This window comes from Streptomyces sp. NPDC028289 (assembly GCF_055565975.1).
This window is the reverse complement of sequence record NZ_JBVHTI010000004.1, coordinates 463,854-518,918: the sequence shown is the minus strand read 5'-3', so window position 1 is coordinate 518,918 and position 55,065 is coordinate 463,854. Positions and strand designations below refer to the sequence as shown.

55 protein-coding genes (2 of these 55 running past the window's edge) are annotated in these 55,065 nt (G+C 71.9%); 38 read left to right on the top strand and 17 right to left on the bottom strand.

Translation table 11 applies throughout. From position 1 onward, the window contains the following. The 5 genes from ACZ4UV_RS22330 to ACZ4UV_RS22310 all read left to right on the top strand — a co-directional run. On the top strand, positions 1-883 hold the 3' portion of the coding sequence (locus ACZ4UV_RS22330) for a 2-keto-4-pentenoate hydratase (protein ID WP_451015787.1). Its footprint begins 2 nt before the window's first position; 883 of the gene's 885 nt are visible here — the last part of the coding sequence; only part of the start codon is in view: it crosses the left edge, with 1 base visible at position 1; its stop codon occupies positions 881-883. Continuing rightward, positions 880-1,833, top strand: coding sequence for an acetaldehyde dehydrogenase (acetylating) (locus tag ACZ4UV_RS22325; RefSeq protein WP_451015788.1), 954 nt, complete (start codon positions 880-882; stop codon positions 1,831-1,833). Before ACZ4UV_RS22330 ends, ACZ4UV_RS22325 begins: the two co-directional genes overlap by 4 nt. Beyond that, a complete protein-coding gene (gene dmpG / locus ACZ4UV_RS22320; protein ID WP_451015789.1) occupies positions 1,830-2,840 on the top strand; it encodes a 4-hydroxy-2-oxovalerate aldolase in 1,011 nt (336 codons plus the stop codon). Before ACZ4UV_RS22325 ends, dmpG begins: the two co-directional genes overlap by 4 nt. A gap of 257 nt (positions 2,841-3,097) precedes the next feature. Then, on the top strand, positions 3,098-3,856 hold the full coding sequence (locus tag ACZ4UV_RS22315; protein WP_451015801.1) for an IclR family transcriptional regulator: 759 nt from the start codon (positions 3,098-3,100) through the stop codon (positions 3,854-3,856). A gap of 50 nt (positions 3,857-3,906) precedes the next feature. Beyond that, a complete protein-coding gene (locus ACZ4UV_RS22310) occupies positions 3,907-4,215 on the top strand; it encodes a hypothetical protein (protein WP_390039182.1) in 309 nt (102 codons plus the stop codon). Positions 4,216-4,269: 54 nt separating this feature from the next. Here the strand turns inward: ACZ4UV_RS22310 and ACZ4UV_RS22305 are convergent, their stop codons facing one another. The 3 genes from ACZ4UV_RS22305 to ACZ4UV_RS22295 form a co-directional block, all read right to left on the bottom strand. Further along, positions 4,270-4,473 (bottom strand): cold-shock protein, encoded by a 204-nt coding sequence (locus tag ACZ4UV_RS22305; RefSeq protein WP_294009986.1) that lies wholly within the window; start codon positions 4,471-4,473, stop codon positions 4,270-4,272. 159 nt (positions 4,474-4,632) lie between these two features. Continuing rightward, a complete protein-coding gene (locus ACZ4UV_RS22300; RefSeq protein WP_451015790.1) occupies positions 4,633-5,403 on the bottom strand; it encodes an SDR family NAD(P)-dependent oxidoreductase in 771 nt (256 codons plus the stop codon). A 3-nt stretch (positions 5,404-5,406) separates the two neighbouring features. Next, positions 5,407-6,936, bottom strand: a complete 1,530-nt coding sequence (locus ACZ4UV_RS22295) for an acyl-CoA synthetase (RefSeq protein ID WP_451015791.1) — start codon at positions 6,934-6,936, stop codon at positions 5,407-5,409. Positions 6,937-7,160: 224 nt separating this feature from the next. On the opposite strand from ACZ4UV_RS22295, the gene ACZ4UV_RS22290 reads away from it, so the two are divergent. The 3 genes from ACZ4UV_RS22290 to ACZ4UV_RS22280 all read left to right on the top strand — a co-directional run bounded on the left by ACZ4UV_RS22290 (position 7,161) and on the right by ACZ4UV_RS22280 (position 10,266). Further along, a complete protein-coding gene (locus ACZ4UV_RS22290) occupies positions 7,161-7,943 on the top strand; it encodes an enoyl-CoA hydratase/isomerase family protein (RefSeq protein ID WP_451015792.1) in 783 nt (260 codons plus the stop codon). Positions 7,944-8,050: 107 nt separating this feature from the next. Next, entirely contained in the window at positions 8,051-9,106 is a 1,056-nt protein-coding gene (locus ACZ4UV_RS22285; protein ID WP_451015793.1) for a 2,3-butanediol dehydrogenase, read from the top strand. Then, entirely contained in the window at positions 9,103-10,266 is a 1,164-nt protein-coding gene (locus tag ACZ4UV_RS22280) for an acyl-CoA dehydrogenase family protein (RefSeq protein ID WP_451015794.1), read from the top strand. The genes ACZ4UV_RS22285 and ACZ4UV_RS22280 overlap by 4 nt, the downstream gene beginning before the upstream one ends. A gap of 43 nt (positions 10,267-10,309) precedes the next feature. Here the strand turns inward: ACZ4UV_RS22280 and ACZ4UV_RS22275 are convergent, their stop codons facing one another. Then, a complete protein-coding gene (locus tag ACZ4UV_RS22275; protein WP_351494243.1) occupies positions 10,310-11,017 on the bottom strand; it encodes a TetR/AcrR family transcriptional regulator in 708 nt (235 codons plus the stop codon). A 190-nt stretch (positions 11,018-11,207) separates the two neighbouring features. Between ACZ4UV_RS22275 and ACZ4UV_RS22270 the strand changes: the two genes are divergently transcribed. Beyond that, the gene (locus tag ACZ4UV_RS22270; RefSeq protein ID WP_451015795.1) at positions 11,208-13,193 is read left to right on the top strand and encodes an alpha-ketoacid dehydrogenase subunit alpha/beta; all 1,986 of its coding nucleotides are present in this window, start codon (positions 11,208-11,210) and stop codon (positions 13,191-13,193) included. A 138-nt stretch (positions 13,194-13,331) separates the two neighbouring features. Here ACZ4UV_RS22270 and ACZ4UV_RS22265 read toward each other — a convergent pair whose 3' ends face one another. Next, a complete protein-coding gene (locus ACZ4UV_RS22265; RefSeq protein ID WP_390039166.1) occupies positions 13,332-14,378 on the bottom strand; it encodes a cyclase family protein in 1,047 nt (348 codons plus the stop codon). A gap of 167 nt (positions 14,379-14,545) precedes the next feature. Between ACZ4UV_RS22265 and ACZ4UV_RS22260 the strand changes: the two genes are divergently transcribed. Together ACZ4UV_RS22260 and ACZ4UV_RS22255 are read left to right on the top strand one after the other, a co-directional pair. Further along, complete coding sequence (locus ACZ4UV_RS22260) at positions 14,546-14,944, top strand: nuclear transport factor 2 family protein (protein WP_467840045.1); 399 nt, start codon at positions 14,546-14,548, stop codon at positions 14,942-14,944. A gap of 61 nt (positions 14,945-15,005) precedes the next feature. Beyond that, the gene (locus ACZ4UV_RS22255) at positions 15,006-15,398 is read left to right on the top strand and encodes a nuclear transport factor 2 family protein (protein ID WP_390039162.1); all 393 of its coding nucleotides are present in this window, start codon (positions 15,006-15,008) and stop codon (positions 15,396-15,398) included. Between the two features lie 72 nt (positions 15,399-15,470). Here ACZ4UV_RS22255 and ACZ4UV_RS22250 read toward each other — a convergent pair whose 3' ends face one another. After that, on the bottom strand, positions 15,471-17,141 hold the full coding sequence (locus tag ACZ4UV_RS22250; protein WP_467840041.1) for a flavin-containing monooxygenase: 1,671 nt from the start codon (positions 17,139-17,141) through the stop codon (positions 15,471-15,473). A gap of 275 nt (positions 17,142-17,416) precedes the next feature. Between ACZ4UV_RS22250 and ACZ4UV_RS22245 the strand changes: the two genes are divergently transcribed. The 13 genes from ACZ4UV_RS22245 to ACZ4UV_RS22185 all read left to right on the top strand — a co-directional run bounded on the left by ACZ4UV_RS22245 (position 17,417) and on the right by ACZ4UV_RS22185 (position 30,386). After that, positions 17,417-17,833, top strand: a complete 417-nt coding sequence (locus ACZ4UV_RS22245; protein ID WP_451023215.1) for a carboxymuconolactone decarboxylase family protein — start codon at positions 17,417-17,419, stop codon at positions 17,831-17,833. A gap of 61 nt (positions 17,834-17,894) precedes the next feature. Continuing rightward, complete coding sequence (locus ACZ4UV_RS22240; RefSeq protein ID WP_390039156.1) at positions 17,895-18,635, top strand: SDR family NAD(P)-dependent oxidoreductase; 741 nt, start codon at positions 17,895-17,897, stop codon at positions 18,633-18,635. Positions 18,636-18,871: 236 nt separating this feature from the next. Beyond that, positions 18,872-20,062, top strand: coding sequence for an NAD(P)/FAD-dependent oxidoreductase (locus ACZ4UV_RS22235; protein WP_451022800.1), 1,191 nt, complete (start codon positions 18,872-18,874; stop codon positions 20,060-20,062). 18 nt (positions 20,063-20,080) lie between these two features. After that, positions 20,081-20,275, top strand: coding sequence for a ferredoxin (locus ACZ4UV_RS22230; RefSeq protein ID WP_266423071.1), 195 nt, complete (start codon positions 20,081-20,083; stop codon positions 20,273-20,275). 49 nt (positions 20,276-20,324) lie between these two features. Further along, the gene (locus ACZ4UV_RS22225) at positions 20,325-21,563 is read left to right on the top strand and encodes a cytochrome P450 (RefSeq protein ID WP_451022799.1); all 1,239 of its coding nucleotides are present in this window, start codon (positions 20,325-20,327) and stop codon (positions 21,561-21,563) included. A 103-nt stretch (positions 21,564-21,666) separates the two neighbouring features. Beyond that, positions 21,667-22,608 carry an SDR family NAD(P)-dependent oxidoreductase gene (locus ACZ4UV_RS22220; RefSeq protein WP_451022798.1) on the top strand — a complete coding sequence of 314 codons (942 nt, stop codon included), beginning with the start codon at positions 21,667-21,669 and terminating at the stop codon, positions 22,606-22,608. A 358-nt stretch (positions 22,609-22,966) separates the two neighbouring features. Further along, entirely contained in the window at positions 22,967-24,433 is a 1,467-nt protein-coding gene (locus ACZ4UV_RS22215; RefSeq protein WP_467840033.1) for an MFS transporter, read from the top strand. Positions 24,434-24,743: 310 nt separating this feature from the next. Continuing rightward, on the top strand, positions 24,744-25,139 hold the full coding sequence (locus ACZ4UV_RS22210; RefSeq protein ID WP_467840030.1) for a hypothetical protein: 396 nt from the start codon (positions 24,744-24,746) through the stop codon (positions 25,137-25,139). A 157-nt stretch (positions 25,140-25,296) separates the two neighbouring features. Beyond that, positions 25,297-26,121, top strand: coding sequence for an SDR family oxidoreductase (locus ACZ4UV_RS22205; RefSeq protein ID WP_467840027.1), 825 nt, complete (start codon positions 25,297-25,299; stop codon positions 26,119-26,121). Positions 26,122-26,312: 191 nt separating this feature from the next. Next, positions 26,313-27,893: a methylmalonyl-CoA mutase family protein gene (locus tag ACZ4UV_RS22200; protein ID WP_451023066.1), complete on the top strand. Its 1,581-nt coding sequence runs from the start codon at positions 26,313-26,315 to the stop codon at positions 27,891-27,893. 45 nt (positions 27,894-27,938) lie between these two features. Continuing rightward, the gene (locus ACZ4UV_RS22195; protein ID WP_451023065.1) at positions 27,939-28,331 is read left to right on the top strand and encodes a cobalamin B12-binding domain-containing protein; all 393 of its coding nucleotides are present in this window, start codon (positions 27,939-27,941) and stop codon (positions 28,329-28,331) included. Between the two features lie 46 nt (positions 28,332-28,377). Further along, positions 28,378-29,334, top strand: a complete 957-nt coding sequence (locus ACZ4UV_RS22190; protein ID WP_451023064.1) for a TIGR03564 family F420-dependent LLM class oxidoreductase — start codon at positions 28,378-28,380, stop codon at positions 29,332-29,334. Continuing rightward, the gene (locus tag ACZ4UV_RS22185; protein ID WP_467840023.1) at positions 29,331-30,386 is read left to right on the top strand and encodes a CaiB/BaiF CoA transferase family protein; all 1,056 of its coding nucleotides are present in this window, start codon (positions 29,331-29,333) and stop codon (positions 30,384-30,386) included. Before ACZ4UV_RS22190 ends, ACZ4UV_RS22185 begins: the two co-directional genes overlap by 4 nt. Here the strand turns inward: ACZ4UV_RS22185 and ACZ4UV_RS22180 are convergent. Further along, positions 30,363-31,364 carry a 2Fe-2S iron-sulfur cluster-binding protein gene (locus ACZ4UV_RS22180; RefSeq protein WP_451021985.1) on the bottom strand — a complete coding sequence of 334 codons (1,002 nt, stop codon included), beginning with the start codon at positions 31,362-31,364 and terminating at the stop codon, positions 30,363-30,365. The two genes, ACZ4UV_RS22185 and ACZ4UV_RS22180, sit on opposite strands and share 24 nt — an antisense overlap. 97 nt (positions 31,365-31,461) lie before the next feature. Here ACZ4UV_RS22180 and ACZ4UV_RS22175 point away from each other — a divergent pair, with 97 nt between their 5' ends. Genes ACZ4UV_RS22175 through ACZ4UV_RS22160 form a run of 4 tightly spaced genes read left to right on the top strand, consistent with a single transcriptional unit; the run spans position 31,462 to position 35,616 of the window. After that, a complete protein-coding gene (locus tag ACZ4UV_RS22175) occupies positions 31,462-32,880 on the top strand; it encodes a class I adenylate-forming enzyme family protein (protein ID WP_451021986.1) in 1,419 nt (472 codons plus the stop codon). Beyond that, complete coding sequence (locus tag ACZ4UV_RS22170; RefSeq protein ID WP_467840018.1) at positions 32,858-33,751, top strand: acyl-CoA dehydrogenase family protein; 894 nt, start codon at positions 32,858-32,860, stop codon at positions 33,749-33,751. The genes ACZ4UV_RS22175 and ACZ4UV_RS22170 overlap by 23 nt, the downstream gene beginning before the upstream one ends. Further along, the gene (locus tag ACZ4UV_RS22165) at positions 33,738-34,829 is read left to right on the top strand and encodes an acyl-CoA dehydrogenase family protein (protein ID WP_451021988.1); all 1,092 of its coding nucleotides are present in this window, start codon (positions 33,738-33,740) and stop codon (positions 34,827-34,829) included. Before ACZ4UV_RS22170 ends, ACZ4UV_RS22165 begins: the two co-directional genes overlap by 14 nt. Position 34,830: 1 nt before the next feature. Then, a complete protein-coding gene (locus ACZ4UV_RS22160) occupies positions 34,831-35,616 on the top strand; it encodes an enoyl-CoA hydratase/isomerase family protein (protein WP_467840015.1) in 786 nt (261 codons plus the stop codon). Positions 35,617-35,679: 63 nt separating this feature from the next. Here ACZ4UV_RS22160 and ACZ4UV_RS22155 read toward each other — a convergent pair whose 3' ends face one another. Further along, a complete protein-coding gene (locus tag ACZ4UV_RS22155) occupies positions 35,680-36,447 on the bottom strand; it encodes an SDR family oxidoreductase (protein ID WP_451021990.1) in 768 nt (255 codons plus the stop codon). 99 nt (positions 36,448-36,546) lie between these two features. On the opposite strand from ACZ4UV_RS22155, the gene ACZ4UV_RS22150 reads away from it, so the two are divergent. Next, on the top strand, positions 36,547-37,701 hold the full coding sequence (locus ACZ4UV_RS22150; protein ID WP_451021991.1) for a thiolase family protein: 1,155 nt from the start codon (positions 36,547-36,549) through the stop codon (positions 37,699-37,701). A gap of 31 nt (positions 37,702-37,732) precedes the next feature. On the opposite strand, the gene ACZ4UV_RS22145 is transcribed toward ACZ4UV_RS22150, so the two are convergent. The 3 genes from ACZ4UV_RS22145 to ACZ4UV_RS22135 form a co-directional block, all read right to left on the bottom strand. Continuing rightward, entirely contained in the window at positions 37,733-38,764 is a 1,032-nt protein-coding gene (locus ACZ4UV_RS22145; RefSeq protein ID WP_451021992.1) for an NAD(P)H-dependent amine dehydrogenase family protein, read from the bottom strand. Continuing rightward, on the bottom strand, positions 38,761-39,588 hold the full coding sequence (locus ACZ4UV_RS22140; protein WP_467840010.1) for an acyl-CoA thioesterase: 828 nt from the start codon (positions 39,586-39,588) through the stop codon (positions 38,761-38,763). The genes ACZ4UV_RS22145 and ACZ4UV_RS22140 overlap by 4 nt, the downstream gene beginning before the upstream one ends. A gap of 98 nt (positions 39,589-39,686) precedes the next feature. Continuing rightward, on the bottom strand, positions 39,687-40,361 hold the full coding sequence (locus ACZ4UV_RS22135; RefSeq protein WP_467840007.1) for a TetR/AcrR family transcriptional regulator: 675 nt from the start codon (positions 40,359-40,361) through the stop codon (positions 39,687-39,689). 180 nt (positions 40,362-40,541) lie between these two features. Here ACZ4UV_RS22135 and ACZ4UV_RS22130 point away from each other — a divergent pair, with 180 nt between their 5' ends. The 3 genes from ACZ4UV_RS22130 to ACZ4UV_RS22120 are packed head-to-tail and all read left to right on the top strand — an operon-like array spanning position 40,542 to position 43,508. Further along, positions 40,542-41,543 (top strand): acyl-CoA dehydrogenase family protein, encoded by a 1,002-nt coding sequence (locus tag ACZ4UV_RS22130; RefSeq protein ID WP_467840004.1) that lies wholly within the window; start codon positions 40,542-40,544, stop codon positions 41,541-41,543. Beyond that, the gene (locus ACZ4UV_RS22125; protein WP_467840001.1) at positions 41,540-42,715 is read left to right on the top strand and encodes an acyl-CoA dehydrogenase family protein; all 1,176 of its coding nucleotides are present in this window, start codon (positions 41,540-41,542) and stop codon (positions 42,713-42,715) included. Before ACZ4UV_RS22130 ends, ACZ4UV_RS22125 begins: the two co-directional genes overlap by 4 nt. A 10-nt stretch (positions 42,716-42,725) precedes the next feature. Further along, the gene (locus ACZ4UV_RS22120; protein WP_390039110.1) at positions 42,726-43,508 is read left to right on the top strand and encodes an enoyl-CoA hydratase; all 783 of its coding nucleotides are present in this window, start codon (positions 42,726-42,728) and stop codon (positions 43,506-43,508) included. On the opposite strand, the gene ACZ4UV_RS22115 is transcribed toward ACZ4UV_RS22120, so the two are convergent. Beyond that, on the bottom strand, positions 43,505-44,350 hold the full coding sequence (locus tag ACZ4UV_RS22115; RefSeq protein ID WP_451022951.1) for a helix-turn-helix domain-containing protein: 846 nt from the start codon (positions 44,348-44,350) through the stop codon (positions 43,505-43,507). The genes ACZ4UV_RS22120 and ACZ4UV_RS22115 overlap by 4 nt on opposite strands. A gap of 101 nt (positions 44,351-44,451) precedes the next feature. Between ACZ4UV_RS22115 and ACZ4UV_RS22110 the strand changes: the two genes are divergently transcribed. Continuing rightward, a complete protein-coding gene (locus ACZ4UV_RS22110) occupies positions 44,452-45,159 on the top strand; it encodes an SDR family oxidoreductase (RefSeq protein ID WP_451023139.1) in 708 nt (235 codons plus the stop codon). Between the two features lie 97 nt (positions 45,160-45,256). Here ACZ4UV_RS22110 and ACZ4UV_RS22105 read toward each other — a convergent pair whose 3' ends face one another. The 5 genes from ACZ4UV_RS22105 to ACZ4UV_RS22085 all read right to left on the bottom strand — a co-directional run bounded on the left by ACZ4UV_RS22105 (position 45,257) and on the right by ACZ4UV_RS22085 (position 48,769). Further along, positions 45,257-46,093, bottom strand: coding sequence for an acyl-CoA dehydrogenase family protein (locus ACZ4UV_RS22105; protein ID WP_451023140.1), 837 nt, complete (start codon positions 46,091-46,093; stop codon positions 45,257-45,259). A 2-nt stretch (positions 46,094-46,095) separates the two neighbouring features. Next, positions 46,096-47,199 (bottom strand): acyl-CoA dehydrogenase family protein, encoded by a 1,104-nt coding sequence (locus ACZ4UV_RS22100; protein WP_451023141.1) that lies wholly within the window; start codon positions 47,197-47,199, stop codon positions 46,096-46,098. Further along, positions 47,196-47,633 carry a nuclear transport factor 2 family protein gene (locus ACZ4UV_RS22095; RefSeq protein ID WP_390039083.1) on the bottom strand — a complete coding sequence of 146 codons (438 nt, stop codon included), beginning with the start codon at positions 47,631-47,633 and terminating at the stop codon, positions 47,196-47,198. Before ACZ4UV_RS22095 ends, ACZ4UV_RS22100 begins: the two co-directional genes overlap by 4 nt. Beyond that, positions 47,623-48,195 (bottom strand): carboxymuconolactone decarboxylase family protein, encoded by a 573-nt coding sequence (locus ACZ4UV_RS22090; protein ID WP_451019119.1) that lies wholly within the window; start codon positions 48,193-48,195, stop codon positions 47,623-47,625. The genes ACZ4UV_RS22095 and ACZ4UV_RS22090 overlap by 11 nt, the downstream gene beginning before the upstream one ends. Before the next feature lie 109 nt (positions 48,196-48,304). Continuing rightward, positions 48,305-48,769 carry a pyridoxamine 5'-phosphate oxidase family protein gene (locus ACZ4UV_RS22085; RefSeq protein WP_451019118.1) on the bottom strand — a complete coding sequence of 155 codons (465 nt, stop codon included), beginning with the start codon at positions 48,767-48,769 and terminating at the stop codon, positions 48,305-48,307. A gap of 134 nt (positions 48,770-48,903) precedes the next feature. Between ACZ4UV_RS22085 and ACZ4UV_RS22080 the strand changes: the two genes are divergently transcribed. The 5 genes in view from ACZ4UV_RS22080 to ACZ4UV_RS22060 are tightly spaced (at most 46 nt apart) and all read left to right on the top strand, a layout consistent with a single transcriptional unit that may run on beyond the window. After that, entirely contained in the window at positions 48,904-50,358 is a 1,455-nt protein-coding gene (locus ACZ4UV_RS22080) for an aldehyde dehydrogenase family protein (RefSeq protein ID WP_451019117.1), read from the top strand. A gap of 46 nt (positions 50,359-50,404) precedes the next feature. After that, positions 50,405-51,793: an ABC transporter substrate-binding protein gene (locus ACZ4UV_RS22075; protein ID WP_451019116.1), complete on the top strand. Its 1,389-nt coding sequence runs from the start codon at positions 50,405-50,407 to the stop codon at positions 51,791-51,793. Then, complete coding sequence (locus ACZ4UV_RS22070; RefSeq protein WP_451019115.1) at positions 51,794-53,905, top strand: branched-chain amino acid ABC transporter permease; 2,112 nt, start codon at positions 51,794-51,796, stop codon at positions 53,903-53,905. It begins immediately after the preceding gene. Then, positions 53,886-54,596, top strand: a complete 711-nt coding sequence (locus ACZ4UV_RS22065; RefSeq protein WP_451019114.1) for an ABC transporter ATP-binding protein — start codon at positions 53,886-53,888, stop codon at positions 54,594-54,596. Before ACZ4UV_RS22070 ends, ACZ4UV_RS22065 begins: the two co-directional genes overlap by 20 nt. Beyond that, positions 54,593-55,065, top strand: partial view of an ABC transporter ATP-binding protein gene (locus tag ACZ4UV_RS22060; RefSeq protein WP_451019113.1) — the 5' portion only. The gene runs 235 nt beyond the window's last position; the window shows 473 of its 708 coding nt (coding positions 1-473); it begins with the start codon at positions 54,593-54,595; the stop codon falls past the right edge of the window. Before ACZ4UV_RS22065 ends, ACZ4UV_RS22060 begins: the two co-directional genes overlap by 4 nt.

Below are 55,065 nucleotides of genomic sequence, written 5' to 3'. Positions count from 1 at the left end.
GACAGACGTGTGGGAACCGACGGCGGTCGCGGACCGTGAGACAGCCGTGGCCGAGGCGGCCGCGCGCCTCGCTCGGGCGGCGAGCGACCACAGACCCTGTGCGCCGGTACGGGATCTGCTCGGCCCGGACGACATCGGCCTCGCGTACGCCGTCCAGCGACGCGTCGTGGGCGACCGGATCGCGGCCGGAGCACGCGTCGTCGGCCGCAAGATCGGGCTGACCTCCCCGTCGGTGCAGCGTCAGGTGGGCGTCGACCGGCCCGACTTCGGCGTCCTGCTGGACGACATGGACGTCACCGCCCTGCCGGCCGTCCCCAGCGGCCGGCTGCTCCAGCCCAGGGCCGAGGCGGAGATCGCGTTCGTGCTCGCCGCCGACCTGGACACCGACGACCTCGACCTGGCGCGGGTCCGCTCGGCGGTCGGGTACGCCGTGGCCGCGCTGGAGGTCGTGGACAGCCGGGTCGCCGGCTGGGACATCACGATCACGGACACGGTCGCCGACAACGCCTCCAGCGGACTCTTCGTGCTCGGGCAACAGGCCGTCCGCCTCGACGAGTTCGAGCCGAGGGACGTGACCATGCGGCTCTACGCCGACGGGAAGCCCGCCTCCGCGGGCGACGGCACCGCCTGCCTGGGCGATCCGCTCGCCGCGCTGCTGTGGCTGGCGCGCACCGCCCGGGAGTTCGGCGACCCGCTGCGCGCCGGACAGGTCGTGCTCTCCGGTGCGCTCGGCCCGCTCGTCCCCACACCGCCCGGCACGACCGTACGGGCCGAGATGTCGGGCCTGGGCTCGGTGACCGCGGCCTTCACGCCCCAGGAAGCCCTCGACGTCCCCGATGCCCCCGAAGCTCCCGAAGTCCCCGAAGCCAAGGAACACGGATGACGAAGACCAAGGTGGCCGTAATCGGCTCCGGCAACATCGGCACCGATCTGATGATCAAGGTGCTGCGCCTCTCCGACACCCTGGAGATGGCCGCGCTGGTGGGCATCGACCCGGAGTCGGACGGCCTGGCGCGCGCCGCCCGGCTGAAGGTGCCCGTCACGCACGAGGGAGTGGACGGCCTGATCCGCATGGACGGCTTCGACGACATCGACATCGTCTTCGACGCCACCTCGGCCAAGGCCCATGTCGAGAACGCCAAGAAGCTGGCCCCGTACGGCAAACGCCTCGTCGACCTCACCCCGGCGGCCCTCGGCCCCTACGTCGTACCGCCGGTCAACCTGGACGAGCACCTCGCCAACGACGTCGAGAACCTCAATCTCGTCACCTGCGGCGGCCAGGCGACCATCCCGATCGTCCACGCGGTCAGCCGCGTCACCTCCGTCCCCTACGCCGAGATCGTCGCCTCGATCGCCTCCAGGTCGGCCGGACCCGGCACCCGGGCCAACATCGACGAGTTCACCGAGACCACGGCCGCCGCCATCGAGAAGGTGGGCGGTGCCCGCCGGGGCAAGGCGATCATCGTCCTCAACCCGGCCGAACCGCCGCTGATCATGCGGGACACGGTGTACTGCCTGACCGGCGACGCCGACCAGGACGCGATCCGTGCCTCGGTCGAGGAGATGGTGGCCGCGGTCGCCGGGTACGTGCCCGGCTACCGACTCAAGCAGCAGGTCCAGTTCACACCGGTCGCGGCCGGCGACCCGGTGCACACCCTCCTGCCCGAGGGCACCGCCGAGCGGCCGACCACCAGGGTCACCGTCTTCCTGGAGGTCGAGGGCGCCGCGCACTACCTGCCCGCCTACGCCGGCAACCTCGACATCATGACCTCGGCCGCTCTGCGCGTCGCCGAACGCATCGCCCGCCGCACGACCTCCGAGGTGACCGAGTGACCCGCAGGCTCTACGTCCAGGACGTCACCCTCCGGGACGGCATGCACGCCGTCCGGCACCGCATCACCCCCGAGTTCGTGTCGAAGATCTCCGCCGCCCTCGACCGGGCCGGCGTGGACGCCATCGAGGTCGCCCACGGCGACGGACTGGCCGGCGGCAGCCTCAACTACGGTCCCGGCAGCAACACCGACTGGGAGTGGATCGAGGCCGCCGCGGACGCCGTCGAGAACGCCGTCCTCACCTCGCTCCTGCTGCCCGGCATCGGCACCGTCGCCGAACTCGAGCGCGCCTACGCCCTCGGCGTCCGCTCGGTGCGCATCGCCACCCACTGCACGGAGGCGGACGTGGCGGCCCAGCACATCGCCACCGCACGGGAGCTGGGCATGGACGTCGCGGGCTTCCTGATGATGGCCCACATGGCGCCCCCGCACGCCCTCGCCGAGCAGGCCAGGCTGATGGAGTCCTACGGCGCGCACTGCGTCTATGTCACCGACTCCGGAGGCCGGCTCACCATGGACGGTGTCCGCGACCGGATCCGCGCCTACCGGGACGTGCTCGACCCGGGGACCCAGATCGGGATCCACGCCCACGAGAACCTCTCCCTCTCGGTCGCCAACTCCGTGGTGGCGGTGGAGGAGGGGGTCACCCGGGTCGACGCGTCCCTGGCCGGGCAGGGCGCGGGCGCCGGCAACTGCCCGATCGAGCCGTTCGTCGCCGTCGCCGGCCTGTACGGCTGGAAGCACGGCTGCGACCTGCACGCCCTCCAGGACGCCGCCGAGGACCTCGTACGACCGCTCCAGGACCGCCCGGTGCGCGTCGACCGGGAGACCCTCACCCTCGGCTACGCCGGCGCCTACTCCAGCTTCCTGCGGCACGCCGAGGCCGCCGCCGAACGGTACGGCCTCGACGCCCGCACCATCCTGGAGGAGGTCGGCCGGCGCGGACTGGTCGGCGGGCAGGAGGACATGATCGTGGACATCGCGCTGGACCTCACCCACCGCGGCTGACGTCCCACAGCACACGACCGCTCTCCGGGAACGCCTTCCCGGAGAGCGGTACGTTTTTCCGCGCAGAGTAAAATAGACCAAACGCTCCAATGAATCGGTGCACGACTCTTTCTCCGTGGCCGACGGCATTGATAACTTGACGTCGGCGCCGAACTAGAATTGATTTCAGTTTGAGCAGAGAGGCACCGACGATGACGTCTGCCCTTCGCCTGAGCTCGCGTCCCGCCGAGGCCGACGGCCCTGCGCTGCCTCCGTCGATGATGGAGCGGGTCACGCTGATCATGGACCTTTTCGAACGTCCCCAGACCCATCTGACGCTCGAAGCGGTGTCACGTCGGACCCAGCTGCCCCGGTCGACCACGCACCGGATTCTCGACCAGCTGGTCCGGCTGGACTGGCTGCGTCACACGGTGGCCGGCTACACCCTGGGATCGCGCGCGCTCGGCCTGGGAGGCCGGGAGACCGGCCACGGCGCGCTGCGCGCCGCCGCCGCGCCGCACCTGCTGGACCTGGCGGTCAGGACCAGGATGGTCGTCCACCTGGCCGTGCTCGACGGACCGGAGATCTACTACCTGGACAAGGTGGGGGGCCGGGCCGCGGTGGACATCCCGTCGAAGGTCGGCGGCCGGGCGGTCGCGCACTGCACCGGACTCGGCAAGGCCATGCTCGCCTGGCTGACCCCGGAGGAGATCGACGCGCGCTGCGCGCCGGTGATGGAGCGCCGCACGCCGCACAGCATCGGCCGCCTCGACCAGCTGCACCGCGAACTCGGCCTGGTGCGGCGCCGCAACGGGCTGGCGATCGACCGGGGCGAGTGCTTCCCCGACCTCGGGTGTGTCGGCCTCGCGCTGCGCGGGCCTGAGGGCCCGGTCGGGGCGATATCGGTGGTGGGGGACGGCCGCTCCCCGCTGGAGCTCGTGGCCCCGCTGGTGGTCGACGCGGTCCGGGCGGTCTCCGAGGAACTCTTCGAAACCTCGCGCGGGGCGGGCGCCGGGGTTGACCTCAAGTCCGGTTGAGTTTCTAGGTTGGGCGGTGCCGATACCGACCCGCCGGAGAGGAAACGACCATGAGGACACTGGTGCTCGGAAGGACGCCCGCCAGGGTGACCGCGGTACTCGCCACGCTGCACGCGGACGGCTTCGACGCGGAGGGGGTGAGCACCGACGAGGAGGCCCTGAAGCTCCTGGCGACCGAGGAGTTCGGAGTGCTGATCATCGGCGGGGGCGTGGGACCCGACTCCCGCGCGGCGATCAAGGAGTTCGCGGCGGAACACCGGGTACGGAACGTGATCGACGGCGCGCTGTCCGAGCCGTTCGACGTCTACGTGCGGCGGGAGTTCGAGCCGCTGATCCGCAGGGCCGCCGCCGAGGGGTGACGGTCGTCGGGCGGCATCCGGGGACCCGCCCGACGGACCTGGGCGGTCACCGCACTAGAGCGCCCTGACCTGCTGCGCCTGCGGGCCCTTCGTGCCCTGCCCGATGTCGAACTCGACGCGCTGGCCCTCGTCCAGGCTGCGGTAGCCGCTGCCCTGGACCTCCGAGTAGTGCACGAACACGTCAGGGCCGCCGCCGTCCTGCTCGATGAACCCGAACCCCTTCTCCGCGTTGAACCACTTGACGCTGCCCTGAGCCATGCCTGTTTCCCTTGTCTCATTGCCACGACCCGAATCGTCGCGGACCGCGACGATTCCTCCCCTCACGCCGGGACGGGAAACCCCTGTGGGCCACAATCACCCGGATGGTGGGAACCTTGTGACGGCCGGAGCGTGTGCACCGGCCGCCGGCGAGGCCGGTCACCAGGCCGTCCAGCCCCCGTCCACGGTGAGGGTGGTGCCGGTGACGAAGCGGGAGGCGTCCGAGGCGAGGAACACCGCGGCGCCGCCCAGTTCCGTGGCGTCGCCCACCCGGCCCAGCGGAGTCCCGCGGACGATCCGCTCGCCCCAGCGGCTGTCCAGCAGCCCGGAGCTGAGGTCGGTGTGGAAGTAACCGGGGGCCAGGGCGTTGACCCGCACCCCGCGATCGGCCCACTCCACGGCCAGCGCCCGGGTCAGGGCCTCCACCCCGCCCTTGCTCGCGGCGTAGGCGGCGATGCGCTCGAATCCGGTGGAGGCGTGCACGGACGAGACGTTGACGATCGAACCCGAGCGCTGCTCCAGCATCACCTTGCCGGCCTCGCGGCAGCAGTAGAAGGTGCCGGCCAGGTTCACGTCGACGACCTGCCGCCAGTCCTGGTCGGTGACCTTCTCGCTGCGCGTGAAGTGCGGGCTGATCCCCGCGCAGTTGACCAGTACGTCCAGCCGGCCGGTCCGTTCGGCGATGCGCCCGACCGTCTCGCGCACGGCGGCGGAGTCGGCGACCGATCCGGGCAGCACCAGCACCTTGCCGCCGTGGCCGGTGAGTTCGGACTCCAGGGTTTCGAGATCGGAGGCGGTGCGCGCGGTCACGGCGACGGTGGCGCCGGCCTGGGCGAGGGCGACGGCGATGGCACGTCCGAGCCCCTTTCCGGCCCCCGTGACCCACGCGGTCCTGCCGTCCAGGCGCAGTTCGGTGTTCACGTCGGTCATGGCTCAGCCCTCCGCGGGGATGTCGCGCAGCGTCCGCTTGAGGACCTTGCCCGAGGGCGTACGGGGCAGTTCGGCGACGAAGTCGAAGCGGGCCGGCACCTTGAACCTGGCCAGCCGGGCGCGGCAGAACTCCCGGAGTTCCTCGGCCCCGGCCTTCGCGTCCGGCCGTAGCACCACGAACGCGCGCGGGACCTCGCCCCAGCGGGGATGCGTCAGTCCGACCACGGCCGCCTCCAGGACGGCCGGGTGCTCGTACAGCACCCGTTCCACCTCGGGCGTCGCGATGTTCTCGCCACCGGAGACGATCATGTCCTTCTTGCGGTCGTCGATGTAGAGGAAGCCGTCCTCGTCGAGGTGACCGATGTCCCCGGTGTGGAACCAGCCGTCCCGCAGGGCGGCGGCGGTGGCCTGCTCGTCCCGCCAGTAACCGGCGAAGACCTTCGGGCCGCGCAGGGTGATCTCGCCGAGTTCGCCCGCCGGCGCCTCCCTGCCCTCGTCGTCGACGATCCGGACCCGGGTGTGCGGCACCGGGCGGCCGACCGAGCCCAGTTTGGCCAGGGCGTGCTCACGGTCCAGGAAGGTGTCGCCGGAGACGGTCTCGGTCAGGCCGTAGGCGTCGGCGTACCAGGCGTTGGGGAACGCGGTCATGATGCGGCGCAGCACCGGCTCGGGGGTCTTCTCGCCGCCGCCCAGGACGAAGCGGACCGAGGTGGTGTCGTAGCTGTCGCGGTCGGGGACCTCCAGGACCGCGTTGACCATGGCCGGCGCCAGCCACAGGTTGGTGACGCGGTGCCTCGGGATCGCCTCCAGGACCCCCACCGGGTCGAACCTGCGCTGCAGCACCACGGCACCGCCCGCGTAGAGGGTCGCGAGGCCGGGCATGTCGAGGCCGCCCACGTGGTAGAGCGGGCCGCACACCAGGGTGGTGTCGGCCGCGGTGAGCCCGAAGTGCACGATGTGCGCGAGGTTCTTGGCCTGCAGGTTCCCGTAGGTGATGCGCACGCCCTTGGGTCGTGAGGTGGTGCCGGAGGTGTACATCAGACGCTGCAGGTCCTCCGTGCCGACGTCCACCGGAGCCACGCGGGCGCCCCGGTGGCCGTCGAGCAGTGCCTCGTAGCCCCGCCAGGACCCCTCGGGCGTGCCGCCGACCAGGATCCGGTGCTCCAGGTCCGTCAGGCAGCCGGCACTGCGCTCCATCGCCGGCACGAACTCCGGCTCGGCGATGACGGCCCTGGCCTGGGCGTGGCCCAGGATGTACTGCCACTCCTCCTCGGAGAGCCGGTAGTTGAGGGGCAGGAACACGGCGCCGATCCGGCTCGCCGCGTAGACCAGCTCCAGGAACTCCGGCCGGTTGTAGAGGAGCAGGGCGACGACATCGCCGCGCCGGATGCCGAGTTCGGTCAGTCCGGCGGCCAACTGGTCGACCCGCTCGTGCAGCTGACGAACGGTCAGGCTCTGGTCCTCCTGTGCGACCGCCACGGCGTCGGGCCGCTGGGTCAGGTGGTAGTCGAGGATGCTCGCGAAATTGTGCACGGCTCACTCTCACTGTGTGGTGTTCGACGACGACCGCGGCTGCCTCGGCTCCAGGGCAACCCGGGTCCCGACCGGTCGGTTGCCCGCACCGAAGATTTAGTGTACCCCTTGGTCTATAAAACTTGTTTCCGCACTTTACGACGGCACGAAGGCCTCGACAAGCGCTCCCGCGCCTGCCGGTGCCGGAACCGGCGGGATGTGCTGGAGCCGACGAGGAGGTGCCTGTGCCACGCATCCGCTTCGACCTCGACGGGCCGGTCGTCACGGTCCGCCTGGACAACCCGCCGATGAACGCCTTCGACTCCGCCCAGCGGGAGGAGCTCTCCGCCTGCGTCCGCGAGCTCGCCGACGCCACCGGCGTGCGCGCCGTGGTGCTCTACGGCGGAGAGCGGCTGTTCGCGGCCGGCGCGGACGTGAAGGCGCTGGCCGCGATGGGGCCCGAGGAGGTCCGGGGCTGGAACCGCGCCCTGCAGCGGACCTTCGACGACGTCGCGCGGCTGCCGATGCCCGTCGTCGCGGCCGTCACCGGCTACGCCCTCGGCGGGGGTCTGGAGCTGGCCCTCGCCGCCGACTACCGGGTGGCGGCCGACGACGCACTCCTCGGGCAGCCCGAGGTCCAGCTCGGCATCATGCCGGGCTCGGGCGGCACCCAGCGGCTCACCCGGCTGATCGGCCCGTCCCGCGCGAAGAACCTCCTGATGACCGGCCGCCGGGTGGGGGCCGACGAGGCACTGCGCCTCGGCCTGGTGGACGAGGTGGTCCCGCCCGCCCGCGTCCTCGACACCGCCCTCGACTACGCCCGCCGCCTCGCCGAGGGCCCGGCCGCCGCCCTGGAGGCGATCAAGGAAGCGGTCGACCACGGCGCCGACACGGCCCTCGCCACCGGCCTCAGCCTCGAACGCGCCCTGTTCACCGGCGTCTTCGGCACGCACGACGCCACCACGGGCATCCGCTCCTTCCTCGACCACGGCCCGGGCCGGGCCCGCTTCGGGGACGCGGGACAGTAGCGCCCCGCAAGGGGCGCGGGGAACTGCGCGACCAGCCACAACGGCGCCGCAGCCGAAGCACACACATCACCGGCGCTTACAGGTACGACACGAAAGGGGTGCCCACCATGAAGGCACTGCGCTGGCACGGCGCACGGGACCTCCGCCTCGAAGAGGTCCCCGACCCTCCCGAGCCCGGCCCGCACGAGGCCGTCGTGGAGGTCTCCTGGTGCGGAGTGTGCGGCACCGACCTGCACGAGTTCCTGGAGGGCCCGCACATGATCCGCACCGGCCCGCACCCGCTCACCGGCGCCGAGCCACCCCTCGCCCTCGGCCACGAACTGAGCGGGACCGTCGTCGCGCTCGGCACCGACGTGCCCGGCATCGCGGTCGGCGACCGGGTGACCGCCGACCCCGTCTGGCGCTGCGGTGTGTGTTTCTGGTGCGCCCGCGGCGAGTACCACATCTGCCCCAGCAGCGGCTCCGTCGGCCTCGCCTCACCCGGCGGCTTCGCCGACCGCGTCACCGTGCCGGTCGCCGGACTGACCCGGCTGCCGGACAACGTCACCGACGAGATGGCGGCGGTCGCCGAACCGCTTGCCGTCGGCCTGCACGCGGTGACACGTGCCGGGGTGCGGCCCGGCGACAACGTCCTGGTCGTCGGCGGCGGACCCATCGGCGTCGCCGTCGTCCTCGCGGCCCGGATCGCCGGCGCGGCCGGTCTCTACGTGAGCGAGCCCCTCAAGGAGCGCCGGGAGATGCTGCTCGGCATCGGCGTCACCGAGGCCTTCGACCCGGCGGAGACCGACGTGCGCCGCGAGGTGTTCCTGCGCACCGGCCGGATCGGTCCGGACGCCGTCATCGACGCGACCGGCGTACCCCGGCTCGCCGCCCAGGCCGTCGCCACCGTCCGGCGCGGCGGCCGGGTCGTGCTCGCCGGAGTCGGCCACGGCAGCGTCGAGTTCGACATGGGGCAGCTCGTCTTCTACGAGCGTTCCGTGCTCGGCACGCTCGGCTACAACTTCGACATTCCCCGCGTGATCGACCTGATGAGCACCGGGCGCCTGGACGCCTCGGCGCTGGTCACCGGGCGCTTTCCGCTCTCCGCGGGAGCCGGGGTCTTCGCGGACCTGGCCGCCGACCGGGCCCGCCACCTCAAGGTTCTGCTGACCCCGAAGGGATGACCGACATGGATTTCGACCTGCCCGAGGAGACCGTCGCCCTCAAGGAGATGGTCCGTGAGTTCGCGGCCAAGGAGATCACGCCGCACGCGGCCCAGTGGTCGGAGAACGAGGAGTTCCCGACCCAGGTCTTCACCAAGCTCGGCGAACTCGGCCTGATGGGCATGCTGGTGCCCGAGGAGTACGGCGGCGCCGGCTCCGACATGGTCACCTACGTGGCCGTGATGGAGGAACTCGGCGCCGCGGACCAGTCGGTGGCCTCCTCCTGGAACGCCCACTCGACCATCGCCACGCTGCCGCTGCTCGCCTACGGCACCGAGGAGCAGAAGCACCGCTGGCTGGCCCCGCTGGCGGCCGGCGAGGCCATCGGTGCCTTCGGCCTGACCGAGCCGGAGGCCGGTTCCGACGCGGCCGGCATCGCCACCACCGCCCGCCGGGCGGACGGCGGCTGGGTGATCAACGGCACCAAGATGTTCATCACCAACGCCGGCACCGACATCAGCCAGGGCGTCACCATCCTCGCCGTGACCGGCCGCGGCGACGAGGGGCGCAAGCGGTACGCGACCTTCTACGTCCCGACCGGCACCCCCGGCTACACCGTCGGCCACAAGCTGAAGAAGCTCGGCTGGCACGCCATGGACACCCGGGAACTGGTCTTCGACGGCTGCTTCGTCCCCGACGACCACCTGATCGGCGAGGAGGGCGGCGGCCTGCGCCAGTTCCTCTCCGTCCTCGACAAGGGCCGCATCAGCGTCGCCGCGCTCGGCCTGTCCCTCGCGAAGGCCGCGCTCGGCCTGGCCGTCAAACACGCCACCGAACGGCACCAGTTCGGCCGTCCGCTGTCGGACTTCCAGGCCGTCGGGCACAAGATCGCCGACATGGGCACCGAACTGGAGGCCGCCCGCTGCCTGGTCTACCGGGCCGCCTGGCTCGCCGACCAGGGGCGCCCGCACAGCACCGCGTCCGCCATGGCCAAGCTCTACGCCTCCGAGGTCGCCAACCGGGCCGCCTCCCAGGCCGTCCAGATCCACGGCGGCTACGGCTACGTCCGGGAGTCGGAGATCTCCCGCTTCTACGCCGACGCCAAGATCCTGGAGATCGGCGAGGGCACCAACGAGATCCAGCGCAATGTCATCGCCAGGGCGCTGGTCGGCGAGGCGTGAGCGGGTTCCCGCGGTGTGCGTCGGTACACCGCGGGACCGTCCGTCAGCCGGCGGCGGGGACCTGCTCCCACTCCGCCTCGGGGTCGAGCGGAAGACCGGGCCGCTCGCGCTTGAACGCCTCGGCCTGGTCCTCGACCCTCGGCAGGGCGTGGTCCGGCGCACCGAACCCGCGGAACAGGGTCGCGCAGTACTCGGCGGACAGGAACGGCGCGTCCCACTGCCCCTCCGGCCGCACCCATTGGTAGGTGTGGTTGTGCAGGTTCAGGAACTGCAGGGTGGCGAGGCGCGGCGACGTCCGCCGGAAGACACCCTGTTCCATGGCCTCCGAGAGCAGCCCGGAGATCAGCTCCTCGAAGTCGGAGCGCTGCCCGAGCAGGGTCTTGAGCTCGTCGCCGCTGAGACTGCGGTAGTCGTGCTCGTAGACCCAGATGTGGTCGAGACGCCGGAAGATGATCGTCAGCAGCGACTCCGACAGCAGCCGCAGCCGCAGCAGGGGCTCCTCGTCCAGGTCCGCGATCTGGCGGGCGCGGGCGAGCAGCGGCCCCATCACCCGGGACTGGATCTCGACCAGCAGGTTCTCCTTGGAGCCGATGTAGTAGTACAGCGCTCCCTTGGCGAGCCCGACCGCGCGCCCCAGGTCGTTGATGGAGGTCGCCGCGTACCCCTGCTGTGCGAACAGCGAGGCCGCGATGTCGATGATCTTCTGGCGTCTGACCTCGAAACCCGGTCCATGGCCCGGCGGACGTGGCATGGATTCCTCTCCCCGCGTGATGTGACGACGTGTCGATTGAAACAGGCTCCCGGGCCCGCGTCGAACAGCCTTCGGCACATCCGGGGGAAGCGGACTCCAGGGCGTCGTTCCAGTTTGCTAGACCAAACGGTACATTAAAACACGGAATACAGACGGCCCAGCCGTCTGCGTGAGCATTGCGAGGACGCGCATGACCCAGGTACCTCAGCACACCGGCTCCGCCCCGACGGACGACCTCCTGGAAATGTACCGCCGGATGCGGCGGATCCGGCGCTTCGAGGAGCGGGCGTCCGAGCTGTACAAGGCGACGGAGATACCCGGCTTCCTGCATCTGTCCATCGGGCAGGAGGCCAGTGCCGTCGGCGCCTGCTGGCCGCTCACCGAGCGCGACGGCATCACCTCCACCCACCGCGGCCACGGCCACGTCCTGGCCAAGGGCCTGGACGCCGCCCCGATGATGGCCGAGCTGATGGGCAAGGACGCGGGCACCAACCGGGGCCGCGGCGGTTCGATGCACATCGCCGACCCCGGGCTCGGCATCTACGGCGCCAACGGCATCGTCGGCGCCGGACTGCCGATCGCCGGGGGCGTCGCCACGGCCGCCAAGCTGCGCGGCCGGGGCGACGTCGTGGTGGCGTTCTTCGGGGACGGCGCGGTCGCCCAGGGCATGTTCCACGAGGCCGTCAACCTGGCCGCCGTATGGGACCTGCCGGTCGTCTTCCTCTGCGAGAACAACCACTACTCCGAGTTCTCACCGGCCGCCGAACAGCACCGCGCCGGCCTCGCCGCCCGCGCCGCCGGGTACGGCATCGGCTACGAGCACGTCGACGGCAACGACGTGCTCGCGGTGCAGACGTTGATGTCGGGCGTGGTGGCACGGCTGCGGGCGGGCGGCGGCCCCGTCCTGGTGGAGGCCGAGACCTACCGCTGGCACGGTCACTACGAGGGCGACCCCGAGCGCTACCGCCCGGCCGAGGAGGTCGCGGCCGCCAAGGAACGCGACCCCCTGGTCATCGCGCGCCGGCACCTGGCGGCGGCCGGGGTGGCGACGGCCCTCGTGGACGCCGTCGACGAGGAGATCGGCAAGGAGATCGAGGCGGCCGTGGAGTGGGCCCGCAGCCTGCCGGAACCGGCCCCGGAGACGCTGTACGACTTCGTCTCCGCCCTGCGTCCCGCCGTACCGGAGCCCGCCCCCGCCGAGGGGGAGATCTTCCGCACGATGGACGCCGTACGCCTCGCGCTGGAGCACGAACTCACCGCCGACCCGGACGTGTTCGTCGCCGGTATCGACGTCGGCGCGGGCGGCAACGTCTTCGGCCTCACCCGCGGCCTGGCCCAGGCCTTTCCGGGCCGGGTGCGCGACACCCCGATCAGCGAGAGCGCGATCCTCGGCACGGCGGTGGGGGCGGCCATGGCCGGCATGAGGCCGGTCGTCGAGGTCATGTACATGGACTTCATCGGCGTCTGCCTGGACATGCTGCTCAACCAGGCCGCGAAGCTGCGTTTCATGACCGGCGGCCGGGCCGCCATGCCCCTCGTCGTGCGCACCCAGTTCGGCGCGGGCCGCTCCTCCGGCAGCCAGCACTCCCAGTCCCTGGAGGCGCTGCTCGCGCACATCCCCGGCCTGACCGTGGTGATGCCCGCCAACCCGGCCGACACCTACGGCCTGCTGCGGGCCGCCATCCAGGACCCCAACCCGGTGGTCTTCGTGGAGAACCGCCTCCAGTACGGCTTCAAGGGGCCCCGCCCGCCGGCCGACCACCTCGTCCCGCTGGGCCGGGCCAAGGTCGTCCGGGAGGGCACCGACATCACGCTGGTCTCCTGGTCGCGGATGGTCCAGGACTCCCTGGCCGCCGCGGAACTGCTGGCGGCCGAGGGCGTGAGCGTCGAGGTGATCGACCTGCGCACGATCGCCCCGCTGGACCGCGAGACCGTCCTCGCCTCCCTCGCCAAGACCAACCGGCTGGTCATCGCCCACGAGGCGGTACGGGACTTCGGTGTCGGCGCCGAACTGTCCGCGCTCGCCGTCGACGAGGGCTTCTGGCACCTGGACGCGCCCGTCACCCGCGTCGCCCCGCCGCCGATGCCGGCCCCCTACACGCCCGCGCTGGAACGGCTCTGGCTGCCCTCGCGCGACACCATCGCCGACACGCTGCGGCGGATCGCGGCGGTGTGACCGGGCCGCGCGGCGGCACGCCGAAGGGGTGCCCCCGGGATTCGCTCCCGGGGGCACCCCTTCGTGGTGTCCGCCGCCGGCCCGCCTTGATCGGCAGGACCATGCATGGGCCGGCGGCGGTCCGGCCGTGACCGTGGATCAGACGGTCGCGACCGGGGTCAGCGGACTGCCCTGGGTGCCGGGCAGGTTGAGCGGGGGAGCGGTGAGCAGGAAGCGGCTGCGGTTGTGCTCGCGCAGCCACGCCGCCAGGTCGTGCAGGTACCACAGCTCGCCGAGCGGGACGCCCAGCTTGAACAGGCACAGGTGGTGGATGGGGAGCAGGGTGTGGCGGCCCTGGGCCTGGGTGACGCCCACCCCCTCGACCGCGTAGTTGTCGGAGATCAGCGCCGACATCTGCGACTCGGCGATCCACTTGAGGATGTCCGGGTCGTCCGCGTCGAGGTACGCGGCGGTCTGGTGGATCGCCACCGGGTCCGGGTCCTTGTTCCAGGCGAGCACCTGGGTGGCGAAACCGGTGTGCAGCAGCACCATGTCGCCGGGCTCCACGGTCACGTTGTCCGCGGCCATGATCTCCTGGAGCTGCTTGTACGTGACGGCCTGGTAGCCGGTGCCCAGGTGGTGCGCGATGTCGATGAGGACACCGCGGCCCTGGACGCCGTGCTCCGCCATCTTCTCCAGGCCGAGGTGGCGGGCGAAGCTGACGCTTCCGCTGCCGTCGCCCTTGGCGTCCTCCTGCGGCCCCACCAGGTCGGTGCCGGGCCGGAAGCCGTTGTAGTAGACCGGCTCGGCCTCGCCGTCGCCGTCGGCGTCGAACTCGGCGCCCTGGTGGGCGAGGGAGTCCCACTGGGTCGAGTACTGCAGCCAGAGGGTCACCACGTCGTCGGACCAGACGTCGATCAGGGACGGGTCGATCTGGTCGCGTGCGACGACGTTGTAGAAGACGTCCTGGTTGTGCGCGAGGTCCTCGGTGGGCTTCAGGATCGGCGGGTACCGCCGCTGGTTCAGGGCCGTACCGCCCGGGTAGTCCAGCGGCAGGCTCAGGCTGAAGGTGACCCCGTGCTCCACCTCGCGCACGCCCTGGAGCACCTTCTCGGCGGTCAGCAGGTTGATGCGCCCGAGTTCGTCGTCCTCGCCGAAATCGCCCCACGTCGAGCCCGGCGGCCGCTGCTTCCAACGCTTCGTCACGATAAAAACGCCTCCTTAGACGACGGTCCCCGTCGACGGTCGTGGCCGCATGCTATTTGCAATGTACCGAGCGGTCAACAAGTCTGACAGCTTACAATTCAGGACTTCATATTGCCCCTGAGGATCAATAGACTGACTGGTCGAAACGTCTAGCACTTGGAGAGGCAATGAGCGAATCCACACAGGCGTGGGTCGCGGCCGGGGTCCGTGCCGTGATCGGCGCGCACACCCAGGCCCAGGACGCCGGCCGCACCGACGACATCGTCGCGCTGTACGCGCCCGACGGGATCCTGGAGCTGCCGGGCATGGACCCGGTGCAGGGGCACGACGCCCTGCGCGCGGCCTTCAAGGGCTGGGCTCCCACGCAACCGCAGCTGCACCTCGTGGGCAACACCGTCGTCACCGCCTCCGGGCCGGACGAGGCGACCGCGACGAGCGACGTGGCCTTCTTCCTGCGGGGCGAGTCGGGCTGGGCACCGCAGGTCGTCGGCCACTACGAGGACACACTGCGGCACGTCGACGGCACCTGGCTCATCCAGCGGCGGGTGACCGTCTTCCAGGCGTAGTCCGCCCCGTTCCGTCCCCGTCCGCTCCATCCCTTCCGTAACTGCTGAGAGAAGAAGACACATGACCATCTCCGCCGAAGAAGCCCTGGCCGGCGTGCAGTCCGTCATCGCGGCCTACGCGCACGCCATCGACGCGGGCGACGCCGGCAGCGTCGCCGACCTGTTCACGCAGGACGGTGTCTCCGAGATCGCCGGTCAGGGGACCTTCGAGGGCCGCGACGAGATCCGCAAGGCCTACGGCGCGTTCACCCCGCAGGCTCCGCAGCTGCACCTGGTCGGCAACACCGTCCTCACCTCGCCTCCCGGCGAGGAGGTGACGGCCAGCAGCAACCTGGTGTTCTTCGCGCGGGGCGAGCAGGGCTGGGCCGTCCAGCTCGTCGGGAGCTACGAGGACACGGTGGTCCTCGTGGACGGGGCGTGGAAGTTCCGCAGGCGGGTCACGTCCTTCCAGTGACCCGGTACGGATGAGCGCCCGTGCCGCCGGTCCCGCCCCGTGACGGGACCGGCGGCACGGGCGCCGGTCTGTTCAGTCCTGCTTCTGGTCCGCCTTGGCGAAGGAGAACGCGGGGAAGCCGTTCTCGGTGGACTCGTTGATCAGTTCCTTGAGCTTCCATCGGCCGGTCGGGTTCAGCAGCTGTTTGATCGCCTTGCCGGGGATGTTCGCCCCGTAGAAGTAGCTGCTCTTCAGGAAGGAGGACTGGCTCTCGCTGTCGTTGACCAGGTTCGTCCACTCCTCCTCCGCGGCCGCGGAGAGCGCGACGACGTCGTGGCCGTGGTCGCGTGCGTGCACGAGGACGTCCATCACGTAGTCGACCTGGTCGCCGGAGTAGCGCGGATTGTTGCCGAGGGCGCCGTGCGGTCCGCCGGGGAAGAAGAAGTTCGGGAAGCCGGCGGTCGCGACGCCCAGGTACGTCGACGGACCGTCCGCCCAGTACTCCTTGAGCGCGAGCCCGTCACGGCCCCGCACGCCCAGCCGGTTCAGGGCGCCGGTGCCGAAGTCGTAGCCGGTGGCCCAGATGATGATGTCGACCTCGTGCACGCCCTCCGCGGTCTCGATGCCGGTCTCGGTGATGCGGATGATCGGCGTCTCGTTGATGTCGACGAGGTGGACGTTCGGCTTGTTGTACGCCTCGTAGTAGCCGGTGCCGAACGGGGGCCGCCGGCCGCCGTAGCCGTGCCCCTTGGGGATGAGTTTCTCGGCCGTCGCCGGATCCTTGACGATGGAACGGATCTTGGCGGCGATGAACGCGCAGAACTCCTCGTTGACCGTGGGGTTCGTGGTCATGTCGTAGTAGTGCTCGGAGAGCTTGGTGAAGCCGGGGCTGTTCCACTTCTGCTCGTAGAACTCCTGCCGTTGCTCCGGGGTGTCGTCCAGGCCCGAGCGCATGGTGATCTGGTGCAGGAACCCGCTGACCGAGGTGTTCAGCGTGTCGCGGATGGACTCGAAGTTGGCCTTCAGATCCGCCTGCTCCTCGGGCGTGATCGGCCGGTTGTTCAGCGGCGTGAGCCAGTCGGCGACCTTCTGGTACACCGTGAGGGAGGCCACCTCGTCGGCGATCGCGGGGACGATCTGCACGCCGCTGGAGCCGGTGCCGATCTGGGCCACCCGCTTGCCGGCGAAGTCCACGGGCGTCTTCGGCCACCGTCCGGTGTGGTGCTGCTCGCCGCGGAAGTCCGCGCGCCCGGGGATGTCCGGGATGAACGGCACCGAGAGGATGCCGGTCGCCGCGACCACGAACCGTGCCCGGCGTTCCGTGCCGTCCTCCGTCCGGACGGTCCAGGTGCCCGACGGCTCGTCCCAGACGGCCGAGGTCACCTTGGCGCCGAAGGAGATGTGCCGGCGCAGGTCGAACCGGTCGACCACGTGGTTGAAGTACCGCTCGATCTCCGGCTGGCCGGCGAAGTGCTCCGACCACTCCCACTCCTCCCACAGCTCCTTGGAGAACAGGTAGCCGTAGGTGTAGCTCTCGGAGTCGAAGCGGGCCTGGGGGTAGCGGTTCCAGTACCAGGTGCCTCCCACACCCGTGCCGGCCTCGATCAGCTGCGCCGAGAAGCCGGCCTCGCGGGCCCGGTAGAGCTGGTAGATGCCGGTGACCCCGGCGCCGATCACCAGTACGTCGACGACACCGACGCCCTGCTCCGGTGCCTGTGCCTGCGCGGCGGGCGCCGCTTCCGGCGCCTTCGTCGATTCGCTCATCTGCCCTCCAACGTGACAGGGGCCGCTGCTCCCGCGTGCGCCTTGAATGATGTTTCGACCAGTCGGTCGAATATTCAGGCCGAGCGTAAGGGAGGGGGTGGGCCCGATCAATGGTCTGGGGTCGCGGGTTTTCGGGTCCCCGGGTGATCTCGCCGCACGGCGGGCTCGGTCCGCGGCGCGGACGACCGGATCGGCGCGATGGATTGATTGTACCGACCGTTTGAATTAACTTTCGCTCAGGCGAACCGCACAATGTCGTGGCAGAGGAGTCGCACATGACGACCGAGGACGTCCAGGAACCCACCGTGGCGGGGGCCGGGACCACCGCCGATCTGCGAGCCGCCGGCTGGAAGGCCATGCGCGCGGCCCTGCCGGGGGTCTTCCCGGAAGGGGAGGTCGACCTCCGCGACGGCCGTCTCGGGGAGGAACTGGTCGACATCGGTCTGACCAGCGTCTGGGGCGCGATCTGGGCCCGTGAGGGGCTCGCCCCCCGGGACCGCAGCCTGGTCACGCTCGGCCTCCTGATCGCGCTGGGCGCCGAGACCGAGTTGAAGACGCACGTCCGGGTCGCGCTGACCAACGGACTGACCAAGGACGAGATCGCCGAGGTCATCTACCACTCCGCCGGCTACGCGGGCTTCCCCCGCGCGGTGGGGGCCCGCACCGCGGCGCGCGAGGCGCTGGGCGAGTGACGGGGGCCGTACGCCACCCGCGCCAGGCACACCTCCCGCACCAGGCACACAAGGAGCACGCATGACCCTGCAAGGAAAGGTCGCGGTCGTCACCGGCGGCGCCCGCGGAATCGGACGGGCGATCGCGGTCGTCCTCGCCTCGCGCGGCGCGGCGGTCGCCGTCTGGGACCTGAACGCCGAAGGCGCGGAGAAGACCGTGGCCGAGATCCAGGAGGCGGGCGGCACCGCGATCGCCGTGGCCGGCGACGCCGCCGACGCCCCGGCCGTCGCCGCCGCGGCGGCCCGGACCCGCGAGGAACTGGGCGCCGTCACGATCCTCGTCAACAACGCCGGGACCACCGCCTACGTGCCCTTCACCGGCATCAGCGAGGCGGCCTGGGACCGCATGATCGGCATCAACCTCAAGGGGCCGTTCCTGGTCACCAAGGAACTGGTGCCGGACATGCTGGCGGCGGGCTGGGGGCGGATCGTCAACATCTCGTCCTCGTCCGCGCAGACCGGCGCCCCCGCCATGGCCCACTATGCGGCCTCCAAGGGCGGCGTCATCGGCCTCACCCGGGCCCTGGCGATCGAGTACGCCGACAAGGGCATCACCGTCAACCACGTCCCGCCGGGCTTCATCGACACCCCGCTGGTCCGCGAGGGTCCCGTCGACGTGGAGGCGGCCGCGGCCACCATGCCCATGAAGCGGGCCGGGCAGCCGGAGGACATCGCCTACGCGGTGGCCTACCTCGCCTCCGAGGAGGCCGGTTACGTGACCGGCCAGAGCCTCAGCGCCAACGGCGGGCGCTACCTCCTCTGAGCCCCGCCGGGCACGACCGGCACGTTGGCGGTGGGCCGTCCAGCCTCGCGCCGGGCGCTGTCCTGCGCGCGAGGCGTCCGGACATGATCCGAGCCGCCTCCTTATATGGACCGAATTGATTATGGCGACCGGTCGGTCTATTTTTCGGAGACGGACACCGCACCAGAGACCCAAACGGAGTCACGCATGACGATCGACGGCATCGCCAGGGGGAACACGGTCGGCGAGGTGCTCGCATGACCGCCCCGGACCGCGTGCTGGTGGTGGGCGCCTCCGCGTCCGGGCTGACCACCGCGGAAGCACTGCGGCGCAAGGGGTACACCGGCGCCCTCACCGTACTCGGCGACGAGCCCCACGCACCGTACGACCGGCCCCCGCTGTCCAAGCAGGTCCTCGCCGGCGAGTGGGAGCCGAAGCGGGCCGCGCTGCGCACCGAGGACGTCCTGTCGGCCCTGGACGCCGAGTTCGCGCTCGGCGACCCGGCCGTCGCGCTGGACCCGGCGACCCGGACCGTGCGCACCGAGTCCGGCCGGGAGCTGTCCGCCGACGCCGTCGTGATCGCCACCGGCGTACGGGCACGGCGGCTGCCCGGCCAGGACGCGCTCGCCGGGGTGCACGTGCTGCGCACCCTCGACGACGCACTGGCCCTGCGCAAGGACCTGCTGGCCGGCCGGCGGCTGGTGGTCGTCGGCGAAGGCGTCCTCGGCTCCGAGATCGCGGCCACCGCGTGCAAGCTCGGCCTCGACGTCACCCTGACCGGCCCCCTCGACGCGCCCATGGCTCTGCAGGTGGGCCCGCTGGTGTCCGGCGTGCTGGCCGAACTGCACACCGAACGCGGTGTCCGGCTGCGCCTGGGCCAGGGCGTCGTCGGGCTCACCGACGACGGCGCGGGCCGGGTGGCGGGCGTGCGGCTCGCCGGCGGAGAGACACTGCCGGCCGATGTCGTGGTCGTCGCGATCGGCGCCGTACCGGCGACGGAGTGGCTCGCGGACAGCGGGCTGCGGCTGGACAACGGCGTGGTCTGCGACGCCCGCTGCCGGGCCGCGGAGGGCATCTACGCCGTCGGCGACGTGGCCCGCTGGCACCACGAGCGGCTCGGCCGCCCGGTCCGCCTGGAGAACCGTACGAACGCCACCGAGCAGGCCATGGCGGTGGCCGCGGCGATCCTCGGCGAGGACCGGCCGTACGCGCCCGTCCCGTACTTCTGGACGGACCAGTTCGACGCCAAGCTCCAGGTGCACGGCTTCCTGCCGGCCGAGGCCGAAGTCGACGTCGTCGAGGGAGATCTGACGGCCCGTCGCTTCGTCGCTCGCTACCGGCTGGACGGCGTGGTCACCGGAGTCCTCGGCTGGAACATGCCCAAGCAGGCCCGGGTGCGCCGACAGGAGATCGTCGACGCCTTCCGTACCCCCATCCCCACCCCCTGAACGAGCTGGAGAGATCCCATGAAGGTCGTCGTCGACGAGGAGAAGTGTGTCGCGGCCGGACAGTGCGTGGCCGCCGCCATGGACGTGTTCGACCAGCGCGAGGACGACGGCATCGTCGTGGTCCTCAACGAGAACCCGCCCGCGGAACTGGCCGACGAGGTCCGCAACGCGGCCGCGGTCTGCCCGGCGCTGGCCATCCGCATCGAGGAATAGCCCACCCGCCGCTCGCTCCTCCCCCCACCCCGTCACCGTAGGAGAACCCATGGCCGAGGCAGAGGCCCGAACCGCCCCCGACGAGCAGGTCTACCACTACCAGGACGACCGGGACGCCAAGTGCCCCTTCGCCCCGCCGCCCGGGCTGCGTGCCCTGAACGAGAAGGGGCCGGTCACCCGGGGCCGGATCTGGGACGGCAGCACCCCCTGGCTCGTCACCGGACACGCCGCCCAGCGCGCCATCCTGTCCGACCCCAGGGTCAGCTCGGACGACAAGCAGGCCGGTTTCCCCTACCCGAACCGGGCCATGGCGGAGACGGCGCACCTTCACCCGCTCACGATCTTCAACGCGGACGGCGCCGACCACACCCGGATCCGCCGCATGATGACCCGGCCCTTCACCCGTCCCCGGATGGAGGCGCTGCGGCCCGAGATCCAGCGGATCACCGACGACCTCATCGACAAGATGCTCGCGGGCCCCAAGCCGGTCGACCTGGTGCACGCGCTGTCGCTCCCGCTGCCCTCGCTGATGATCTGCGCACTGCTCGGAGTGCCGTACGACGACCACGAGTTCTTCCACGAGCACGCGTCCTTCGCCACCCGCAGCGACAAGACCACCGAGGAGCAGAACCGCGCCAACCAGGCGCTGGGCGGCTACCTGGCGGCACTCCTCCAGAAGAAGATGGAGGAGCCGGGCGAGGACGTCCTCTCGGACTTCGCCGCGCGCATCAACGACGGCGACCTCACCCTTCCCGAAGCCACCCTGCTCTCCATGATCCTGCTGATCGCCGGTCACGAGACCAGCGCGACGATGATCACGGTGGGCACGGCGCTGCTCATGGACAATCCCGAGCAGCTGGCCAGGCTGCGCGAGATCGAGGACACCAAGGACGCGGCACCCGCCGTCGAGGAGATCCTGCGCTACCTGACCGTCGCCCAGTTCGGGCAGCGCCGGATCGCCGCCGAGGACTTCGAGTTCGAGGGCGCCGAGATCAAGGCCGGTGACGGCATCGTCGTCCCGCTGCCCGCCGGCAACTGGGACCCGCAGGCGTTCCCCGACCCGGAGAAACTCGACCTCACCCGGGACTCCCGGCACCACCACGCCTTCGGCTGGGGCATCCACCAGTGCCTGGGCCAGCAGCTCGCGCGCATCGAGCTGCAGGTCGTCTACGGCACCCTCTACCGGCGCATCCCGACCCTGCACCTCGCGGTCGACCGGGACGAACTCGAATTCCGGCCGTCCGACGCGCTCGCCTTCGGCATCGGCGAGCTGCCGGTCACCTGGTAGCCGGGGCGTCCCGAAGGCCCCGCACCATCCGCCGGTTCCGCCCGCCCGGACGGGACCGGTGTTCCGTATCCCGCACGCAACCGTCGCACAACAGGAGTCAGGCATGAGCAAGTTGAGCTTCGAAGGGCGCGTCGCCGTGGTCACCGGCGCGGGTCGTGGCATCGGCCGGGCCCATGCCCGCCTCCTGGCGGCACGCGGGGCCAAGGTCGTCGTCAACGACCTGGGCGGTTCCATGGAGGGCGACGGCTCGGACGCGGGTCCCGCGCAGAAGGCCGTCGACGAGATCACGGCGGCGGGCGGCGAGGCCGTCGCGGACACCCACGACGTCTCCACGCCGGCCGGAGGCCAGGCGATCGTCGACACCGCGGTGGAGCATTTCGGCCGCATCGACATCCTCGTCAACAACGCCGGGATCATCCGCTACGCGGGCCTGCCCGACATCGACGCGGAGAACCTGGAGCGCCACCTCGCCGTGCACCTCGTCGGCTCGTTCAACACGATGCGCGCCGCCTGGCCGCACTTCGTGGAGCAGCAGTACGGCCGGGTCGTCCTGACCACCTCCAGCGGCATGTTCGGCATGGACAACAACCTGTCGTACGCGGCCGCCAAGGCGGGCACGGTCGGCATGGCCCGCAGCGCGAAGCTGGCGGGGGAGCCGCACAACATCAAGGTCAACCTGATCGCACCGGCCGCCATGACCCGGATGGGCGGCGGCCCCGAGGAGGAGCCCGCCGCGGCCGCCCCCGGCATGCCGTACATGCCGTCCGACGCCGTCGCGCCCATGGTCGCCTACCTCGCGCACGAGAGCTGCCCGGTCAGCGGCGAGATCTACACGGCAGGCGCGGGACGCTTCGCACGCCTGTTCCTCGCCTCCACGGAGGGCTACGCCCACGAGGCCGGTCCGGCCTCGGTGGAGGACGTGGTCGCGAACTGGGAGGCCATCAACGACGAGAAGGGCTACTACGTGCCCTCCGACCTTATGGCGTGGACCGGGGCCTTCCTGAAGCACCAGTTCCAGCTCGGGACGGGGGCCGCGGACTCGTGAGCGGCGTCTGACGACACCGGGCTCCCTGCCCTTCTGTTCCCTCCTGAGCTTTTCTGGGCTCTTTCGTTGCCGCGCGAACTCTGATGTTCGCGCGGCATTTTTGTGCTGTCTCGGAAGCGACCGCCTCATCGAACTTTCTCCGGTTCGAAGGATTGATTGTACCGACCGTTAGGTCTACGTTACGTGCGACGCCCGTACCTGAGCGTCCCCGCATCTCCCCTGGGCCGACGAGATACGTCGGCGACCCGGATCGGCCCGCTCACCGCTGTGCCGTCCGATCTCCCCTCCGGCAAGGCGCACCAGGCCGTGTCTGTCCGCGGCGGCTTCCCGCGCCCCCGACCGTCCACGGAAGGCCCCCATGTCCCAGACGCAGACCGTTCCGCCAAAGGCGGACGACAGATCCCGCTCCACCACACGCAACGTGCTCGTCGTCGTCGCGCTGTTGTGGACGGTCCAGCTCGTGTCGCTCGTCGCCGCGCTGTCCGGCATCGCCCAGGCCGACGTCGCGATCCACTTCCGGACCACCCAGATCGCCTGGTTCACCCTGATGACCCTGCTGACAGGGACCTTCTTCCTGCCGTTCATGGTCAAGGGCGCCGCCCTGTTCGGCAAGAAGCGCGTCCTGCTCGTCGCCACCGGGCTCGGCTTCGCCGGCGACCTGCTCGCCGCCGTCGCCACCGACTACCGCACGCTGCTGATCGGACGCGGACTCGCCGGCGTCTACGCGGCCACGATGCCCATCGGCTACGCCATCACCCGCGACATCTTCCCGCGCCGCTGGGTCGGCATCGCCAGCGGCATCCTCGCCGGTGGCGTCGGCCTGGTCGCCTTCGGCGGACCGTTCCTGGCCGGCTGGCTGCTGGACGACTACGGCTTCCGCGGCGTGCTGTGGTTCATGGCCATCAGCACCGCGGTGAGCTTCGCGATGGTGGCGGTCTTCGTCCCGGAGAGCCCGGTCCGGCAGAGCACCGGCCGCATGGACTGGACCGGCGGGCTCCTCCTCGGCGCCGGGGTCACCGGGCTCGTGTACGCGGTCGGAGAAGGGGCCGACTGGGGCTGGGGCAGCGGGAAGTTCATCGGCTACGTCGCGGGCGCGGTGGTCGCGCTGATCGCCTTCCTGGTCGTCGAGCGCCGGGTGGCCGAGCCGCTGTTCCCGCCGGCCATGACCCGCCGCCGGCCCGTGTGGACCGTCCTGCTGGCCACCTCGGTGGCGGCCGGCTCGCTGAGCGCCGTCGGCGTGGTCATCCAGCTGCTGGTGCTGATGCCGAACATCCCGCACGTCTCCGAGGGCCTCGGCTGGTCCGGCACCCACAACGCCATCGTCACCAGCCCGATCAGCGCGATGATCATCGTGGGCGCCGTGGGCACCGGCTGGATCGCCCGCCGGGTGGACGCCCGGATCCTGCTGGCCGCCGGCGCCGCGCTCACCGTCGTCGGCTACGCCCTCGCCACGCACTTCCACGAGAACGGCCCGCAGATCGTGAGCTGGGGTGTGGCCGCAGGCCTCGGCACCGGCATGGTCGTCGCCGTCGTGCCCATCATGATCATCGAGGTGGTGACGCCCGCCGAGCAGGCTCTCGCCAACGGCGCCCAGAACCTCGCCCAGGGTGTCGCCCAGATCGTCGTCTCCCAGTTGGCCTTCGTGGTCATGGCCCAGCACGGAGTGGTCCTCAAGGGCACCCAGTTCTACCTCGACCAGGGCTTCGTCAACGGGCTCTGGCTCGTCGTCGGATGCGTGGCCCTCGGGATGCTGCTCGTCGCGCTCGTGCCGAAGCGTGCCCGCCTCGACGAGGCCGTCGAGACCCCGGCCGTGCAGGCGGCCTGAAGGGGTGTCGGTCCCATCGGGCGGGGGGGGGGGGGCCCCCCGCCGGGGGCCCCCGCGGGGGGGGGGGGGCGCGGGGGGGGGGGCCCCCCCGGGGGGGGGGGGCGCCCGCCCCGGGCCCCCCCCCCCCCGGCGTGGTCCGGGCCCCGTGTGGTGGAGCGGGCTACACCATGGTTCAGGGAGCCCGCTTCCTCGTGACGGCGGTCGCGTCACGGAATCGTGGAGGGCGGAGATCACGGGGGCGCCGAGCTCCCGTGCCCGAGGAATTCCGCAGGCGGTCGCGAGCAGCGCCGCCGTGAGAAGGGACCACCCCATGGCCGCCGACCGCCGCCGACGCATCACCGCTCTCGCCACCGTCGCAGCCGCCGTCACCCTGACCGCCGCCCTCGCCACCGGTTGCGACCCCGACGACTCGCTGGACTGCCTCACCAACGCCGACTCCATCGCCGACAGCATCACCGCCATCAACCAGGCGGGCGCGGACGCGGCCGAGGACCCGGCGAAGACCGGGCAGTCCATCACCACCATCGAGAAGAACCTGGACAAGATCAACGACAAGACGGACGACAGCAAGGTGGACAAGGCGGTCGACGAGCTCAACAAGGCCATCAAGGACTACAACAAGGCCATTCTGGACGGCGACACGAATCCCGACCCGAGCGGGATCGACGCCGCGGCGGCCCGCCTGAGGACGGTGTGCACCCCGTGAGGCCGGCGGCGTGGAGTCCGTGAAGACGGCCGCGGGCGAGCCCGCGGTCAGGCTCCGGGCCTGCCGTGGCAGAGGTGTCCCGGCCCCGCCGGGGCCCGGACGCCGCCACCCGGGAGACACTCGTGCTGTGACGAGTGTCTCTAGTGAGGAGTGGCGCATGACCACGGTAGGTATTGCCACCGGTGCCGGTCGCGGGACGGGGCAGGCATGCGCGAGCCGTCTGGCCGACCTGGTGGACGTGCTGTTGCTGGTCGACCAGGACGAAGCCGCCGTGGCCGCGTACGCGAAGGACCTGTCGAGCCAGGGCAGGAAAGCCGTCGCCGAGCCGTTCGCGGGCACCACGGCCGACCGCGACGACGTGGCCCGGCTGGCCGGCCGGGCCGCGGAACTCGGTACGCTCCGGGCCGTCGTGCACGCGGAGAGCGTCACCCCGGAGGAGGCCGACTGGCGCACGGTCCTCCAGGGCGACTTCGTCGCGACCGCCCTGCTGGCGGAGGCGCTGCGCCCGCTGGCCACCGCCGGTACGGCGTTCGTGTACCTGGCCTCCGTGTCCCCGCTGATCGCCCACGTCGACCCCGACCCGGCGGTCGCGGCCGTCCTGGACGACCCGCTGCGGGAGGACTTCCTCGACCGGGTCCGCGACGCGGTGGGCCCGGCGCTCGAGGATCCCGCCTGGGTCTACCCGTGGGCCACCTACGGCGTGCACCGCTTCGTGCCGGCCGAGGCCGTGCGGCTCGGGCCGGTCGGTGCCCGGGCGTGCTCGCTGTCGCCCGGCGCGATCGACACCCCGGAGACGCGGCTGGAGATGGCCCGGCACGCGTCGGTACGGGAGCTCATCGAGCGCACGCCGGTGGGCCGCCCCGGGCGGTGCGAGGAGGTCGCCGCCGTCGCCGCGTTCCTGCTGTCCGACGAGGCGAGCTTCGTGAACGGCGTCGACATCGTGGTGGACGGCGGTCTGTGCGCGGCGATGCGGGACGAGTAGCGCCGGGGAGTGCTCTGTGTGTGGGGGGCGGGGAGTTGTGCGACTGCGGCTGCGTGGGGGCTGGTCGCGCAGCTCCTCCCCCAGCCTTCGGCCGGGGGCACCCCCAGCGCCCCTTCGGAGCGCTGGTTGATCCAGTCATTCTCGCTTGCGGTATTGGCATTCTCATTTTTCGCAAGTACCGTATCCGAACGATGAATGACTTCGCGCAGACCTCGTCCGGCATCCCGCTGAAGCCGGTCTACGGACCGGCGGACCGGGCTGCCGAGCCGCCCGCGCCGGGCACGTTCCCGTTCACGCGCGGCAACTACGCCTCCGGATACCGGGGGCGGCTGTGGACGCTCAGGCAGTACTCGGGGTTCGGCACCGCCGAGGAGTCGAACCGGCGTTACCGGTATCTGCTGGCGCAGGGCGGTACCGGCCTGTCCGTGGCGCTCGACCTGCCGACCCAGTGCGGCTACGACTCCGACGACCCCGAGGTGAGCGAGGAGGTCGGCCGGGTCGGCGTCGCCGTCGACACGCTGGCCGACGCCGAGGTGCTCTTCGAGGGCATCCCGCTGGACCGCACCAGCACCAGCTTCACCATCAACGGGACGGCGGCGATCCTGCTCGCCCTCTACGTGGCCGCCGCCGAGCGCGCGGGAGTACCCCGGGCCAAGCTCACCGGCACCATCCAGAACGACATTCTCAAGGAGTACGCCTCCCGCGGCACCTGGATCTGGCCGCCCGAGCCGTCCCTGAGGCTGATCGCCGACACCATCGAGTTCTGCGCGGCCGAGGTGCCGAGGTTCAACGCGATCTCGGTGGCCGGCGCGCACTTCCGCGACGCGGGCGCCAACGCCGTCCAGGAGATGGCGTTCACGCTCGCCGACGGCGTGACGTACTGCGACACCGTGCTGGAGCGCGGCCGGATGACGATCGACCGGTTCGCCCCGCAGGTCTCCTTCTTCTTCTACACGCACGGCGATTTCTTCGAGGAGATCGCCAAGTACCGTGCCGGACGCAGGCGTTGGGCGACCATCGTGCGGGAGCGGTACGGCGCCGCGGCCGACAGGGCGGCCATGTTCCGCTTCGGCTGCGTGGCCGGCGGCGCCTCGCTGTACGCCCCGCAGGCCCGCAACAACACCGTCCGGGTCGCCTACGAGGCCCTGGCGTCGGTGCTCGGCGGCGTCCAGTCGCTGTTCACCGCCGCCTGGGACGAGCCGTTCGCCCTGCCCAGCGAGGAGTCGGCCACCCTGGCCCTGCGCACCCAGCAGATCCTCGCCCACGAGACCGGCGTCGCCCGCGTCGCCGACCCGCTGGGCGGCTCGTACTTCGTGGAGGCGCTCACGGACGCCACGGAGGAGCGGATCGTCGAGATCATGGCGGACCTGGAGGCCCACGGCGGCATGGTCCGGGCGATCGAGGACGGCTATCTGCAGGGGCTCATCGCGGACGAGGCCTACCGTATCCACCTGGAGGTCGAGGGCGGCGAGCGGCCGGTGATCGGCGTCAACCGCCACGTCGACGAGCACGAGCCCGCCCCCGACATCGCCACCTACGCACTCGACGCGCGGGGCCGCGAGACCCAGCTGAAGCGGCTCGCGCGCGTCAAGGCCGAGCGCGACCCCGCCGACGTCCGCGCCCGGCTTGCCGCCCTCTCCCGGGCCGCCGAGGGCACCGACAACCTGATGGGCCCTCTGATCGACTGCGCCAACGCCTACTGCACGGTCGGCGAGATGGTCACGGCGCTGAAGGACGTGTGGGGCGAGTTCCGGCAACCGGTGGTGTTCTGATGGGGAATCCGGTGATGCATTCATGGGGAATCCGGTGATGCACTGATGGCGACTCGCATTCTCATCGCCAAGCCCGGCCTGGACGGCCACGACCGGGGCGCCAAGATCGTGGCAAGGGCGCTGCGCGACGCCGGATTCGAGGTCGTCTTCACCGGCATCCGGCAGCGCGTCGACGCCATCGTGGCCACCGCCGTCCAGGAGGACGTGGCGATGGTCGGCCTGAGCATGCTGTCCGGCGCCCATCTGGCGCTGACCGCACGGACCGTCGAGGGACTGCGGGCCGCCGACGCCGGTGACATCACGGTCGTCGTCGGCGGCACCATCCCGCCGGCGGACGTCCCGCGCCTGAAGGCCGCGGGCGCGGCGGGGGTGTTCCCCACCGGTACCCCCCTGGACGTCGTGGTCGCCGAGGTGCGCGCGCTCGCGACGTCCTCCTGACCCTCCGCGTGCGCGGAGCCCCGAACCCGGACCATCTGGAGGGAACGTGCGGATCGGTGTCATGATCGGGCCCGAGCGGGGCGACTCCGCGCGGAAGGTCTCGCGCATGATCGCGGACGTGGAGTGGGCCGAGAGCGCCGGGCTGGACACCGCCTGGGTGCCTCAGGTCCCGTCGGACTTCGACGCGTTGACCGCCGTGGCGCTGATGGGCGCGCGCACCTCCCGGATCGAGCTGGGCACCGCCGTCGTACCGCTGCAGGCCCAGCATCCCGTCGCGCTGGCCCGCCAGGCGCTGTCCGCTCAGGCGGCCACCGGCGGACGGCTCGCCCTCGGCGTGGGCCCCTCGCACCACTGGATCGTCCAGGGCATGCTCGGCCTGCCCTACGAGCGCCCGGCCGGTCTCACCCGTGACTACCTGGACGTCCTGGACGCGGCCCGCAGCGGCCCCGGCCCCATCGACGTCGAGAACGCCACCTACACCGTGCACAATCCGCTCGACCTGGCCCCGGTCGCCCCGCTGCCGGTCCTGCTGGCCGCCCTCGGCCCGGTCATGCTGGCCCTCGCGGGCGAGCGCGCCGACGGCACCGTGCTGTGGATGGCCGACGAACGCGCCGTCGCCGACCACGTCGTCCCCCGGATCACCAAGGCCGCCGAGGCCGCCGGGCGCCCCGCGCCGCGCGTCGTCGCCGGCATCCCGGTGTGCCTGTGCCGGCCCTCCGAGGTCGACGCGGCCCGGGAACGCGCGAACCGCATACTCGGAGAGGCCGAGATCTCGCCCAACTACCAGCGGATGCTGGGGTACGGCGACGCCGAGGACGTCGGCGACCTGTGCGCGACGGGCGACGAGGCGGCGATCGCGGCCCGGTTCAGGCGGTTCGCGGACGCGGGCGTCACCGACCTGTCCGTACGGCTGCTGCCCATCGGCGACGGCCGCGAGGAACTGATCGCCTCCAAGCGCCGCACCCGGGAGATGATCGCCGGCCTGGCGGCGGATTTCCGGTGAGCCCCGGCCCCCTCGCCGGCATCCGCGTCCTGGAGGTCGGCCACATCCTCGCGGGCCCCTTCGCCACGATGCTCCTCGCCGACCTCGGTGCCGAGGTCACCAAGATCGAGCCGCCCGGCGGCGACCTCTCCCGGCAGGTGGGCGACGCCTACTTCGCCAGCATCAACCGCAACAAGCGCAGCATCTGCCTCGACCTCACGACCGAGCGAGGGCGCCTGAGACTGGGCGAGCTGGCCGCCGAGGCGCACGCGCTGCTGGTCAACCTCAAGCCGTCGGTGATCCGGCGCCTGGGGCTGACGTACGACGGCCTGCGCCGCCACAACGAACGGATCGTGTGTGTCGCCGTCACCGGCTACGGCCTGGACGGCGGGGACGACCCGGCCTTCGACTACGTCATCCAGGCCGCGACCGGTGTGGCCGCGCTGACCGGCGACCCGGACGGACCGCCGACCCTGCCCGGGTACTCGTCCGTCGACAACTCCGCGGCCCTGACAGCGGCGTTGGGTTTGCTCGCCCAGATCGTCTCCGGGCGCGGCGGACAGGTCGACGTGGCGCTGCGGGACGTGATGCTCGCCCAGCTCAACTACCGTGCCTCCGCCTACCTCAACGACGGCGTCGAGCCGCGCCGCATGCCGGGCGGCGCGCACTCCTACTACGTGCCGGCCCAGCTCTTCCCCACCCAGGAAGGGCACTTGGCGCTGTTCGTCACCCACGACGGCTTCTGGCGCGGTTTCGCCGCCGAGGCCGGGATCGACGGCTTCTGGACGATGGCCGAGCGGGCCGCCCGCCGCGACGAGGTCCTCGCCGCCGTCACCCGCGCCCTGGCCGCCGACACGGCGAAGGGCTGGGAGGCGCGACTGCGCCCGCTCGGCATCCCGGCGGCGGCCGTGCGCACCCTGCCCGAGGCCCTGGACGCCACCCCGGAGATGATCGTCCGGGCGGGCGGCTACCGGCTGGTCGGCAGTCCGGTCCGGATCGCCGGACACGAGCCCGAGTTCCGGCCGCCGCCCCGGCTCGGCGAACACGGCTCACTCGTAGTGGACGGTGACTGACCCCGCGTCCGGGATGCCCTGGCAGGTGAGGACGTAGCCCTCGGCGACCTCCTCCTCGGTGAGCGCGTCGTTCACCCGCATCGTCGCGCTGCCCTCCGTCAGTCTGGCCATGCAGGTCGCGCAGTTGCCCGCCTCACAGGAGGACGGCGGGGTCAGGCCGGCCCGGCGGGCGGTCTGCAGCAGCGTCTCGTTCGGGTGCTTGCGCACCGACACGCGCCTGGTGCCGAGCTGGATCGTGACGGTGCCGGTGTCCTCGGCGGGAGCGGTCCCGTCCGGCACGGGCGTCGCCGCGTCGCCGCCGAACCGCTCGCTGAAGATGCGCCCGGGCCCGGGCAGCGCCGACTCCACGAGCGCCATGAAGGGCTCAGGACCGCACACGTACGCGTCCGCGACACCGTCCGGTCCGACGAACTCCCGTACCGCGGCCGGGTCGAGGAACCCGCGGTCGGCGTCGAGGTGCCGCACGACCGTCAGACGCCCGGGATACCGGGCGGCCAGGTCCTCCAGTGCCGAGCGGAAGATCGCCGCGTCGCGGTCGCGGTCGGCGCAGAGCAGCCGGACGCTCCGGCCGGTGCCGGCGAGGGTGCTCTTGGCCAGGGACAGGATCGGGGTGATGCCGCTGCCGCCGCTGAAACCGAGCAGCGGCGTCGCGGCCGGGCGCAGGCAGAACCGGCCGCGGGGCAAGGTCAGTTCGAGTTCGTCGCCCTCCCCGACACGGTCGATCAGCCAGTTGGAGACCTTGCCGTCCGGGACGCGCTTGACCGTCGTCATCAGCTCGGCGTCGCACTCCGGAGCGCTGGACATCGAGTACGAACGCAGCAGGTCGCGGCCGTCGACCCGGACCCGGAAGACACAGAACTGCCCGGCCTGGTACGAGAACGGGCCGTCCTGCGGGTCCAGCACGAAGGTCCGGGCGTCGGCGGTCTCCTGAACGATCTTGACGACGGTCGCGCGCCGGAACAGTGCGGGGCTCGCCATGGACGCCCTCCTCCACCTCTGGTATCAAGGTTCTGTCTAAACGAGAATACTATTCTCTCCTGGTTGATGGGATCCTCTCAAGGGGTGGGAGCGAGAGATGGGCGAACGGGCCGCGCTGGTCTTCGAGGACCGTGGGTACAGCCGTACCGAGCTGACGGCCCTCGCGGACGGGCTGGCCGGGACACTGGCCCGGCGGGGTGTGCGGGCGGGGGACCGGGTGGCGCTCATGTCCTCCAACCGGCCGGAGTTCGTGATCGCCGTGCAGGCCCTCTGGCGGCTGGGCGCGGCCGTCGTCCTGCTGAGCCCGGCCTGGAGGCGGGGCGAGGTCGAGCACGCCCTGGAGATCACCGGGCCCGCCCACGCGGTCGGCGACCACCCGGTGCTCGCCGGACTGATGCCGATGCTGCACCTGGACGAGCCGATCGAGCCGGGACGCGGCGAGGAGCTGTCCGTGGACCGGGACGCCGACGCGGTCCTGGTGTTCAGCTCGGGCACCACCGGCATGCCCAAGGCGGTCCGGCACACGCACGCCTCGTTCGCCGCCGCCGTCCGGCACTGGCGGGACGCCCTCGGCCTCACCGCGCGCGACCGCATCCAGGTCGCCACCCCGCCCTCGCACATCCTGGGCCTGCTCAACATCGTCACGGCCCTGGAGGCCGGGGCCTGGCTGCGCCTGCACCGCCGCTTCGACCTGGACCGGCTGCTGCACCACATCGAACTCGACCGCATCACCGTGGAGATGGCCGTCGCCCCGATCGCGCTCGCCATCGCCTCCCACCCGAAGCTGGAGTCGTACGACCTGTCCTCGCTGCGCTACATCATGTGGGGCGCCACCCCGGTGACCCCGAGCATCGCCGAGACGGTGACCCGGCGGACCGGGGTGGGCTGGCTGCCCGCGTACGGGGCGAGCGAACTGCCCGTCATCGCCTGCAACCCGCTCGACGGGGCGCGCCTGGACTCGGCCGGCCGTCCCGTGCCGGGCGTGCGCGTGCGCGTGGTCTCGCTGGAGACGGGGGAGCCCGTCGGGCCGGGCGAGAGCGGGGAGATCGAGGCGCGCTCGGAGTCCCTGATGGCCGGGTACCTGCCGGCCGAGGCGACGGCGGACGCCCTGCACGACGGCTGGTACCGCACCGGCGACGTCGGCGGCGTCGACGCGGACGGGTGGGTGCGCCTCACCGACCGTTCCAAGGAGATGATCAAGGTGCGGGCGTTCCAGGTCGCCCCCGCCGAGGTCGAGGCCGTGTTGCACGGCCATCCGGCGGTTGCCGACTGCGCCGTGTTCGGCGTCCCCGACGGCGCGGACGGGGAGGCGGTCGTCGCGGCGGTCCGGCGGGCCGCGCCGGTCGAGGCCGCCGAACTCGTCGAACTGGTCGGCGGCAGGCTGGCCTCCTACAAACGACCGAGCCGTGTCGAGTTCGTGGCCGAGATCCCGCGCCTGCCCTCGGGAAAGGTGCTGCGGCGAGTTCTCAAGGAACAGGTACTCAAGGAGCGCGATGGACGTACGGCTGACAGCTGAACAGCGCCAACTCCGCGACGCGGCCGCCAGGTTGGCCGACGACCTGGGACCCGGCTCGGTCCTCGACCTGGACGACGCCGAGCGGATCGGGCGGCTGGAGAAGGCGGTCGAGGCCACCGGCTGGCGGGCGTTGCGCTCGGACGGCGCCTCCGGTGTCGAGGTGGCCCTCGTCGTGGAGGAGTTCGGGCGGAGACTGGTCGACGTACCGCTTCTCGGACCCGTGCTCGCCGACGACCTGGCCGACGGGGTCTCGTCGGCGACCGTGGCCGTCGACGGCCGGGCGCGGGACGCACGAGGCAGGCGACGGGCCCTGTCAGTCGAGGGCGACCGGGTGCTGTCCACCGGGATCGGCCCGCTCGTTCCCGGCACCGACCTGACCCGCCACGCCGCCGAACTGAGCGGCGCACCCGAGCGGATCGGCATCCTGACCGGCGAAGCGGCCGTCCGCTGGCGGGCGTTGGCCGTGGTCGCCACCTCGGCCGACCTCGTCGGCACGGCCCGCGGCGCGCACACCCTCGCCCTCGACTACGCCAGGATCCGCGCGCAGTACGGCCGGACGATCGGCTCCTACCAGGCGGTGGCCCACCTCCTCGCCGAAGCGCTGGCCCTCATCGAGGGCTCGGTCAGCGTCCTGCGCCACGCCGCCTGGGCCGTCGACGAACTGCCGCCCGCCGAAGCGCTCCGGGCGGCCCGCATCGCCAAGCTCTACTGCGCCCGCGCCGCCCGCACCGTCTGCGAGACGGCCGTCCAGGTGCACGGCGGCATCGGCAACACCTGGGAGTGCCTCGCCCATGTCCACCTGCGCCGGGCGCTGACGTCCACCGACCTGTTCCCCGTACGCCTGGAGGAGATCGACCGTGGACTTTCGTGACTCGCCCGAGGAAGCCGCCTTCCGCGACCGCCTGCGCGGCTGGCTGACCGAGCGCGCGGGCACGTTCCCCACCGCCGGCGACGCGTACTGGGCCCGCCAGGGCGAATGGCACCGCGCCCTGCACGCGGCCGGCTTCTTCGGCCTCTCCTGGCCCGCGCAGTACGGCGGCCACGACCTGCCGCCCGTCTACGACGTCATCCTCGACGAGGAACTCGCCCGCGCCGGCGCCCCCGCCCGCCCCAGCCTCGGCTACCTCGTCCAGGGCCTCGGCCGGCACGGCAGCGAGGAACTGCGCAGGCGCTTCCTGCCCGGCATGATCGACGGCACCGAGCGCTGGTGCCAGGGCTTCAGCGAACCCGGCGCCGGCTCCGACCTCGCCTCCCTCACCACCACCGCCACCCGCGACGGCGACACCTACGTCGTCCACGGCCACAAGATCTGGACCAGCTACTCCGACGTCGCCGACTGGTGCCTGCTCCTCGCCCGCACCGACCCGGCGGCACCCCGCCACAAGGGCATCTCCGCCTTCATCGTCGCCATGGACCAACCCGGCGTCGAACAGCGCCCGTTGAAGATGATGAGCGGAGTCACCAAGGAGTTCGGCCAGGTCCTGTTCGACGGCGCCACCGTGCCCGCGGACCAGATGGTCGGCGCGCCCGGCGAGGGCTGGGCGCTGGCCATGACGGTCGTCGGACACGAACGCGAACCCTCGACCCTGGGCTTCACCGCCCGCTACGGAAAGCTCGTCCGCGAACTCGCGGACCGCACGGCCGGCGACACCCTGCCACCGGAGGTCGCCTGGGCGGTCGTCGAGACGGAGATGCTGCGCCTGCACGTGCGCCGGCGCCTGTCCGAACAGCTCGACGGCGTCTCCCACGGCCCCGAGGGCTCCCTGGACAAGCTCCTCATGACCTGGACGGAGCAGACGGTGGGCCACGCTGCCCTGGCCGTCGGCGGCGCCGGCGACCCGGACCTCCTGCACGCCTACCTCTACAGCCGCGCGCAGAGCGTCATGGGCGGCACCTCGCAGATCCAGAAGAACATCATCGCCGCACGGATCCTCGGACTGGGAGCCTGACATGACGGGCGGTCGGAACTTGTACGGCATGCCGGAGGAGATCGACGTGCGCGCGGACGGCACGCTGCGGATCATCACCCTGAACCGGCCCGACGCGCTCAACGCCGTCAACGACCCGCTGCACATGGGCCTGGCCCGGCTGTGGCCCCGGCTGGCCGAGGACCGGGAGGCCAGGGCGGCCGTCATCACCGGGGCGGGAAAGGCGTTCTCAGCGGGCGGCGACTTCGCCTACCTCGACGAGATCCGGCAGGATCCCGACCTGCGCGCGAAGACCATCGCCCACGGCCGGGACCTGGTCCTCGGCATGGTCCGCTGCCGCGTCCCGGTCGTCGCCGCCGTGAACGGGCCCGCCGTGGGGCTCGGTTGCAGCCTGGTGGCGCTCAGCGACATCGTCTACATGGCCGAGGGCGCCTACCTCGCCGACCCGCACGTCCAGGTCGGCCTGGTCGCGGCCGACGGCGGCCCGCTCACCTGGCCGCTGCACACCAGCCTGCTGCTCGCCAAGGAGTACGCCCTCACCGGCGCCCGCATCCCGGCCGAGAGGGCCGTCGCCCTCGGGCTGGCCAACCACGTGGTGGCCGACCCGCTCGCCGAGGCCACGGCCTGCGCGAAACGCGTCGCGGGACTGCCGAGGCAGGCGGCGGAGAGCACCAAACGCGTCCTCAACATGCATCTGGAGCGCGCGGTGCTCGCCACCCTCGACTACGCCACCACCGCCGAGGAACAGTCCTTCCAGACGGACGACTTCCGCGACACCCTCGCCCGCCTCACCTCCCGGGAGCAGTGACCCGTCCGCCGGTGCGGGGGCGGGGCGCGTCCGTGCGGGGCGGGAAGCCCGCTCCGCCGGGCGTCACTTGGGCGGGAAGCGCAGCGCCCCGTCCAGGCGGATCACCTCGCCGTTGAGATAGTCGTTCTCGCAGAGATGCTGGACGAGAGCGGCGTACTCGGTGGAGCGGCCCATCCGGCGGGGGTGCGGGACCTGCGGTCCCCAGTAGGCCTCCAGCTGGTCGCCCGACTTGCCGTAGGCGGGTGTCAGGAACGTGCCCGGCGCTATCGTCACGACCCGGATGCCGAGCGGGGACAGGTCGCGGGCGGCCACCAGGGTCATGGCGGCGACCCCGCCCTTCGCGGCGGCGTACGGAAGCTGGCCGATCTGGCCCTCGTACGCCGCGATGGACGCGGTGGTGACGACGACACCCCGGCCGCCGTCCTCGTTCACCGGCTCCTGGCGGCCCATCGCGGCGGCGGCCAGCCGCAGGACGTTGAAGACGCCGGTCAGATAGATGTCGAGGGTCCGCCGGAACCCGGCGAGGTCCATCGGTTCGCCGTCTCGGCCCACCAGCCGGCCGCCGGTCGCGGGACCGCCGTGCACGTCCACCGCGATCCGCAGCGGGCCGAGCGCCTCCGCCTCCCCGACCGCGGTGCGGACCTCGCCCTCGTCGGTGGCGTCCGTCCGCACGTACCGGACGCCCAGCTCCTCCTCCAGCGCCTTGCCCTTGTCGTCGGCGAGGTCGGCGACGACCACGGACGCTCCCGCCGCGCGCAGCCGACGGACCGTGGCCTCGCCCAGGCCCCCCGCCCCACCCACCACGAGCGCGGATGTGCCCTGAACCTGCATCGCGACTCCCCTCTCGGGATATGTAGTTCTAGTATGACGAGAGTAGCATTCTCGCAAGGTGTGTGATCCCTGCCCGCCCCGCCGAGTTGGAGACCGTCCATGCCCGAGGCAGTCATCGTGTCCGCTCTGCGCACCCCCGTCGGCACCGCCCGCAAGGGGACCCTGCGCGACACCACCGCCTTCGACCTGGCCCACCACATCGTCCGGGCCGCCGCGGCCGGGCTCGACCCGGACCGCGTCGACGACGTGATCCTCGGGGAGGGCCTCTACGGCGGCGGCGTCCTCGCCCGCCACGCCGCGCTGACCACCGGCCTCACCGGCATCCCGGGGGCGGCCGTCAACCGGCACTGCGCCGCCGGGCTGGCCGCCGTCGCCGACGCCGCCGCGAGCATCCGCGCCGGGATGGACGAGCTGGTGATCGCGGGCGGCGTCAACTCGGCCTCGACGGCGCCGAAGTCCGCCTTCCGCGTCGACGGCGCATGGGTCGAGCCCTGGATGCCGCCCACCCATCCGAACAGGCCGGACGCCCCGAACAACGACATGTCGATCACCATCGGCTGGAACGTCGCCCAGCGGGCCGACGTCAGCCGCGCGGCGATGGACGCGTGGGCGCTGCGCTCGCACCAGAACGCCGTGCGCGCCATCGACGAGGGCCGTTTCCACGCGGAGCTGGTGCCCCTCGACACCCCGCACGGGCTGTTCTCGGTCGACGAACACCCGCGCCGCTACACGTCCTTGGAGAAGCTCGCCGCGCTCAAGCCGCTGCACCCCGAGATCGAGGGCTTCAGCATCACCGCCGGAAACGCCTGCGGCGGCAACGACGGCGCGGCCGCCCTGGTGGTCGCGAACGAGCAGACGGCGGCCGCCGAGGGGCTGCCCGTGCTGGCCACCGTACGGTCCTGGGCTTCCGTCGGCGTGGACCCGGCGGAAACCGGGCTCTCACCGGTCAAGGCCATCCCCAAGGCGCTCTCCCGCGCCGGCCTCACCACCGCCGACGTCGACCTCTACGAGATCAACGAGGCCTTCGCCTCGGTGACCGTGGCCGCCGTCCGCCGCCTCGACCTCGACCCCGACCGGGTCAACGTCAACGGCAGCGGCTGCTCGCTGGGCCACCCCGTCGCCGCCACCGGTGCCCGCATGCTGGTCACGCTCGTGCACGAACTGCGGCGCCGCGGCGGCGGCATCGGCGTCGCGGCGATGTGCGCCGGCGGCGGGATGGGCTCGGCGATGGTCGTGGAGGTGCCGGCCCCGTAGCGCACGGCTCGGCGCCGCGGGTCCGGCGTGCTCACCCCAGCGCCGCCGTGACCTGCGGCAGATCGAGCGTCGTACGGATCCCGGGAGCCGCCGCGCACACGAACGGCACGGCGTTGACCGCCCGGTGCGCCGTGTACGACGGGGACACCTCGGCCATCCGGTCGAGCGGCACCGGGAGCCTGACGCCGACGTCCAGCGGGGTGTCGCCCTCGACCGTGACATGCCAGCCGGTGTCGTGCAGGTCCCAGGCCGGGTCGAGGTCCCTCGTGCAGTACCAGGTGGCACGGAAGCGCAGGAGCGGACGGCCCGCGCGCAGCCCGGTCACCGTGAGCCGCTGGGCCGCGACCGTGCCCGCGGCCAACTCCCCCGCCGCGATGCGGACACGGCTGCGCGCGGTCGACAGCTCGCCGGTCGGTTCGAGGGAGTCGAGCGGCAGCCGCAGGGCGTCCGCGACCAGCCGCAGCGACGGGCCGAAACTGGTGCGCGCGTGGGACAGCCGCCGCTCGTCGAACGCCGCCGGTGCGCTGCCGAAGCCCATCACGCCGAACAGCAGCTCGGGGGACGGCCGCCGGGACAGGTCGGCGTACTCGTCGATGGTGAGGAGATCCAGGCGGCGTGCGAGGGACGTCAGCACGAGCGGCACCGCCTCGGTGATGAACCCGGGGCTGCTGCCCGTGCTGTGGATCGAGGTGCCGCCCCGCTCGCAGGCCTCCGCCACCTGCTCGCGGACGACGGGATCCATGCTGCCGGGGTGGTGGAACTCGCCGCGCGTGGTCACCACGTTGGCGCCCGACGCCAGCAGCCGGCACACCTCCTCGACATCGCACCGCAGCGGCATGTACAGCACGCAGTCGGCACCCAGGGCCAGGACGTCCTCGACGTCGTGGGTGGCCCGGACGCCGGTCGGGCCGCTCCCGCACAACTCGCCCGCGTCGCGGCCCGCTTTGGCCGGCGTGTGGACGTACACGCCGGCCAGGGTCAGGGCCGGGTGCTCGACGACGGCACGCAGTGAGCGGGCGCCGATCGTGCCGGTGGCCCACTGGACCACCCGGTACGGCGTCACGGCGCCTCCTTCGTGAAGCGCAGCAGGGCCTCCTGGGCGTAGGACGCGACGAGGGTGCCGTCCTCGGTGAGGACGTCGCCCCGGCCGAAGCAGCGGCCGTGCGCCAGGAGCGGGCTGTGCTGCCGCAGCAGCAGCCAGCCGTCCGCGCCGAACGGACGGTGGAACCAGACGGTGTGCGAGGTGACCGCGGAGGTGAACGCCGTTCCGGAGTCGTGCTGGGTGACTCCGGGCACCGGGCGCAGGGCGGTGCCGATGAGCGTGAGGTCGGTGGCGTAGGCGGTGAGTGCCGGGGCCAGGTCCGCCTCGGTGGCCGGGGTGCGCATCCACACGTCGAACTCGGGGGGTTCGGGTGCGGCGGTGTCCAGGTCGGCGGTGGTGCGCGTCTCCCAGGGGATCGGATGCAGGTCCGTGCGGTGTTCGGGGCCGGGCAGGGCGGCCACGGCCGGGACCGCCTGCCGGGCGGGGCCGTCCTCCGGGACGTGCAGGGACACCGACGCGGTGGCCACCACGCCCCGGGGCTGCCGGGCGACGATCGTCAGCGCGGCGAAGGAGGCCCCCTCGTGGTGGCGCCGCACCTCGTAGCGGACGGGTTCCTCCGGGCGGCCCGCCCGAGCGAACAGGGCGTGCAGGGACTTCACGCTCTTGTCCGGGCAGCCGAGCTGTGCCGCCCGGACGAACTGGGCCAGCAGCTGCCCGCCGAACAGGCGGTGGTAGCCGAGTCGTTGGTTGCCCGCCTCGTAGACGGGACCGGTCTCCTCCTCGCACCCCCTCAGATCGAGGCAGTGCAGGAGATCGTCCCAGAGTTCACTCACGGCAAGTGGCATGCCAGCGAGGGTAATGGAAATATTCAGATGTGAGAATGTCGCTCTCGTGATGGGTTCCCCCGGGCCGGCCGCCGGTGCGGCGGCCGGCCCGGCTCGGACTAGTCCTCGCCCGTGATCCCGTTCGCGCAGTAGTCCCAGATCTCGTCCGCGGTCAGCGGATGCGCCGCGTCCTGGCCGCTGGACTGGGCGTTGAACATGACGGTCTGCATGGTCAGCGCCGCCACCCGCTTGGGCTTGAAGCCCGAGCGCAGCAGGTTCGCGTCCTCCAGGTCCTGCATCAGCTCGGTGAACAGCGCGAGCAGCGGAGCGTTCGCGACCCGCATCTCGGCCGGGTGTGACATCAGCAGGCGCAGCGCGAAGTCGGTGAACAGCGGCTGCTGCTGGGTGGCCAGGTCGGGGCGGGAGCTCTCGAACAGCTCCTGGACGACCACCCTGAGCCGGTCCAGGGGGTCGGACTGCCCGGCGGCGAGGGCCCGCAACTGTTCCGCGGACTTGCTCATCGCGTCCTCGAACAGCGCGAGCAGCAGCTCGTGCTTGCCGTCGAAGTGCTGGTAGAAGCTCCGCAGTGACTGTTTGGAGCGGTCGACGACCTCCTGCACGGTGAAGTCGGTCGTGCCCTTCTCCGCCATGATCGCCTGGGCCGCGTCGAGGAACCGCTCCACCCTCTGTTCGGCCCGGCGTTTCGCCGCCTGGGTGGAGCGCTCCACGGCGCGCTGCTTCCAGGCCGGTTCCTCGGTCGGGGTGCTCACGGGCTGATCCGCCTTCTGTGCCATGGGAGAACATTACTGCACCGCATCGGGAAGCGGCCGGTGCCGAGTCTGGACAGCGCTGGAGATATGGAGAAGACTGCTGATTGCCAATTCGGAGAATGACATTCTCGTCAAGGAGGCCGTTCGTGGCATGGGGCGTGCAGGGGGCGGCACCGACAGGGGTCTTCGTGCGCGGAGGCGCCGATGCTGTTTGAGTTCGACGCCGAGCAACGGCTGTGGCAGGACACCGTGCACAAGGCCGTCCTCAAGGAGTGCCCGCCGGCGCTGGTGCGCGCGGTGGCCGACGACGGCGCCGACCCGGCACCGCTGTGGCGCGGTTACGTGGACCTCGGCTGGACCGAGCTGACCGATCCGGCCGACGCGGTCGAGCTGGCGATCGTCCTGGAGGAGCTGGGCCGGGCCACCGACCCCACGCCCTACCTGGCGACGCTGACCCAGTTCGCCCCGCTCGCACCGGAGTTCGCCGACCCCGCCCGGTCCGGCACCGCCGTCCACTCGGGCGTCACGGCGACCCCCGCCGACGGCGGCTGGATCCTGGAGGGCACCGCCCGGCACGTACTCGACGGCGACCGCGCCGACCGCCTCGCCGTGGTCACCGACGCGGGCGTCTTCGTCGTTCCCGCCACCGCGGTGACCGCCGTACGCACCCCGGCCTTCGACCCCGTCCTGCACCTCGCCGAGGTCACCTTCGCCCGGGTCCGGGTCGGCGCGGGGGACCGCAGCAGCGCGGACCCGGCGCGCGCCCGCCACCTCGCCCTCACCGGCATGGCCCTGACCATGGTCGGCGCCTGCCGCCGGGCCCTCGACCTGGTCCTCGACCACGCCCGCACCCGCCGCCAGTTCGACGCCCCCATCGGCTCCTTCCAGGCCGTCCAGCACAAGGCGGCCGACATGCACGTGGCCGTCGAACGGGCCCGCGCCCTCGCCTACTTCGCCGCCCTGACCCTCGCCGAGGACGACCCGCGGCGCCCGCTCGCCGCCGCCATGGCCAAGGCGTCGGCCGGTGAGTGCCAGGCCCTGGTGTTCCGTAACGCCGTGCAGTTGTTCGGCGCGATGGGGCACACCTGGGAGAACGACCTGCAGTTCGCGATCAAGCGGGCCAAGGCGGGCGAGCTGATGCTGGGCGGGGCCACCGAGCACCGGGCGTCCATAGCCGAACAGTGGGCTGCCGGGGGAGTGTCATGAAACTGTCCTTCGACGACGAGGTCGAGGCCTTCCGCGCCGAGTTCGCGGCGTTCCTGGCGGCCAACCTGCCCGCCGAGGCCGAGGCCGCCGAACGCTCCCGCTCCACCGCGCACCTGCCCGAGTGGGCCAGGCGCTGGCAGCGCCTCCAGTTCGACGAGGGCTGGCTGCTGCCCGGCAACCCGCCCGAGTTCGGCGGCCGGGGCGCCACGGTCATCCAGCAGTACGTGCACCGCGAGGAGCTGTCCCGGCGCCGCATCTGCCACAGCTTCAACCCTCAGGGCGTCGGCATCATCGCCGCCTCCCTGCTCTCCTTCGGCACCGAGGAGCAGAAGCGCCGCTGGGCCGTGCCCATCCTGCGCGCCGAGATCACCGCGGCCCTCGGCATGAGCGAGCCCGGCGCGGGCTCCGACCTCGCCTCCCTGCGCACCCGGGCCGAACGCGACGGCGACCACTTCACCGTCAACGGCCAGAAGGTCTGGACGTCCGGCGCCCACGACGCCGACGTGCTCCTCGCCTTCGTCCGTACGGACCCGGACGCCCCCAAGCACAAGGGCATCAGCGTCCTGCTCATCCCCACCGACACGCCTGGCGTGACCCGCCGCCCCTTCGCCTCCTACACCGGCCCCGACGACAAGGACTTCAACGAGGTCTTCTTCGAGAACGTCAGGGTTCCCGCCGAGAACCTCGTCGGCCCCCTCAACCAGGGCTGGCGGGTCGCCAACGGTTCCCTCGGACACGAGCGCACCCTGATGTGGCTGGGCGAGGCCGAACGCCTGGAGGCCGTGGTACGCGACTTCCGGCCCGCGGACGATCTGCAGAAGGACTGGTACGCCACCCTGCTCATGGACCTTCAGGCGCTACGGCTGCTCGGTTCGGCCGCGCTCGCCCGCGCCGCCCGCGGCGAGCAGGACGTACCCGCGCTGTCCGTGCTGAAGGTGTTCGGCTCGGAGGCGGCACAGCACGCCCTGGAACACGTCCTGGAGGCGTCCGGCCCGGACGGACTGGTCCATCCGGCAAGGACGGCGCCGTACTGCCACATGAGCTTCGACGACGACTCCGCCAGCTGGTTCAACCGCTTCGCCCGCAGCTTCGGCGGCACCATCGCCGGCGGCACGTCCGAGATCCAGCGCACGATCATCGCCGAGCGGGTGCTCGGTCTGCCCCGACGCTGAGGAGAGGTCCGTGCACATCCTGTACGAGGTGAAGGACGGCATCGCCACTCTCACCCTCAACCGGCCCGAGGTCGCCAACGCCCAGAACGCCGCTCTTCTCGACGAGCTCGACGCCGCCTGGACACGGGCCGCCGAGGACGAGGAGGTGAAGGTGATCGTGGTGCGTGCCGAGGGGAAGCACTTCTCCGCCGGGCACGACCTCAAGGACCGCTGGCCGGGCCCCGACGAGATCACCCTGGAGTGGATCTACCGCGCCGAGAACCGCCGGTACCTGGAGTACACACTGCGCTGGCGCAATGTGCCGAAGCCGTCCATCGCCGCCGTGCAGGGCCGCTGCATCGCCGGCGGGCTGATGCTGTGCTGGCCCTGCGACCTGATCGTGGCCGCCGAGGACGCCCTGTTCTCCGACCCGGTCGTCACCATGGGCATCGGCGGCGTCGAATACCACGGGCACACCTGGGAACTGGGCCCCCGCAAGGCCAAGGAGATCCTGTTCACCGGCCGCCCGCTGACCGCCGAGGAGGCCGAGAAGGTGGGCATGGTCAACCGGGTCGTCCCGCGCGCCGAGTTGGACACGGCCACCCGGGAACTCGCCGAACGCATCGCCGCGATGCCCGCCTTCGGACTGCGCCAGGCGAAGCGCGCCGTCAACCAGACCCTGGACGTGCAGGGCTTCTACGCCGCGGTCCAGTCCGTCTTCGACGTCCACCAGACCGGACACGGCAACGCGCTCAGTGTCAGCGGCTACCCGATCCTGGCGAAGCTGGACGAGATGAAGGAGAAGCTGCGCTAGTGCCGCTCGGCCAGGCTCTGGGTGCCGAGCACCGAGATCAGCGCCAGCTTCTCGGCGTCCTCGGTGCCGGGTTCGGCCGAGTACACGAGGATGTGCAGGTCCTGCTCCTCGATCCGGAGCTGGTCGCAGTCCAGGGTGAGCAGGCCCGCCTGCGGATGCTCGATCGTCTTGCGCGAGGCCTCGAGCCGGCCGACGACCCCCGCGTCCCACAGCTCGGCGAACCGCTTGCTCCCGGCACGCAACTCGGCGATCAGTCGCTGCAGTTGGCGGTCGCCGGGATAGCGGGCGGCCGTGGAGCGCAGCTCGGCGACCATGCCGGCCTCGAAGGCGCGCCGTTCCTCCGGGGTGTGCCGCACCCGGGTCGGCCAGTCCAGGAAGTTCCGCCACACGCCGTTGCGCTGGAAGCCGCGCAGCTGGGACGGGTCGCCCATCAGCGCCGCGTACATCGGGTTGGCCACCAGCAGGGTCATGGCCGCGTCGGAGACCGCCACCGGAGTGCCGGCCAGCCGGTCCAGCAGCCGCTGCACGCTGGGCGTGATGTACCCGGGCACCATGTCCGGACCCGGCGGCACCAGTCCCGCCAGCCCGAACAGATACCTCCGCTCGTCGGCGGAGACCCGCAGTGCCCGGGCCAGCGCCTCGACGACCTGCACGGACGGATTGGCCGCCCGGCCCTGTTCGAGGCGCGTCACGTAGTCGACCGAGATGCCGGCCAGCAGCGCCAGCTCCTCGCGCCGCAGCCCGGCCGCCCGCCGCTGGCCGCCGGCCGGCAGCCCCGCCGCGTCCGGGGCGACGCGGTCCCGCCAGCGCCGCAGCGCCTGCCCCAGTTCCGTCGCCGTCATGCCCCCAGTCAACACCGTCTGCCGTCGCCGTGCCTGGTACCGGCAGTCCCAGGAAGAAGGGTCTGCTGGCTGACCCATCGGCCGGGGCGCAGGGTGGAGACATGACGACAACACTGATCACCGGAGCCAACAAGGGCATCGGGTACGAAACCGCCCGCCAGCTCATCGCCGCAGGTCACACCGTGTACGTGGGAGCCCGGGACGCCGGGCGCGGACGCCGGGCCGCGGAGGAGCTGGGCGCCCGGTTCGTCCTGCTCGACGTCACCGACGACGCCTCCGTGGAGGCCGCGGCCAAGACCGTGGCGGCCGACGGCGGACTCGACGTCCTGATCAACAACGCCGGGATCGAGAGCAGGACCCCGGACAACAGCGTGCCCACGGCCGAGACCGTCACCGCCGACCAGATGCGCAACACCTTCGAGACCAACGTCTTCGGTGTCGTCCGCGTCCTGCACGCCTTCCTGCCCCTGCTGCAGCGTTCGGCCGCGCCGGTCGTGGTCAACGTCAGCAGCGGCCTGGCCTCGCTGACGGCCCTCTCCGACCCCGACCACCCCGCCCACTTCTACCCGGGCATCGCGTACCCGACCTCCAAGACGGCGGTCAACATGCTCACCGTGCAGTTCGCGAAGGCGTTCCCGGCCATGCGGATCAACTCCGTCGAGCCTGGCTTCACCAAGACGGACCTGAACGGCAACACGGGCACGCAGACCGTAGAGCAGGGCGCCGAGATCATCGTGCGGATGGCGCAGATCGGCCCGGACGGACCGACCGGCGGCTACTTCGACGTCAACGGACGGCTGCCCTGGTGAGTCACGGCCGACGGGGGTCTGCGCCCTGGTGAGTCGCGGCCGACGGGCGTCTGCGCCCCGGTGAGTCGCGGCCGACCAAGGCCTGTGCCCCGGTGAGTCACAGCTGAACCAGCCGGGGCGCGGTGCCCTTCGCCCGCACCAGCGCCCCGGCCTCGCGCGTCAGCTCCCGCGTGCTGCCGAGGAGTCCGTCCAGGACGAGCGCCCGGCGGACGTGCCGGTGCAGCGGGTGCTCGGCGGTGAACCCGATCCCGCCGAGCACCTGCTGGCAGTGCCGGGCCGCGGTCAGCGCCGCCTGCCCGGCCGCCGCCTTGGCGAGCAGCGACCCCAGGTCGTCCCCGGCCGCCGCGAGGGCGGCCTCGGCGCCCTCCAGGGCGACCAGGGTCTCCGCGAGCCGGTGCCGCACCGCCTGGAAGGCGGCGAGCGGACGGCCGAACTGGACCCGGTCCAGCGCATGCGTCCGGGCAAGCCCCAGCATGGCGTGGCCGCTGCCGAGCAGCCACCAGCCGACCGCCCGCCGGCCCGCCGCGAGCGGTACGGACGCCCCGGTGGAGTCCGGCCGCAGCAGCAGGTCCGTGGCCGCCTCCGGGCCGTCGGCCGGCACCGGTCGCAGCGGCAGGTCCTCGTCCAGTGTCCGGCCCGTGGCCGCCGCACCCCGCTCCCACACCACCCACGAGCCGCCGGTGTACGGCAGCCGCGCGGTGCCGCCGCCCGGCCGCCCGGCGGCCGTGAGCACCACGTCGTTCAGCACCGGGGCGTGCGCACCCGTCTCGCCCAGCAGCCGGAACACCGTCGGTAGGGCCACCTCCGGGAACTCGGCCAGCAGTTCGGCCCAGCCGAGCCCGGCCAGAGCGGCGTCGAGGGCGGCGCCGGAGGCCGTGCTCGTCATCGTCTTGCGCAGGGTCTGCGCGAGCAGCTCCACCTCGGCGTTGTCCACGGTCACTCCCTCCCCAGGTCCAGGAGCCGGCGGGCGATGATGTTGCGCTGGATCTCGGCGGTGCCGCCGTAGATGGTGGCCGCCTTCGCGTAGAGGTACTCCGACCGCCAGGGCGTCCCGGTCAGCTCCAGAACCCCCGGCAGCAAGTCCCGAACCGTCTCCAGGAGTTGCTGCTCGGCGGTGGCCAGCAGCACCTTGTCGACCGAGGTCTCCGGGCCGAGCCGGACCCCGTCCGCGAGCCGGCGCTGCGTCGCGTGGGAGCGGCAGCGGACGGTGTGCAGGGCGAGGTAGGCGGCGCCGAGGGCCGCGTCGTCCGGGACCTCGGTCTCGGCGAGCAGGCGGTCGAGACGGGTGTAGAGGTGCGCGATGCGGTGCCAGAAGCAGGTGGAGCGCTCGTGCGGGAGCAGGTCCATCGCCAGGCGCCAGCCGTCGCCGGGGCGGCCCAGCATCCGGTCGGCGGGCACGGTCACGTCGTCGAAGAAGACCTCGGCGAACTCGTCTACGCCGTGCATCGTGCACAGCGGCCGCACGGTGATGCCGGGGGTGTCCATGTCGACGAAGAACGCGGTGATGCCCTCGTGGCCGGGGGCGGTGCGGGTGAGCAGGACACAGCGGGCCGCGTACTGGGCGAGGCTCGTCCACACCTTCTGGCCGTTCACCACCCAGGTGCCGTCGTCCCGCGGCGCCGCCCGGGTGGTGAGGGAGGCCAGGTCGCTGCCCGAGCCCGGCTCGGAGAAGCCCTGGCACCACTGCTCCCGGCCGCTCAGCAGCAACGGGACCATGTCCGCAGCCAGTTCGGGACGGGCGTACGAGACGAGGGTCGGGGTGAGGACCTCGACCATCGAGTAGATGCCGGGCTCCGCGAGTCCCCGGGTCGCCACCTCCTCGCCGAGCACCGCCCGGAGCACCGCGGGCCCGCCGAGGCCGCCCACCTCCGGCGGCCAGCCGTACCGCATCCAGCCCGCGTCGAACAGGGCCCGGCGCACCCGCGCCAGCTGGGCGACCTGGGCGTCGAAGGAGTGGTCGGGGCCGGGGGAGAGGTCGTTGTCGTCCAGCCAGGCCCGCAGGGCCGTGCGGAAGTCCGCCGCCGTGGTGAAGGCGCTCATCCGGCCGGGCGCTGATACGCGTGCGGGCGCCCCGAGTCGTGTGCGCCGCTGCGGCGGATGAAGGTCATCGACCGGGTGCGCAGCCGCCAGCCCTCGGCGGTGCGCAGGTAGGTGTCGTCGTAGTAGCCGATGCGCAGGTCGTGGGTGGCGTGGTCGACGAAGCACAGTGGCTGGGTGCCCCTCGCCGTGTCGCCCGACAGTTCCACGGCGGGCGTACCGGTGAGGAACAGCCCCTTGGGGGCGGCCGCGACCAGCGCCGGGAACTCCGCGAGGGGGTACGTGTCGCCGAACGCGCTGTAGGTGCCGTCCGGTGTGAAGACCGCGAGCAGTCCGTCGATGTCGCCGCGGGTGATGGTCACCGCGTAACGGGCGAGGAGCTGCTGGATCTCCACGAGATCTTCGGTGGCGTCGGCGGTGGTGTGGTCAGTGGTCACGGGCCCGCCTCCTTTCCGCACGCTCGCGCGCGTCGTGTTCGGGACGGATGCCGAAGGCGTTGAAGGCCATCGCCATGAGGGCGTAGGTCCCCACGGTGAACACCAGGTCCATCAGCTGGCGTTCGTCGAGGTGCTCGGCGAGCGCGGCCCAGGTGCGGTCCGAGACGTCGGAGCCCTCTTCCAGCTCGTCCACGGCGTCAAGAACCGCGCTCTCCAGCGAGTCGGCCGCCTTGCCCTGTCCTGCCGCCTCGACCTCGGCCTCGGTCAGGCCGGCCTGCTGGGCGGCGTAGAAGTGGTGCGTCCACTCGTACGCGCAGTCGCGGCGCCTGGCGATCCGCAGGATGACCAGTTCACGCAGCCGGGCCGGCAGGGTCGAGCCGACCAGGAGGTAGGTGCTGTACGGGAGGAAGGCTGCGGTGAGGTCCGGGTGCCGTACGAGAGTGGACATCGCGCTGCCCGCCGCCGCGGCGTTGCGCATGCTGCGGGGAAGCAGGGCGGAGAGCACCTCGCGGGTGCGGTCGTCCCACTGGTCGTCCGGCAGCGGAGGCAGACGAGGCGGCATGCGGGCTCCCTCGGGCACAGGATCTGTGAAGTCGCGATCTTGAATTGCGAGAATGCTGTTCTCAATTCTGAGTTTCAGATTTCCACCCGGTGTGGCCCCGCGTCAACCGTCAGGCGCGCAGCTGGCCGAAGTCCCAGCTGACGATCCGCTCCGGGCGCAGCCGCAGCCAGCCGTGCCGGCCGTCGTACCGGAAGGTTCCGCCGCCCATGTACTTGTCCGCGAAGAGGCGCTCCGGATCTGTGAGTTCGGCCACCTGGCCGCCCTTGCGGGGGGTCTCGCCGACGACCTCGGCCCGGCCCAGCAACTCGACCCCGCGCAGTCGCAGGAAGTCGAAACCGCCGTCGTCGACCAGCACGCTGAGCCGCGGGTCGCGGCCGAGGTCGGTCCAGCGCTGGCTGTGCGTCAGCGAGTTGAGCCAGAGTGCCGTTCCGTCCCAGACGAACCAGAGGGCGCCGTTGTGCGGATGGCCGCCCGGGCCGACGGTCGCCACCCGGCAGACGGGCTGGGTGCGGAGAAAGGCGTCCCGCTCCCCTTCGTTCATGGCGATCGCGGTTCCCCTGCGCTGACCGGGCATGATTCCTCCCACTCTCGCGTGAATGCCTAATTCTCCTGCGCGACAGGTTGCTTCTCTTCTGACGAGAAGCTACTTTCCACCGCAGGCAGGGCCGTGGCAACAGGACCTGTGACACCCAGAAGAGATGGGGAGCCGTGAGTCTTTTCCATGAGGACCGGCTGTTGATCGACGGAGATCTCGTACCCGCGGGACGCAGCTTCGAGACCGTCGATCCGTCCACCGGGAAGGTGCTGGGGACGGCGTCCGACGCGGACTCCGGCCATGTCGATGCGGCCGTCGCCGCCGCCCGCCGGGCGTTCGACACGACCGGCTGGATGCGCGACCGCGACCTGCGGCTGCGCTGCCTCCGCCAGCTCCACGCCGCGCTCCACGCGCACCGCGAGGAGCTGCGCGATCTGACCATCGCCGAGGTGGGCGCCCCCCGTGCCCTCACCCACGGACCCCAGCTCGACGAACCGATCGAGATGGTCAGGTACTACGCGGACCTGCTGGAGCGCTACGAGTTCTGCGAAGAGCTCGGCACCGTGGAGAGCCGGGGACGGCGGCACCGCCGCTGGGTGGAGAAGGAGGCCGCCGGAGTCGTCGCGGCCATCCTGCCGTACAACTTCCCCAACCAGCTGGCCCTCGCCAAGCTCGCCCCCGCGCTCGCCGCCGGCTGCACCGTCGTACTCAAGGGCGCACCCGACACCCCGTGGACGACCCTCGCGCTCGGCCGGCTCATCGCCGAGGAGACCGACATCCCCGCGGGTGTCGTCAACGTCCTCACCTCGTCCGGCCCCGAAGCCGGCGAACTGCTCACCACGCACCCCGGCATCGACATGATCACCTTCACCGGCTCCACCCCGGTCGGCAAGGCCATCATGTCCGCCGCCTCCGCCACCCTGAAACGGGTGTTCCTGGAGCTCGGCGGCAAGTCCGCGATGATCGTGCTCGACGACGCCGACCTTGCGAACGCCGCGATGTTCGCGGCCTTCAGTATCTGCTCGCACGCCGGCCAGGGCTGCGCACTCAACTCACGCCTGCTCGTCCCGCGCGAGCGGCACGACGAGATCGTCTCCCTGGTCGCCGCCATGCTCGGCAAGGTCCGCTACGGCGACCCGGCCGACCCGGCCACCCACATGGGCCCCCTGATCAGCGAGAGGCAGCGCACCAAGGTGCACGGCATGGTCGAGCGGGCCGTCGCGGCCGGCGCCCGCCTGGTGACCGGCGGCCGCCCCGCCGACCGCGAGGGCTTCTTCTACGAGCCCACCCTGCTCGCCGACGTCGACCCGGCCGCGGAGATAGCCCAGGAGGAGGTCTTCGGACCGGTGCTCGCGGTCATCGCCTACGACGACGAGGACGACGCGGTCCGGATCGCCAACGGCACGGTGTTCGGCCTGTCCGGCGCGGTGCTCGGCGCCGACGACGAGCGGGCCACCGCCGTGGCCCGGCGGATCCGCAGCGGCACGTTCAGCATCAACGGCGGCAACTACTTCGCCGCTGACGCCCCGTTCGGGGGATTCAAGCAGTCCGGCATCGGCCGGGAGATGGGTGTTGCGGGGCTGGAGGAGTTCCTCGAGCTCAAGACCTTCGCCGTGCCGGCCGGTTGACCGTCGGCGCTCAGCAGTTCGGGGACACCACCGAGGAGGAACCCCCGTGAGAGTTCAGGCACTTCCCGCCGTGCTGGCGGCGACCGCACTGCTGGCCCTCGCCGGATGCGGCGGCCACAGCAGCGCCGGAGACACCGCCGACGGCGGCGCGACGCCGACGAAGGCCGCACAGCAGGCCGCGTCCGGAGACTTCGGAGACCTGAAGAAGGTCTGCGGACCGGGCACCGCGAAGAGCGCCCCCGCCCAGGGCGTCACCGCCGACTCGATCGACATCGGCGTCTTCTCCGACGTCGGCTTCACCAAGAACTCCGAATTCGCCGACACCGCGAAGGTGTTCACCTCCTGGTGCAACGCGGCCGGCGGCATCAACGGCCGCAAGCTCGTGGCCACCACCCGCGACTCCAGGCTGACGGAGGTCCGCCAGCGGATGCTGGAGGCCTGCAAACAGGACTTCGCCCTGGTCGGCGGCGGCTCCGCACTGGACGCCCTGGGCGTGCAGGACCGGCTCAAGTGCCTGCTGCCCGACTTCCCGGCACAGGTGAGCCAGGTCCAGAACGTCGGCTCGGACCTCCAGCTGAACGAGACCGGCGGGGCGGCCTACGCCCGCTACCTCGGCTACTACGACTGGCTGCTGAAGCAGGCCTACCCGAAGTCGGCGGGTGCCGTCGGCACGATCGCCGGCGACGCCCCGGTGACCAAGGTCCTCAACGCCGAGACCGTGGAGACGCTGAAGGCCGCCGGCGGGAAGGTCACCTACCAGGACCTGTACCCGGCGTCCGGCGTCTCGGACTGGACCCCCTACGCCCAGTCCATCAAGAGCAAGGGCGTCAAGGGGCTGGTGTTCAACGGCGACTTCGCGAGCCTGTCCAAGCTGGAACAGATCCTGACCGGCATGGACTACAAGCTCGACTGGATCGACGCCAACAACAACGCCTACGGGCCCGCCTTCCTGCAACTGGCCGGCAAGTCCCTCGCCTACCAGAACAACTTCGCCGACCTCGGCGGCGTCTACCCGCTGGAGAAGGCGGCCGACAACGCCGCGACCGGGCAACTGACCGCCCTGTTCAAGAAGTACGCTCCCAGCGCCCAGATCACGCTGCCCGGTGTCCGCGGCTTCGCCGCCTGGCTGCTGTTCGCCGAGGCGGCCTCCTCCTGCGGTGACGACCTCACCCGCAAGTGCGTCTACCAGGCCGCGGCCAAGGAGAGCGCCTGGACCGGCGGCGGACTGCTCGCCCCGGTCGACCTGTCCACCCCGGGCGCCCCGCTGACCTGCTTCAACATCGAGAAGGCCACCGCCAAGGGCTGGCAGCCCGCGGACTTCGGGCCCGACACCGGCGCCTACCGGTGCAACGAGTCCCCCTACCAGTTCAAGGGCAGCTACGGAAAGCCGCTCACCCTCGCCGACGTCGGCAAGAGCATGAGCGATGTGAAGTAGATGGAGCAGTTCCTGACCTTCGGGATCGTCGGACTGAGCACCGCGGCCATCTACGCGGTCATCGGCAGCGGCCTGGTGCTCACCTACGTCACCACCGGCGTGTTCAACTTCGCGCACGGCGCGGCGGGCATGCTGGCGGCGTTCTGCTACTGGCAGTTCACCGTCGGCTGGGGCTGGCCGGTCCCGGTGGCCCTGGCGGTGGTGCTGCTCGTGCTCGCGCCCGCGTTCGGTCTCGCCGTCGAGCGGGTCCTGATGCGGCCCGTGCAACGGCTCGGCGAGGCCGAACGGCTGGTGATGACGGTGGCGCTGCTCAGCGGCGCCATCGCCGCCGCCCGCTGGATCTGGGACCCCGACGTGCCCCGGCCGCTGTCGGTGTTCTTCGCCGACAAGCAGCCCTTCCACCTCGGCCCTGCCACCCTCACCTGGCACCAGGCGATCACCATGGCCGTCGCGGTGGCGGTCGCCGCCGGCCTCTGGTTCCTGCTCAACCGCACCCGTACCGGCGCCGAGATGCGCGCCACCGTCGACGACCGCGCCCTGGTGCGGCTCACCGGTGCCGACCCGGTCCGGGCGAGCCGCGTCGCCTGGATCCTCGGCACCCAACTCGCCGCGATCGGCGGCATACTGATCGCCCCCACCGTCGCCCTGGACGCCTCCCAGCTCTCCCTCCTGATCGTCAGCGCCTACACCGCGGCCGTCTTCGGCCGCCTGCGCAGCCTGCCGCTCACCTTCGCCGGCGCGGTCGTCGTCGGCTGCATGGAGAGCTACCTCGCCGGCTACCTCCCGCAGAACCCCTACCTGCCCGGTCTGCGCCTGGCGGCCCCGGCCCTGCTCCTCTTCCTCGCCCTGCTCCTGTTCCGCCACCCGGGCCTGCGCCACCGCGACCGGCGGCTGGTCCAGGTCCCGGCACCCGGCCTGCGCGGCACCGCCGTCTTCGCCGCCGCGACGGTCGTGGCCGGGGTGGTACTGGCCACCGTCCTCGACGAGGCCGACCTCGTCAGCTACGGGCCGGTCTTCTCCCTCGGCATCGTCGCCCTGTCGTACGTCCCGCTCGCCGGGTACGCCGGGCAGATCTCCCTGTGCCAGCTGAGCATGGCCGGCATCGGCGCCGTCGTATGGGGACACCTCGGCGCGCACGGCGAACTCTGGGCGCTGGCCGCCGCGATCGCCGTGTCCGGCGCGGCCGGAGCGTTGATCGCGGTGCCCGCGCTGCGGTTCTCCGGCGTCTACCTGGCGCTCGGCACGGCCGCGGTCACGGTGGTCCTGGACCGGTGGATCTTCACCCTGCCGGCCTTCCACCTGTTCGGCCTGCGCATCTCGCTGTTCGACCAGGGCTCGGTGGACATGAGCGGCCCCGACCTGTTCGGCCTGCACCTCGACTCCGCCGCCGACCTGACCGTCCTCGCCGCCGTCTGCCTCGGCCTCGCCTCCCTCTCCGTCGCCCGGCTGCGGCGCAGCGGCTTCGGGCGGCGCCTGATCGCGCTGCGGGACAGCGAGGCCGCGTACGCGACGCTCGGCGGCAACCTGCTGGTGACCAAGGTGGCCGTGTTCGCGCTGTCATCGGGCATCGCCGGACTCGGCGGCGCCCTCTACGGCATGCAGCAACGCGCCGTCACCGCCGAGCAGTTCAACCTCGTCGCCGGACTGCCGATCTTCCTCGTCGCCGTCATCGGCGGCCTCGGCGCGGTCGGCGACGGCCTGTTTGCCGGCACCGCCTACCTCGGCCCGAACGCCCTGACCGGTGTGGCCTCCTGGACGCAGAACATCGTCACCGTCCTGCCCGCCCTCGCCGGGATGGGGCTCGGGCACAGCCCCGAGGGGGTCGTGGCCAGGTTCCGCCGCCAGTGGGAACCCCTCGGCCGGGACCTCGCCGCCCTGCCCGTGCTGCTCGGCGCCCTGGCCCTGGGCTGGGTGCTGCGGCTGACCGGCGCGATCGGCGGCTGGACGTTCCTGATCGGAGCGCTGGCCGCCGGGTTCGCGCTGCGCGCCTGGGCCGCCGCCCGCCAGGCCCCGGAGGCCGAGGCGGACGTACCGGTCGAGTGGTGGGGCGTTCGACGGCCCTGGCGGCCCGAGGACGGGGAGGTGCTGACCCGTGCCACTGCTGGACGTTAGCGGCGTCACCGTCACCTTCGGCGGCAACCGCGCGCTGGACGGGGTCGGCATGAGCGCCGACCGAGGCCGGATCACCGGCCTCATCGGGCCCAACGGGGCCGGCAAGAGCACCCTGTTCGACGTGGTGTCCGGGCTGCGCCGGCCCGCGGCGGGCAGGGTCGCCCTCGGCGGCCGGGACGTCACCCGTCTCGGCCCCGCCCGGCGCTGCCGGCACGGACTGGCCCGCACCTTCCAACGCCTCGAACTCTTCGGCCGGCTGAGCGTCCGCGACAACCTCCTCGTCGCCGCGGAACTCGGCCCCGACCGGCGGCGGGCGGCCCCGGCGGCCGACGGCCTCCTCGACCGGCTCGGCCTGACCGGCATCGCCGACACCCCCGCCGACAACCTCCCCACCGGCGTCGCCCGCCTCGTCGAGGTCGGCCGCGCCCTGGCCGTACGGCCCGCACTCCTGCTCCTCGACGAACCCGCGGCCGGACAGGACGGCGAGGAGACCGAACGGTTCGCCGCCCTGCTGCGCTCGCTCGCCGCCGAAGGTACCGCGGTCGTCCTCGTCGAACACGACATGGGGCTGGTCATGGGCGTCTGCGACGAGGTGTACGTGCTCGACCTCGGCAAGGTCATCGCCGCGGGACCGCCCGAGGTGATCCGCAACGACGAGACGGTGCTCGCCGCCTACCTGGGGGACGTGTGAATGCTCTGCTCGAACTGCGCGCCGTCCGCGCCGCCCACGAGGGCATCACCGTCCTGCACGGCGTCGACCTGAGCGTCGGCGCCGGGCAGGTCGTCGCGCTGCTCGGCCCGAACGGCGCCGGCAAGACGACCACGCTCCACGTCGCCGCCGGACTCCACCCGCCGCGGTCCGGGCAACTCCTGCTCGGCGGACGGGACATGACCGGTGTGGACCCGCGTGACCTGGCCCGGGCCGGGGTCTGTCTCATCCCCGAGGGACGCGGTGTCTTCCCCAACCTCTCGGTGCGCGACAACCTCCTGATGATGACCTTCACCGGCCGCACCCGCCAGGAGATCGAGGAGGTCGCCTACGCCCGCTTCCCGGTCCTCGGCAAACGACCGGGCCAGGCGGCGGGGACGCTCTCCGGCGGCGAGCAGCAGATGCTCGCCCTCGCCCGCGGCCTGGCCACCGACCCGGCCGTGCTGCTCCT

What these genes read in the sequence shown, in the direction of transcription:
- ACZ4UV_RS22150 (WP_451021991.1), top strand. Translation starts at nt 36,547, where the DNA reads ATGCCCGAGGCAGTCATCGTGTCCGCTCTGCGCACCCCCGTCGGCACC.
- ACZ4UV_RS22220 (WP_451022798.1), top strand. Translation starts at nt 21,667, where the DNA reads ATGAGCAAGTTGAGCTTCGAAGGGCGCGTCGCCGTGGTCACCGGCGCG.
- ACZ4UV_RS22225 (WP_451022799.1), top strand. Translation starts at nt 20,325, where the DNA reads ATGGCCGAGGCAGAGGCCCGAACCGCCCCCGACGAGCAGGTCTACCAC.
- ACZ4UV_RS22175 (WP_451021986.1), top strand. Translation starts at nt 31,462, where the DNA reads ATGGGCGAACGGGCCGCGCTGGTCTTCGAGGACCGTGGGTACAGCCGT.
- ACZ4UV_RS22135 (WP_467840007.1), bottom strand. Translation starts at nt 40,361, where the DNA reads ATGGCACAGAAGGCGGATCAGCCCGTGAGCACCCCGACCGAGGAACCG.
- ACZ4UV_RS22250 (WP_467840041.1), bottom strand. Translation starts at nt 17,141, where the DNA reads ATGAGCGAATCGACGAAGGCGCCGGAAGCGGCGCCCGCCGCGCAGGCA.
- ACZ4UV_RS22180 (WP_451021985.1), bottom strand. Translation starts at nt 31,364, where the DNA reads ATGGCGAGCCCCGCACTGTTCCGGCGCGCGACCGTCGTCAAGATCGTT.
- ACZ4UV_RS22070 (WP_451019115.1), top strand. Translation starts at nt 51,794, where the DNA reads ATGGAGCAGTTCCTGACCTTCGGGATCGTCGGACTGAGCACCGCGGCC.
- ACZ4UV_RS22200 (WP_451023066.1), top strand. Translation starts at nt 26,313, where the DNA reads ATGAATGACTTCGCGCAGACCTCGTCCGGCATCCCGCTGAAGCCGGTC.
- ACZ4UV_RS22195 (WP_451023065.1), top strand. Translation starts at nt 27,939, where the DNA reads ATGGCGACTCGCATTCTCATCGCCAAGCCCGGCCTGGACGGCCACGAC.
- ACZ4UV_RS22255 (WP_390039162.1), top strand. Translation starts at nt 15,006, where the DNA reads ATGACCATCTCCGCCGAAGAAGCCCTGGCCGGCGTGCAGTCCGTCATC.
- ACZ4UV_RS22305 (WP_294009986.1), bottom strand. Translation starts at nt 4,473, where the DNA reads ATGGCTCAGGGCAGCGTCAAGTGGTTCAACGCGGAGAAGGGGTTCGGG.
- ACZ4UV_RS22115 (WP_451022951.1), bottom strand. Translation starts at nt 44,350, where the DNA reads ATGACGGCGACGGAACTGGGGCAGGCGCTGCGGCGCTGGCGGGACCGC.
- ACZ4UV_RS22275 (WP_351494243.1), bottom strand. Translation starts at nt 11,017, where the DNA reads ATGCCACGTCCGCCGGGCCATGGACCGGGTTTCGAGGTCAGACGCCAG.
- ACZ4UV_RS22325 (WP_451015788.1), top strand. Translation starts at nt 880, where the DNA reads ATGACGAAGACCAAGGTGGCCGTAATCGGCTCCGGCAACATCGGCACC.
- ACZ4UV_RS22270 (WP_451015795.1), top strand. Translation starts at nt 11,208, where the DNA reads ATGACCCAGGTACCTCAGCACACCGGCTCCGCCCCGACGGACGACCTC.
- ACZ4UV_RS22085 (WP_451019118.1), bottom strand. Translation starts at nt 48,769, where the DNA reads ATGCCCGGTCAGCGCAGGGGAACCGCGATCGCCATGAACGAAGGGGAG.
- ACZ4UV_RS22170 (WP_467840018.1), top strand. Translation starts at nt 32,858, where the DNA reads ATGGACGTACGGCTGACAGCTGAACAGCGCCAACTCCGCGACGCGGCC.
- ACZ4UV_RS22230 (WP_266423071.1), top strand. Translation starts at nt 20,081, where the DNA reads ATGAAGGTCGTCGTCGACGAGGAGAAGTGTGTCGCGGCCGGACAGTGC.
- ACZ4UV_RS22140 (WP_467840010.1), bottom strand. Translation starts at nt 39,588, where the DNA reads ATGCCACTTGCCGTGAGTGAACTCTGGGACGATCTCCTGCACTGCCTC.
- ACZ4UV_RS22300 (WP_451015790.1), bottom strand. Translation starts at nt 5,403, where the DNA reads ATGACCGACGTGAACACCGAACTGCGCCTGGACGGCAGGACCGCGTGG.
- ACZ4UV_RS22160 (WP_467840015.1), top strand. Translation starts at nt 34,831, where the DNA reads ATGACGGGCGGTCGGAACTTGTACGGCATGCCGGAGGAGATCGACGTG.
- ACZ4UV_RS22235 (WP_451022800.1), top strand. Translation starts at nt 18,872, where the DNA reads ATGACCGCCCCGGACCGCGTGCTGGTGGTGGGCGCCTCCGCGTCCGGG.
- ACZ4UV_RS22110 (WP_451023139.1), top strand. Translation starts at nt 44,452, where the DNA reads ATGACGACAACACTGATCACCGGAGCCAACAAGGGCATCGGGTACGAA.
- ACZ4UV_RS22155 (WP_451021990.1), bottom strand. Translation starts at nt 36,447, where the DNA reads ATGCAGGTTCAGGGCACATCCGCGCTCGTGGTGGGTGGGGCGGGGGGC.
- ACZ4UV_RS22245 (WP_451023215.1), top strand. Translation starts at nt 17,417, where the DNA reads ATGACGACCGAGGACGTCCAGGAACCCACCGTGGCGGGGGCCGGGACC.
- ACZ4UV_RS22100 (WP_451023141.1), bottom strand. Translation starts at nt 47,199, where the DNA reads ATGAGCGCCTTCACCACGGCGGCGGACTTCCGCACGGCCCTGCGGGCC.
- ACZ4UV_RS22210 (WP_467840030.1), top strand. Translation starts at nt 24,744, where the DNA reads ATGGCCGCCGACCGCCGCCGACGCATCACCGCTCTCGCCACCGTCGCA.
- ACZ4UV_RS22240 (WP_390039156.1), top strand. Translation starts at nt 17,895, where the DNA reads ATGACCCTGCAAGGAAAGGTCGCGGTCGTCACCGGCGGCGCCCGCGGA.
- ACZ4UV_RS22315 (WP_451015801.1), top strand. Translation starts at nt 3,098, where the DNA reads ATGATGGAGCGGGTCACGCTGATCATGGACCTTTTCGAACGTCCCCAG.
- ACZ4UV_RS22285 (WP_451015793.1), top strand. Translation starts at nt 8,051, where the DNA reads ATGAAGGCACTGCGCTGGCACGGCGCACGGGACCTCCGCCTCGAAGAG.
- ACZ4UV_RS22205 (WP_467840027.1), top strand. Translation starts at nt 25,297, where the DNA reads ATGACCACGGTAGGTATTGCCACCGGTGCCGGTCGCGGGACGGGGCAG.
- ACZ4UV_RS22130 (WP_467840004.1), top strand. Translation starts at nt 40,542, where the DNA reads ATGCTGTTTGAGTTCGACGCCGAGCAACGGCTGTGGCAGGACACCGTG.
- ACZ4UV_RS22215 (WP_467840033.1), top strand. Translation starts at nt 22,967, where the DNA reads ATGTCCCAGACGCAGACCGTTCCGCCAAAGGCGGACGACAGATCCCGC.
- ACZ4UV_RS22090 (WP_451019119.1), bottom strand. Translation starts at nt 48,195, where the DNA reads ATGCCGCCTCGTCTGCCTCCGCTGCCGGACGACCAGTGGGACGACCGC.
- ACZ4UV_RS22280 (WP_451015794.1), top strand. Translation starts at nt 9,103, where the DNA reads ATGACCGACATGGATTTCGACCTGCCCGAGGAGACCGTCGCCCTCAAG.
- ACZ4UV_RS22260 (WP_467840045.1), top strand. Translation starts at nt 14,546, where the DNA reads ATGAGCGAATCCACACAGGCGTGGGTCGCGGCCGGGGTCCGTGCCGTG.
- ACZ4UV_RS22125 (WP_467840001.1), top strand. Translation starts at nt 41,540, where the DNA reads ATGAAACTGTCCTTCGACGACGAGGTCGAGGCCTTCCGCGCCGAGTTC.
- ACZ4UV_RS22310 (WP_390039182.1), top strand. Translation starts at nt 3,907, where the DNA reads ATGAGGACACTGGTGCTCGGAAGGACGCCCGCCAGGGTGACCGCGGTA.